The organism is Neobacillus paridis (assembly GCF_016765675.1).
GTDB lineage: Bacteria > Bacillota > Bacilli > Bacillales > Cytobacillaceae > Neobacillus > Neobacillus paridis.
Map to the genome: position 1 here is coordinate 115343 of NZ_JAESWB010000371.1, position 57671 is coordinate 173013.

Consider the following 57671-nt stretch of genomic DNA (forward strand, 5'->3'; position numbering starts at 1 on the left):
TAAATCGTTATAGTACAACAGGACAATTAGAATTGGAAAAAGACCGAGAAGCAACGCGCCGTTACTTTTTAGAATATGTAAATGTACGCCTGCATTACTTTATGGATATAGAAGAAAAAATTCGTTATTTAGTCGATGAAGGTTACTATGAAAAAGAGTTTATTGACATGTACGATATGGAATTTATTAAAAGAATGTACAAAAAAGCTTATGAGTATCACTTCCGTTTCCCATCTTTTATGAGTGCCAGCAAGTTTTACGATAGCTATTGCCTGAAAAGCCGCGACGGTAAAGAAATTCTAGAAAAATATGAAGATCGGATTGTCATTATTGCCTTGTATTTAGCACAAGGCAATACGGAACTAGCAGAACAGGCAGTGGAAGCGATGATGGAGTCTTATCAACCTGCTACACCCACTGCTTTAAATAGCGGGAAGAAAGCACGCGGCGAGTTAGTTAGCTGCTATCAATTATCCATGGATGACACGATGAATAGCATTGCCGAAAATATCGGATATTGTCTGGAATTATCACGTCTTGGCGGCGGTGTTGGGGTAAACTTAACCGATTTGCGTCCATTAGGTGATCTGATTAAAGGAATTTTAAACCGTGCAAGTGGTGTCATACCAGTCGCAAAGCTGTTAGAAAACTCATTTAGCTATTCTAATCAGCTTGGACAACGAAATGGATCTGGTGTTGCCTATTTACATATTTTTCATGCGGACATAGAAAACTTTCTTTCATCGAAAAAACCAAATGCCGATGATAAAATTCGACTGGCCACTCTATCCATAGGGATCATTATTCCAACGATCTTCTTTGAACTAATGAAACGAGATAAAGATATGGTGTTGTTTAGTCCCTACGATATTTTTAAAGAATATGGCAAACGCATGTCGGAAATTTCGATGACAGAGATGTATTACGAGCTACTGGATAATCCTAATATCCGAAAAATGAAGCGACTTAATGCCAGAAAGCTTTATACAGAAATAAAAAAGGCCCAATTTGAATCAGGCTATCCATTTGAAATCTTTGATGATAATGTCAACGTTGTTCATCCGCTCAAAAACATTGGCCGGGTGAAAATGTCTAACTTATGCACCGAAATTTTCCAATTATAGTTGGTATGGGTTTATCACTAGCTCATTTTGCCTGGAAATATAATGGACTTTTGAAATTTTCAAGTGAAATGAATATGGCAAGTGTATTAGATTTTAAGTTTAATTCACCTATCTTATTTGCGGTATTTTTGGTTTTATTGCTCATTATTTTCTTATCAAACTTTTTTGTATTCTTGTTTATTAGAAAAATGGAGTCAAAGTCATTGATAGGAGGAATGGAATGATGGAACTTATCACACTAAAAGATATTAAAAAGATATATAGCAATCGAAATAATAATACTTTTGCGTTAAACGGCATAAACCTAAATATTCAGCAAGGTGAATTAATTTCCATAATGGGTCCTTCAGGTTCAGGTAAAAGTACTCTATTAAACGTATTAGGATTAATTGATACTCCCACTGAAGGCGAATATTTTTTTAAGGGTAAGTCATTAAAAGAAATCAGAAAAAACAAAATCCATAAGACAAGAAATGATATGATTGGATTTGTTTTTCAGTATTTTGCATTATTAAAAGATTATACGGTTCTTGATAATGTTGTATTGCCATTAACCTATAGAAAATTAGGCCATAAAGAGAGAATAAATAAAGCCAAATCATATTTAGAAAAAGTAGGTTTAAAGGAGCAAGTACATAAAACACCAGATGAATTATCAGGAGGCCAGCAACAAAGGGTAGCAATCGCAAGAGCTTTAGTAGGTGAACCGGAATTAATTTTAGCTGATGAACCAACTGGGAACCTAGATAGAAGAACGGGCGAGGAGATTATTAATTTACTACTGCAATTAAATAAGGAAGGAAAAACTATCATTGTTGTAACTCATGATATTGAGGTTGCAAAAAAATGTAATAGAATCATTGAATTAGTAGATGGAAAAATTACCCAACAGTTTAAAAACGCATCAATTTTTTCAAAAACTATATTATAACCGTACTAATCAAAGGTCTCTGTTACGGGATAAATTTGTTAGGAGGTATTAGATGAAACCACGAATTTCAGTTATAACATTGGGTGTAGACAATTTGGAAAGGTCTTTGAAATTCTACAAGGATGGACTTGGGCTACCCACACAAGGAATCGTAGGTCAAGAATTTGAGCATGGGGCCGTTGCATTTTTCGATTTACAATTAGGTTTAAAACTTGCCATTTGGAATCGTAAGGATATAGCACATGACACAAGGATAGACCAGACACCAATAAGTCCAACAGAATTTACGATTGGCCATAATGTCGGCAGTAAAGAAGAGGTTGATATGATAATGGAACAGGCAAGGAAGGCTGGTGCAATTATTACAGTTCCAGCACACGATACCTTTTGGGGAGGGTATTCTGGATACTTCCAAGACCCGGACGGACATTTGTGGGAAGTTGTTTGGAATCCCGCTTGGGAATTTACAGAATAAGGTTAAGTATATTTTCATCTTCAATGGGAGTGTTAGTTGAAAAATTTGCATCGATTTAAAATACGTCTACTTCCGGAGCTCTCTGAACGTGAGGGGAGGTCGCCCAACCCATATCCCCTTCTTCAGGAGTTCCTTTTAAATTTAATCAAACAAGTTTTGGAGCAAGGCTGATTGAACATCAGTTTAGAGAAAATAGGATCCTGATTATCTAAAAATAAAAAGGAGGTACTGAAGCAGCCTCCTACTAGTATGTCTCATATATGATTTTTCCTGTTTGCGATATGTCGTAATCTCCCAGAGAATGAATCTCTGCCTGGAACTGCTTGGATGATAAAATATCCTTTACTGCCCCAATTAGCTGTTCAGATTGGGGGGTTTTGAGAATAACCAAGTCATAACGTTCTGTTACTAATGGAACAAAATCGACCCCGACAATTTTTGCAGCCTTTTCAATTCCAACTCCTACATCGGCCAATCCAGAAGATACAGCGGAAGCCACACTTAAATGGGAAGATTCTTCATGGTCATATCCTTTAATCTCTCTTGAAGAAATATTGTTGATTCGAAGTTGCTCATCAAGGAGAACCCTTGCCCCTGAACCTTTTTCTCTATTCACCATTTTTATATCCTTACGATTTAAATCGGACCAAGCTGTGAGCTTTAGCGGATTTCCCTTACGAACGTAAAAACCAGCTTTTCGAGAGAGTAAGTTAAGTAAAATATATTCATGACCCACTAAAATTTTTTTTATGTAGGGCAGATTATAGTCCCTTGTTTCTCCATCAAACAAATGCAAGCTAACAATATCGCATTCTCCATTGTACATAGAAATCAGACTATTTAAACTTCCTGTAAAAGAACGTAATGGCTTATAGGGTGAGGACTTCTCAATATATTTTCCAAGAATATCTAACACTAGATCTTGTCCACTAATGACAATATTATAAGGATCCTTTGTATGATTCCTGTGGTTTTCCTGTTCAGATGCATAAAATTTTGTATTTTGATTAACCTTCTGGCTGTTAATATAAATATCCAAATCTTTTGCGTCAATTCTCATCTGTCTTCCTACTCGGAAAGCAGGAAGTTCCCCTTTTTTTACAAGGTCATAAAGTGTTAATTTAGATACTTTTAAAAGCTGCGACACTTCTTCAATCGTATAGGAAAGCTCCTTTGACATTTGCATCCCTCCACCATTTATTTTAGCTTATTCCCTAAGAAAAATATAATTTGAGTAAACGATAAAAAAATATGACACTCCAGTACCTATATATATTATAATTAGTTATAACTAGTTATAACTAATTATAACTAATTTGAAAGGAAGGGTAGATAATGAAAAAAGTTTCTCTCTTGTGTTTCTCGTTCATGATCTTTTTACTAGCAGTGGCTGGGTGTTCCAACAATGAACAATCGAAATCAACAAACGGACAGAAACAAACATCATCTAATAAAAAGGTGGAATTGACGGTTTCAGCAGCAGCCAGTTTACAGGATGCTTTAACTGACATAAAAGCCTCTTTTGAAAAGGAATATCCAAATGTAAAAATAGCTTATAATTTTGGCGCTTCAGGGGCATTGCAACAACAAATCTCTCAGGGAGCGCCTGTCGATCTATTCTTTTCTGCTGCTAAAGATAAGTTTCAAAAATTAGAACAAGACGGACTCATTGAAAAGAAAAATGGAACAGATCTATTAGGCAATGAACTTGTGTTGGTGGTTCCGAAAGGTTCAAACAAAGGAATCAAATCCTTCGAAGACCTCACCAAAGCTGATAAAATTGCCCTTGGTACTCCGGAATCGGTACCAGCAGGACAATATGGAAAAGGGACATTAGAAAAGTTAAACATTTGGAATTCAGTTGAAGGAAAAGTGGTATATGCCAAGGATGTCCGTCAAGTGCTTACATACGTTGAGACAAATAATGTTGATGGAGGCATTGTCTACAAGACCGATGCATTAACTTCTAATAAGGTGAACATTGTTGCAACCGCAAACGAATACACACACGATCCGATTATTTATCCCATTGGTGTGATTAAAACCAGTACCCACCCTAAAGAGGCAGAACGATTCTACGAGTATCTTCAAAATGATAAATCAATGAAGACATTTAAAAAGTATGGTTTCAAGGGTATGAAACAATAAATGTAAACTCGCCGACTGGCGAGTCCGTAAGACGGTTCATGAGGCGTAGTTGAATTTATACTTCCTATTAACTAAGAAATGGCAACTAGCTTTTGGTCCCCTGTTAGACTATCTATTGAGACTGCATTCATATCAGGAATATCAAATAAAAAATTATCAACATTTTCATCTGATTTTTTGTGCAAAAATACAAATCATAATAGATGATACAGATTCATTATTTATAGACTTCCAAAATGTTCACATCCAGGAAGTCCCTGCTCCGGTTGTTCATGTATCCATCATTTGAAGTGCAGGTGAGCAAATGTTATAATCGTTATAACAGTAATAACAAGGATGTGAAAAGTGTGGAACAAATTGAAAGAAAAGTGACCAAAATTGGGAACAGTATTGGAATCACGCTACCTCCAGAAGTTTTAAAGCAAGTAGGGATATCTCAAGGAGATGACGTACAAGTAGTAGTAAAAGATGGAAAGATCATTTTACGAAAAAAAGAGCATTTACAACTTCCAGATGGAGTAGATGCTGAATTTATGGAAATTCTTAACGATGTAATTAAGGAGCATGATAAAGCATTTAAAGGGCTAGTGGACAGATGATGGATGAAATCGTTTATTTAACAACCAATCAAGTGATTGCAATTAATACGGTACAAATTCGTTTATACTCACCACAAGAACCGGTTGGAGTAAAAGATCCGGGTCTACTCGACTCAGCAATAAACCGCCCCAAGCAAACGGTATTTGGTAATGATGCTTATCCATCAATTTATGAAAAAGCTGCTGCCCTATTTGAATCTATTGCTAAAAATCACGCTTTCCACAACGCAAATAAACGAACAGCTCTCGCTTCACTTATTATATTCTTAAAAATTAATCATTATAGATGGACAATGGGAATACAGGAAGAACAAGACTTTACTGTGGATGTTGTGAATCATAAATACACATTTGAAGAAATTGTCGATACGATTAAAGAAAATACAGAGGAGCTGTAGAGCCTTTCTTACATGCTTAAGGAAGGCGTTTCACTATTATCAGCATTTTGTAATGACATCGAGGTAAGGCCCTTTCTATTATTTCTGCTTCCTTTACCATTCTCATCTTACGAAGTTCCCCCTTTTGTTTTAGTATTTTTTTTACATTCTTAACCACTCATTAAAGTATATTTTTCAATCGATATACATAATCTATTGCTTTTTGGGTTGAGTCTATTAAGGAAGAATCATTTTTAATTTTTCTTAATTTTAAAGATTTTAACAAACATCGCTCAGCTTCTTCTAACTTTCCTAACTCCATTAAACATTTCCCTTTATGTTGTAAAATGAAATCTTCGTAAATTTCGAGGTCTTTACATTTATGTATAGCTTCATTAAAAGCTCTTATTGCCATTAGATGTTGATTATCATACTTCAATGCTTCTCCAATTCGTATTAAGGTAATTACTTCTTTCTGTATATTCCCATTCTTTTGTGCAAAGTCAAGACAAGAATTAAGAAATGCTAAAGCCTTTTGGGGTTGCTCAATAATTCTATATAGATTCCCCAATGTTCCATAAAGAAAATACAAATCATTATCATTATTATTTTGTGTTAATAATTTTTCACCTTCCATAATAATATTTTTCATCATCAACTCATTTGAGGACTTTTCTCTAAGGTAATCATTGGTGTCAAAGTCAACGTACCCCCACTGAGAACCTTATGGTGCCTGTTTCAGTGGGGGCTTGAGTTAGCCACTCAGGTCTTTTCGTCTGAGACGAGTGACGCTCTGAGTGGCAAGCACTGTTCAGTACTCCCCAAAGCACTGTTTTTGGTCGGTACTGGCGACGAACGATCGTTTTCCCACTTGCACCACCCTTTCGAAAAAGAGCCATACAAGCCCCGACAAAAAGTCGAGTACACATGGATGGTTGACGCACCCACTAAGCTATGCGCAAAGCAACAGCCTTACGTTTTTGCACCTCTAATTTGATTGGAGTGTTCACTTGGAGATATCCGCCCATTTCCACAACTTCAGATTTTCTCAAAATATTCAATGCGCCATTAATGTCAGCATGAATACATTGTCCTGTTTTACTTCGATATAGTCCACGATGGATTCGTTTGCCGCTAAAGGAGTAATTGAAAGGGTCATTTTTTGACCAAACAGGAATCGCATCTTTGTCTAGGAAACTAGCCTTTGATGTGTAACTTTCCTCCTGCTTTACAAAACGAATACCCTCTTTCAAACATTTGTTTTCGATGGCAGAAATCAGTTTATGGAAGGGAATTTGAACAAACTTCTGATTGTTCTTTTTACCCATATCAGACTCTTGTTTCCATCCGGCATTATAGCCGATAACTATCGTATCAATGTTGAATTCGCTTACTTTTTTGAACAGTAAACCTACAGTTTGCGAGATATAACCGTTGATTTGGTTTTCACGCTTTTTCCAAAGCTTTGCGATAGAGTTCGTCATGATCCTTTTTGAAATCCCGTTGTCGATATTTTTCTGTTGCAGGTGGCTAATCGTTTTGTTGAAGTATTGGTTGATGGATTTTAGTTTTTTGCCATCCATTAAGAATGTATCCCCTTTATTTGTTGCACAACTCAGCAATCGGTCTACACCTAAATCACAACTCAAAGCATTCGTTGTGGTCGCCCGCTGCTTCTTCATTTGAGAGATTTGCATTTCATAAGTGTAATGCACCTCAAAGAACCGACCTTTTTGTTTAGGTACAATTTCAATGTAGGCTATTTTTTTGTTTAACAAGTTTTTAGGCATTCGGATTTTGATCGAACCAAACCGTTTTCTGAATTCAACATTCATTGGAATAGTCCAGTATCCATCGTTATCAACTTTCGGAACTTGATAGATTTCTATAATTCGTTTTTCTGTAGAACGAGAATACTTTGGAAACTTAGGACGACCAGTGAATTTTTCTGGGCTTTTCTTCCACTGTTCTAATGCTTTAAAAAAGCTCTTTACATCAGAAAACAATGCTCTGCGAATGGCTTGAGCAGAGTTTGATTGAACGCCCCAATAATTAACATCTGCCTTCATGGCAGCATCAACTTCTTTTACCGTAGCCATCTTGCCCTTATTCAAGAGGCTCTGTTTAATCGTATACAATCCAACATTTCGCAATGCCTTTGAGCTATGTGACATACGTTGAAGCAGACGAAATTCTTTAGCTGTAAGGATATTACGTCCGATATTCTGTTTTTGAGTGAAACGTTGAATGTTTTCTGTTTTCTTTTGTTTACGCAATACTTTAACTGGGTTCTTCCTAGTCATGGTGTTCACCACCTTTCTCAATGAATCATATAGGATTATTTCATTCCTTGCGACTCAATATATTGGCGAATGATTTCGATAGGTGCACCACCTGTAGTAAAATATTATATTCATTCACTTCCCATCTACGACTAATTATACCATAGGACAAAAAAATTGGCGAATATTTGTTCGCTTTAAGGTAAGAGAATTTATAGAAAACTCGTAAAAAAGTTCAGCCTATCGTCTGACGGCAATTCATCTCCACCTGAATTGTTGGGCTTTCGCCCGTAACAGAAATCAGATGGAGTCTTCTTGCCGAAAAGGATAAAATTTTCGGCATCTACGGGTTGTATCTCTCTTATTAACATCCGGAATCCCCCAATTCCATTGTAATTATCCAAAATTATATACAATATTTAGTTGAACTAAACTGCCCCGTCAGTTTAAGTTCATCCATTCACAATCATTGTAATTTATTCAATTAAATGGCCCTAAAATGAAAACAGGCGCTCATCCTTGTTACAGGAAAGCGCCCGATTATTTAACAATTTTGTTTTACCTACTTTCATTAATATTGGAGATATTAATAGAAAACTCCCCAAAACTCAATTGTCCTAAAGCAAATTTCGTACTTTGAACAAATATACGTTCATTTTTAGTTAGGTCACGTTTTGCTACCTTTTCAATCCATTCATCCTCTATGTCTAAAATATCTAAAACATGCTTTTGTTTTGAAAAAGCTTCATAGTATCTTAATCCAAATTTTCTTTGGGAGATAGCATTAATATGAATGCCATCTGGATTTGCTGTTAAGCCTTTTGATGTTACAAAATAGCAATTTTTTTCGGTATGAGCAACTTTAGATAATATCTGGTTGATTTGTTTATATTCTACTGCGCTTTTTCCAAATCCGACTTTTCCAAGATAATGTCCCAACTCACCGATAATAATCGGGATATCTGGTGCATTCAATTCTTCTCTCAAATGTTTAAATAATGAAAGCAACTTTTCTTCATACGTCTTATAACGTTCCCCGTAACTGTCGCTTTCTCCTTGATGCCACAGAATTCCCACGATTTCACTTGTTTCCATCGCGAATTTTGCTTCAGAAATCGCATGTCTTGTTAATAGTCCATCAATTGTCCACTCATCAATAGAGCTTCCTCCTTCAGCACATGGGATCAACCCAATGGACTCACCCGGATGATCCTCCGTCCAAGCCTGAGCAAAAGAGGCTGCTGGCCCAACACCAGATACGTGGCGATCAAAATTAAGCGGCTCTGCCATCATTTGCCATCTACCGTTTCGCAACACATTTATATGCTCATTATAAATCGGCGCTACATCCTCAATAAATCCTCTACCTGCCATATTTGATTGTCCGATTAATAATATAGATTTCATAGAAAAACCTTCTTTCTTTGTTTACATAGGTCTAATTAGACTAAACGGGATTAAGAGTATAGCTTAATTAGACTTTTTTAGTCAAGTCGATTTTGTCTTTATTCAACTAAATGGCCCGATTGTATATGTATATCTTGGACTCTTCCACTAACTTACCTCCTTTACTTCTATAAGAATTAGCGACTCTCTAATAAAAAAATCATCTCCATTCTCTAAAAATCTTTAGAGAATAGAGATGATTTTAAACAAACTATAGTTGAGCAATCATTTTTAAGCTACCAGCATATTCTTGTTGTAATAGCAACCTTAAATTATCTTTGATTGTATGATCTAAAAATGGTAATCGCCCAAAAATATAACATAATAAATAGGAACCATAAAGTTCCCAAACGGAAATTTTATGGTTCCTGTCACAATACTGCTAGTCTTGTTATCCACCTTACATATGGTGATTTCAATCCACTTACCCAATAGGGTAAGACAATAATTGTGACATAAACCATTACTTTTCCACCAAATAAAGCATAAACCTTCCACGCTTAGAGCCACTTGGCTTTCAGAAAATCTAAATCAATTTTGCTAACTCCCAAAAATTAAGTTATTCATCAGTATATGTATAACTTTGGGAAGCTTTATGCTTTATATTTTTGTTCTATGAAACTTTATGCTTTATTTTTTTGATCTAGGGAATTTTATGGTTTATCGTAATTTCTCCGGATTTATGACCTTTTTTAATAAAGATCCTTCCTTTAAAATTGGCAAAATTTCCATTAAATAAACAAAATCCCCAACACCTGTATTCACATAAATAACAGTAGGGGATTTTTTAAAATAAATATTCAAAAATTACATTTCATACCCTAAAGATAATAAAATATTCTTCCTTAAATTATCATATTTTTTTTCAATTGAATCAATTTCATAATTATGAGCCCTACGGGCTCAAGGCTTTTAAACACTAAAAAAAGGAGTACCTCCCCAAAATGTCGAAATAAGTAAGCACGACACAAACTTATAAGACTGGAGGAAGACTCCCTATGACTATTATAAGGCAAGGAAGCCTGTTTAGACTACAAGAATTATATGATTTAGAACCTACCCATCGTTTTGAAGCTGTTTTTTCAGCTATCGACATTGAGCCCATCTTCGCTGTGGTAACGAAGAAATCTCGTTTTGGTAGGCCTGTCGATCTGAATTATGCAGCGATGATTTACTCATTAGTTGCCCGTTTAACGGAACGGATTCCATTTATTAAAGATTTGGTAAAGCGTTTAAAAAACGATACGATATTTCGACTAGACTGCGGCTTTTTAGTATCTGATACTGTCCCATCTGAGGCAGCTTATTCAAGAATGGTGACCATTCTTAGCGAATCTAATGTTCTTGAAGAGGTTAAAGAAACGATTCTATATCAAGCCATGACAGAAGGGTTTATCACCGATGAAACTGTGGCTATAGATGCCACACACTTCGAAGCCAAGGATCAAGCACCTCTAAAGGAGGAAAAACCAAAAACAGAACCCAAAAAACGTGGGCGAAAATCAAAAGAAGAAAGAGAACAGTGGTTGATTGAAAAAGCTGAACGCGAAGCCAATCTACCTCTTTTTGAAAAGAAAATAGAAAACCAATTAGACGTTCCGTTAGAGCAACTTCGTGCCGAAATTTCTCAAAATCCGGAGTGGGGTGTGAAGAAAAACAGCGAAGGAAAGAACGTTTTTTGGTATGGCTATAAGGCGCATTTAGCTGTTGGAACCAAAAGTCAGTACATTCTTCAATCTCTTTTTTCTTCTGGCAATTTGAATGATGGAAAGGCAGCGATTCCTTTATTAAAAGGGATCCATGAGCGTGTTCAACTTCCAACTCTACGTTATCAAACGATGGATGCTGGTTATGACTATGAACCGATTTATGAACAGATACATCGTATGGGTCAACAGTCGGTTATTGCCTATAATAAGCGTAATGAACCTGAACCCGAAGGGTTTGATAAACATTTCGCTCCGACTTGTTTCCGTGAACATTCATACCGATATGATAGTTTTGATCAAAAATATAAAACGCTTAAATATACACGCCCAAAGGAATGTAAAGATTGTCCTTTGGCAAATGAAGGTATTTGCCAAAAGATTTATAAAGTGAAAATCACGACAGATCTTCGGAAATATACTGCACCAGCCCGAGGTTCAAAAGCTTGGAAAACCATCTTTAAACGTCGTACCGCAGTGGAACGGGTGAATGCTTATCTCAAGTTATACTTTCAATTAGACAATGTCCGCTATCGTACCGGAAAACGTGCCAAGGTTCATTTTGACCTCGTAACCTTAGTTTATAATGCTTCAAAATTAGCTGTAGATCGTATCAATGCATCGTTAAATCAACAACAAGTTGCTTAAAATCTAGGCAGTATATAATAGTTGTTTTCATTTCCAAACCTGTTGATTGGAGTGGAAGGCGGCGACTCCTCGAAAATGCTAAGGCATTTCCTTCGTGCGTGGGCTGTTCAAGAAGTAATTCAGTGTCCTGCGGGAAAAGCGTGGCTAGGTGAGACCCCGCAGGAGCGAAGTGACGAGGAGGCTCACGGCCCGCCCGCGGAAAGCGTCCGCCTGAAACGGAAATCAACACAATGTTGATGAAGTAAAACAAAAAAATTTTTTTACAACCAATATTCTGTAGGTCTGTGTTTCTTTAAAATAGGGATTTATGAAATTGATTCATTTATCATTTTAAAACGTAATAAACTTATCAATTCATGCAAAAAATCAAGCATAAAATTTCCTAAAAAAAAATAAAGCATAAAGTTTCCAAACGGAAATTTTATGCTTTACGTCACATAATAAATAAAAAACCACCAAATATGTATTTGGTGGAGACGGTGGGAATCGAACCCACGTCCAAAGATATCGGCACTTAAGTTTCTACGAGTGTAGTCGATATATTGGCGATTCGCTGAGCCTTTTGCCTATCGACAGGCGTCCGGTCAGCTAGCCTGGTTGTTCTCTTCCTTCATCCTCAGGCGGTGGAATCCGGCGTAGCCTGCTAAAGTTGAGTCCGCTACCCTACCACACAGGCGATGGAGGGGCGAACCGCTTAGTGCTTATTAGGCAGCTAAAGCGAAGTTGTTGTTAGTTTTGCCAGTTATTGGCTTTGACGTTTTTACGAGGCCGATCCCCTCGACTCGCAACTCAAGCTCGAACTACCCCTGTCGAATCCGTAGCGTCCCCATATAAAAATGCTATATACCAGCAAGAACGTTAGGAAACTGGCAAGTTGTAAGAGCAAAAGTTTTTATCGCTATCTCAACGACATATTTATTATAACATACTCAATGAATTTTTCAATTGTAAGTATTTGTAAGACGTACCAGATTACATTTTTTGACGCTCCCGGAAGGCACGTTCAATTTCGCGTTTCGCTTCTTTGCGCTTTAAGTCTTCCCGTTTATCGTAGTTCTTCTTACCTTTGGCAAGTCCAATGAGAACCTTGCAAAAACCATTTTTTAAATATAGTTTCAAGGGAATTAAGGCATAACCTGTTTCCTTGGCTTCACCATATAGCTTGTTAATTTCGCGCTTATGAAGCAGCAGCTTACGTGTCCGCAGTGGATCATGGTTATAGCGGTTTCCCTGTTCGTACGGGCTGATATGCATCCCAAAAATCACCGCTTCGCCGTTTTGAATCCTTACATAAGCATCCTTTAAATTCACGCGACCGGCGCGAATCGACTTAATTTCAGTCCCTTGCAGAACGATTCCGGCCTCATACGTTTCTTCGATAAAATAGTCATGATACGCTTTTTTATTTTGCGCGACAGTCTTTCCTTCTCCTCTTGGCATTTATTTCACCTCCTCTTTAGGCCTTTATTTTAACAAAAATGCTTGCCCTCCACAATTCTTAGCTGTTTTGGCATTTGTCCCGGTCCCTGCCGAGTTTTTGACCAAATAGAATGACTCTAACTGCCCGAAATGTATGAAATCCCACGCGTTCGGGCAACTAGCATGGTTCTAACTGCCCGAAATGTATGAAATCCCACGCGTTCGGGCAACTAGACTGGTTCTAACTGCCTGAAGTGTATGTGATCCCACGCGTTCGGGCAACTAGACTGGTTCTAACTGCCTGAAATGTATGAAGCCCCATTCATTCGGGCAACTAGAATGACTCTAGTTGCCCGAATTTGTTGTGCTGCCAAGCATAAGGTCACGTAGACATCTTCTACGTGACCTTGATCTGCTTTTTTCGTCCTTGTTGGGGGTACATAGACCAGGTTTATCTTTTCTTTTTCCGTTTGGTGCTTTTGGAGACCGGGACGTTTTCGTAAAATTTCCGTTTCTTTTTCGGCTTTTTCCCTTCTCCAGCCACAGCAGTCTTTTGATTTTTCCCATCCTGTTTATTACGGCGTGGTTTGTGGGTCCCACTGCCGGTTTTAAACACTTTTGGCGCTTCCGAACGTTCGCGGCGGCGCGTACCTTTCATGCCAACGATTTCAAAATCAATCGAGTGCTCGTCCTTATTTACTTTAACCACGCGGACGGTGATTTCATCGCCAATCCGGTAGACATTCCCCGTGCGCTCGCCAATCATCGCGTAATGGCGTTCATCAAAACGATAATAGTCGTCGGTCATATAGCTGACATGAACAAGACCTTCAATCGTATTCCCCAGTTCAACAAACATCCCGAAATTGGTGACCGAACTAATGATGCCGTCATACTCTTCGCCAATCTTATCCTCCATATACTCGGCTTTCTTCAATTCATCCGTATCCCGCTCAGCATCAACCGCGCGCCGCTCCATTTTTGAAGAATGCTCGGCAATCTCGGGCAGCTGGGCATTCCATTTTTCCCGGGTCGCTTCATCAAGCTTTCCTTCAATTAAATAAGTACGAATTAGACGATGAACGATCGTATCCGGATAGCGGCGGATTGGCGATGTAAAATGAGTGTAAAACTGTGTTGATAATCCGAAGTGCCCGAGGCATTCCGGATCATATTTTGCCTGTTGCATCGAGCGCAGCATTACGGTTGACACGACCATTTCCTCAGGCTTCCCTTGAACCTCTTCAATGATTTCCTGCAGTGCCCTAGGATGAACTTGATTCGCGGTTCCTTTGACAATATAGCCGAAGTTGGTGATAAACTCGAAAAACTTGCGCAGCTTGTCTTCCTTCGGATCCTCGTGAATCCGGTAAATGAACGGAACATCGAGCCAATGAAAATGCTCGGCGACGGTCTCGTTGGCAGCGAGCATGAATTCCTCAATCAGCCGCTCTGCCACGGAACGTTCGCGTAAGACAACATCGGTCGGCTTGCCATTTTCATCAACCAAAACCTTTGACTCTTTGAAATCAAAATCGATGGCACCGCGTTTCATTCTTTTTTCACGAAGAATCGCCGCCAGCTCCTCCATTAATTCAAACATCGGCACGAGGGTCTCATAGCGGGCTCGTGTTTCCTCGTCCTGATCGACAAGGATTCGGTTCACATCATGGTACGTCATCCGCTCGGTTGTTTTGATCACACTTTGAAAAATTTCATGGGAAACCACATGGCCTTCCCCGTCAATTTCCATCTCACAGGACAACACCAGCCGGTCCACCCGTGGATTTAACGAACAAATCCCATTGGACAGGCGATGCGGAATCATCGGAATGACACGATCAACCAAATACACACTCGTTGCCCTCTCGGCTGCCTCCCGGTCGATGGGCGATCCTTCCTTCACATAATAGCTGACATCGGCAATATGCACACCTAGCTTGTAGTTGCCGTTCGCTAATCTGGTCACTGTCACCGCATCATCAAGGTCCTTCGCATCGGCCCCATCGATCGTGACAATCGTCTCCCCGCGAAGATCGCGGCGATTCACCAGTTCACTCTCATCAATGGTGTCAGGCACCGCATTGGCCTGCTGCAAGACTTCATCCGGAAAAGCAATCGGCAGTCCATGTTTATGTATGATGGAGAGAATGTCTACGCCGGGATCGTTTTTATGCCCCAGAATCGTCACGACTTCCCCCTCGGCACTTTTTCTTCCTTCGGGATATGTGGTCAGCTTAACAACAACCTTATGTCCTTCAACTGCCCCTTTGGAGGCCTCCTTTGGGATAAAAATATCATTGGCAAATTTTTTATCATCGGGAATAACAAAACCAAAATTTTTGCTTTCCACGTAAGTCCCGACAATTTGCTCGACACCGCGTTCGATAATCCGGATAATGCTGCCTTCACGGCGCTGTCCGGAGCTTGCAGAGGAAACGCGGACTAATACGGTGTCACCGTGCATCGCGTTATGGGTTTCGGTTGGCGGGATAAAAATATCATCCATCCCTGGTTCATCAGGCACCACAAAGGCAAACCCTTTGGCGTGGCCTGTCAGCTTACCGCGAACGAGGTTCATTTTTTCCGGGAGACCGTAGCGATTGGCACGGGTACGGACCACTAATCCCTTTTCCTCCATTTTGACCAATGCTTTGACAAAATCCTTAAAGTCACTTGAATCCTGGATTCCAAAAGCGGATTCCAGTTCTTGAACCGTGAGCGGTTTGTAGGTTTCTTCTTTCATATATTGCAGCAACCGGTCGATCTGTTTTTTTATGTTATCTTCCATGACGGCAATCCCTCCTTTAAATTGGAATTTTAATCGTGCCAAACCAGGCTTTCTAAAAAGTCATATACATCCTCATGCAACTTGTCGCGTTCCTTATCTAGCGTAATCACATGACCCGATTCTTCGTACCACTTGATTTGTTTAATCGGTGACATAATATTTTCATAAATAATATTGGCACTCTCGGTATTAATCATCTTGTCATGTCGGGCCTGAACAACGAATGTAGGGGCAAAAATTGTATCAACATTTTCCCTGACATCGGCAATGAGCTCTTGCAACGCCTTTAATGTGTTCATTGGCGTTTTTTTAAACTCATTCATTTCCAATTCGATTTGCTCTTCCGATTTTCCTTCCCGCTTTTTAAATTCCCGGGCGTATTCAAGAACGCCTTCGTACATGACCTGTTCGCTTTTGATATACATAGGTGCACACATCGGTACAATTCCTTTTATAGGTACAGTGTAACCTAATTTCAAGGAAAATACGCCACCTAAGGAAAGTCCTACCACAGCGATTTCCTTATGACCACTATTTTTTAAAAAATGATATCCGTTCATCACGTCCTGCCACCAATCTTCCGGACCAGTGTGGACGAGTTCCTCCGGCGGCACCCCATGACCTTTGTAATGCGGGGCATGGCAGGTATAGCCCCTTTTTTCAAGGTAGCGCCCAAGCATCCGGACATCGGCTGAATTTCCGGTAAAGCCATGCAGCAACAGAACCGCTCGTTTTCCGCTCTCAAAGGTAAATGGTTTTGGCATTGTCAATTTCATATAAAAAACTCCTTCGATGCAATAAAGTCTCACTATTCTTTAGTTTAAGCACAGCCGCTTATAACAATCCAGAAAAAAGACTTATGATTCCCCAACATAGCAAAAAACCCGGTTACAGTGACCGGGTTTTGATCGTTTCCTATTAGATTTTAAAGTAAGTAACGGCAAGTGTAAGTAAAAAGAATAGGACGGATAAAACAACGGTAATCCGGTGCAGGATTAAATCAATTCCTCGTGCCTTTTGCTTACCGAAAAGGGATTCCGCACCGCCGGAAATGGCACCGGACAAACCAGCGCTTTTGCCCGATTGTAGTAAAACAACAGCGATAAGGGCGATACTTACGATCACTAATAAGACGACAAAAAATGTATGCATGAAGGTAACCTCCTGTAGACGTACTTCACAGTATTTTAAATTTACCACATTAGCGGCCATTTCACAATACCTGTTATCCGGGTGCTCGGTTATAGGTGCGATTTACATAGAAAGACAGCCATGATTGAAATGGCTGCCTTGGTCTGTAATGAGATTACTTATTCAAGTTATAGAAAGATTTAATCCCATTAAACTGTGCTGTTTCGCCTAATAAATCTTCGATGCGAAGCAGTTGGTTATACTTAGCAATCCGGTCGGTACGGGATGGCGCACCTGTTTTGATTTGACCGGCATTCGTTGCAACGGCAATGTCCGCGATCGTGCTGTCTTCTGTTTCACCGGAACGGTGGGAGACAACGGCTGTGTAGCCAGCACGTTTTGCCATTTCAATCGCATCGAAAGTTTCCGTTAAAGTACCGATTTGGTTTACCTTGATCAGGATGGAGTTGGCAATGCCTTTTTCAATTCCTTCCGCAAGCTTCTTCGTATTGGTTACGAATAGGTCGTCACCAACTAATTGAACTTTTTTGCCAAGGCGTTCCGTTAACAGCTTGAAGCCGTTCCAGTCGTTTTCATCAAGACCGTCTTCAATGGAGATAATTGGGTATTTAGAGCATAGTTCCTCATACCAATCAACCATTTCTTCAGACGTTTTCACTTTACCTTCGCCTTCAAGATGGTATTTTCCATCTTCCTTACTATAGATTTCAGATGAAGCAACGTCCATGGCCAGCATGACTTCTTCACCAGGCTTGTAGCCGGCTTTTTCAATTGCCTCAATAATCGTTTGCAGCGCTTCTTCGTTTGATTTTAAGTTTGGCGCAAAGCCGCCCTCGTCACCAACCGCCGTGTTGTAGCCTTTACCTTTTAAGACGGTTTTTAAGTTATGGAAAATTTCTGCGCCCATGCGAAGTGCTTCTCTAAAGTTAGGAGCACCAACAGGCATGATCATGAATTCTTGAATGTCAACGTTGTTGTCAGCGTGAGCGCCGCCATTTAAGATGTTCATCATTGGTACTGGAAGCTGTTTGGCATTGAAGCCGCCAAGATATTGGTATAAAGGAACACCAAGGTAGTCAGCAGCAGCACGGGCTACAGCCATAGACACACCAAGAATGGCGTTTGCACCTAATTTACCTTTATTTTCCGTTCCATCTAATTCGATTAAGGCTTGGTCAACACCCACTTGGTCAAGAACACTGAACTCTTCGCTGATCAGCGCTGGTGCAATAATATCATTTACATTTTCAACAGCCTTGAGAACGCCCTTGCCAAGGTAGCGGCTCTTGTCGCCGTCGCGCAGTTCCACGGCTTCGTATTCTCCGGTAGAAGCACCGCTAGGTACCAGGGCGCGGCCAAAAGCACCGGATTCAGTATAAACTTCAACTTCCACTGTAGGGTTACCGCGGGAATCCAAAACTTCACGTGCATAAACTTCAGTAATAAATGGCATGTCAATCTCTCCTTATAAAATATAATTTTACACAGCAACAGATTTACTTTATGATCGATGTTCCTGTCATTTCGGCAGGTTTTTCAATATTTAACAGATCGAGCATCGTTGGTGCCAGATCCCCAAGAATCCCGTCGTCGCGTAACTCAATCCCCTTCTTGGTGACAATGACCGGGACAATATTGGTTGTGTGCGACGTCATCGGTTTGCCTTCAAGGGTAACCACTTCTTCAGCATTTCCATGGTCGGCTGTGATAATGGCAGCGCCGCCTTTTTCAAGGATTAAATCGATCACTTTCCCGAGACATTCGTCGACCGTTTCCACTGCTTTAATCGTTGGTTCCAGCATCCCTGAGTGGCCCACCATATCAGGGTTTGCGTAATTTAGAATAATCGCATCAAATTTATCATCCTGGATTTCTTTCAGCAACGCATCGGTTACTTCGTAAGCACTCATTTCCGGTTTCAGGTCATAGGTTGCAACCTTCGGTGAGTTAATTAATATCCGTTCTTCACCAGGGAATTTTTCCTCGCGGCCGCCGCTCATAAAATAAGTGACGTGCGGATATTTTTCCGTTTCGGCAATCCGCAGCTGCTTCAAATGATGCTGTGACAGGACTTCCCCTAAGGTATTGTCAAGATTGGTTGGTTTGAAGGCAACATAGCCATCGACTGTTTCACTGAAGTGAGTTAAACAGACGAAATATAAATCATGTGGATGCTTGGGTCCACGGTCAAACGAACGGAAATCTTTGTTCGTAAAGGTATTAGAAATTTGAATCGCCCGGTCCGGACGGAAGTTATAGAAAATCACGGCATCATGATCTTGAATGGTGGCGACAGGTGAACCGTCTTCTTTCACCATTACAGATGGAATCACGAACTCATCAAAAATTCCGTGAGCATAAGAATCATCTACAAGCTCTATTGGATTGGTGTAGGTTGGACCTTCGCCATAAACCATAGCCCGGTAGGATTTTTCCACACGCTCCCAGCGCTTGTCACGATCCATTGAATAATAGCGACCGGAAATGGTGGCGAATTCACCAACTCCATATTCCTTCATTTTATCCAGCGTTTCCTGAATATAGGTCTTTGCCGTTTGCGGGCCAACGTCACGACCGTCAAGGAAGGCATGGACATACACCTTTTCGACGCCTTCTTGTTTTGCCAACCTTAAGAGAGCAAACATATGGTCAATATGGCTGTGCACGCCGCCGTCAGAAAGCAATCCAAATAAATGGAGGCTGGTACCGTATTTCTTCACATGCTCCATAGCGCCAAGGAACGTTTCATTTTTCTCAAATTCATGCTCGCGGATGGCTATGTTAACCCGGGTTAAACTTTGATAAACAATCCGGCCGGCACCGATATTTAAGTGGCCGACTTCGGAGTTGCCCATTTGTCCATCTGGAAGACCAACAGATTCACCGCTTGCTCCTAAATGAGAATGCGGATAGGTGTTCCAAAGCCGATCAAAGTTGGGTTTCTTGGCTTGAGCAACGGCATTTCCTTTCACTTCATTCCGACAACCAAAACCATCTAAGATAATAAGGGCTACAGGAGCTTTACTCATGTTTGCCTGCCTCCAATAATTGTAAAAATGATTGTGGTTCGAGGCTGGCCCCGCCAACTAACGCACCATCAATGTCAGACTCAGCCATATATTCCTTTATATTACCTGGCTTTACACTGCCGCCATATTGAATCCGGACTTCATCAGCTACATCTTGGGTAAATTGTTCGGCAATGGTCTTGCGAATATGGGCGCAAACTTCATTGGCATCGGTAGAAGTAGACGATTTACCCGTTCCAATCGCCCAGATTGGCTCGTACGCAATGACTGTTTGTTTCACTTGTTCAGCGGTTAATCCGGCTAATGCCTTTTGGATTTGACCGCCAACAAAATCCATTGTTTCACCGTGTTCTCGCTGGGCCAATGTTTCGCCGCAGCAAACAATTGGTGTTAAATTGTATTTAAACGCAGCATGAACCTTTTTGTTGACTGATTCATCGGTTTCATTAAACATTTCCCGGCGTTCCGAATGGCCGATAATAACGTACTCAACGCCAAGATCAGCTAGTGCTTTCGGGCTGATTTCTCCGGTGAACGCACCGCTTTCTTCAAAGTGCATGTTTTGTGCTCCAATTTTTACTCTAGTCCCTTTGGCTGCTTCCACAAGGCTTTGTAAAAATAATGCTGGGGCGCAAATGACTGAATCCATCTCTTCTGAAGCTGGTACTTGATCTTTTACTTCCTCAGTAAAGCTTTTTGCTTCAGAAAGTGTCTTATGCATTTTCCAGTTACCTGCAATAATCGGTTTCCGCATGCTGGTACATCCCCTTCTTATTCTTTGGTTGTAAAAAAGTAAAATGGGTAGATATCGTCATAATTTGTGTTGGAATCTACTTAAGAAATGTAGATTTCACCTGAAATCAATATGACCACATTTCAAGTAGATATCCACCATTAGAAATAACAACTTATTCCTTGTCATTCAATGCAACGACGCCTGGCAGTGCTTTTCCTTCCATAAACTCTAAGGACGCACCGCCGCCTGTTGAGATGTGGCTCATTTTATCGGCTAAGCCAAATTTTTCAACTGCGGCTGCAGAGTCACCGCCGCCAATGACGGAATAGGTATCTTTAGCCTCTGCAAGTGCTTCAGCAACTGCTTTCGTACCGCCGGCAAATTTGTCCATTTCAAACACACCCATTGGTCCATTCCATATGACAAGCTTCGATTTTTCAATGACATCACGATAAATGGACGCTGTCTTTGGACCGATATCAAGCGCCTGCCAGTCAGCAGGAATATCTTCAATGGCAACTACCTTGGTGTTAGCATCTGCTGAAAATTCATCAGCAACTACCGCATCAACTGGCATATAGAAATGTACACCTTTTTCCTTTGCCTTTTCCATAAACGACTTAGCTAGGTCAATTTTGTCTTCTTCAAGCAGTGATTGGCCGATTTCGTGGCCTTGTGCCTTAACGAACGTATAGGCAAGGCCGCCGCCAATAATGAGATTGTCGACTAATTCAAGCAAGTTCTCAATGACTCCAATTTTGTCTTTTACCTTGGCCCCGCCAATGATTGCGGTAAATGGACGTTCCGGATTGGACAGTGCCTTACCGAGGACATCAAGTTCTTTTTGCATTAAAAAGCCGCTGACAGCCGGCAGATAGTGGGCAATCCCTTCTGTTGAGGCATGAGCCCGGTGTGCCGCACCAAAAGCATCGTTAACATAAAGGTCGGCCAGCTCGGCAAAAGCTTTGGCAAGATCAGGATCATTCTTTTCCTCGCCAGGATAAAAACGCACGTTTTCAAGCAGCAATACGTCGCCATCGTTCATCGTGGCAATCATGGCTTTGACAGAATCGCCGCAAGCTTCATCTGCTTTTTTCACCTCTTGCCCTAGAAGCTCGGATAGTCGAACCGCTACCGGAGTCAAACGCATTTCCTCCACCACTTTACCCTTTGGACGACCAAGATGGCTCGCTAAAATCACTTTGGCACCTTGTTCTACCAAATACTGAATCGTTGGTAAAGCTGCACGAATCCGGGTTTCATCGGTAATTTTCCCATCTTGCATTGGCACGTTGAAGTCGACCCGGCAAAAAACCCGTTTTCCTTTGAGATCGACATCTTTTACCGTTTTCTTGTTCATCAAAAAGACCTCCTATGTATTTGGCTTTTTGTACAAACGCCTTTTGAAAAATGGTTACCGGTCAAAAAGGCGCCATTTACATAAAAAGGAGCGGGGGCTCGTTAAAGCAAACTCCCCGCTCCCCATGGAATACCATAATTATTATAAACAGTTTGTGATAAAAATACCATTCATAACCAAAAAAGAATTAAAGTCCTTTTTTGGCAATGTAGTCAACAAGGTCAACGACGCGGTTTGAATAACCTACTTCGTTATCGTACCAGGATAATACTTTCACCATGTTGCCTTCTAGTACCATCGTTGAAAGAGCATCAATCGTTGAAGAAACAGTTGTTCCGTTATAGTCACGAGAAACCAGCGGAAGTTCAGAGTAAGCTAAAATTCCTTTTAATGGTCCTTCAGCAGCTGCTTTTAATGCTCCGTTGACTTCTTCGACGGTAACATCTTTTTCAAGTTCCGCGACCAAGTCTACTACTGACACGTTTGGAGTTGGCACGCGCATGGCCATACCATTTAATTTACCTTTTAATTCCGGTAATACAAGCGCAACTGCTTTTGCTGCACCCGTTGTCGTTGGGATCATACTTTCAGCAGCAGCACGGGCACGACGGTAATCCTTGTGCGGCAAGTCAAGAATTTGCTGGTCATTGGTATAAGAGTGAACCGTTGTCATCATACCGCGTTTGATACCGAAATGGTCATTCAATACTTTTGCAAATGGTGCCAAGCAGTTTGTTGTACAAGAGGCGTTGGAAACAACATGGTGGTTTGCCGGATCATATTTATCTTCGTTAACACCCATAACAATGGTGATATCTTCGTTTTTACCTGGTGCAGAAATAATAACTTTTTTTGCACCTGCTTCAAGATGTTTTGCAGCATCTTCACGTTTTGTAAAACGGCCAGTTGATTCGATGACAACTTCAACACCAAGGTCGCCCCAGCCAAGTTGTGCAGGATCACGTTCAGCAAGCACTTTTACTTTATGGCCGCCAACAACGAGGTATTCGCCATCAACGGTAACATCTTCTTTTAGTGTTCCATGAACAGAGTCGAATTTTAAAAGGTGAGCCAACATATTAGCATCTGTTAAATCGTTGATTGCCACAATTTCAACATTGCTATTGTTTAATGCTGCTCGAAAAACGTTACGTCCAATACGACCAAATCCATTAATACCAACTTTTACTGTCATGATATAGTTCCTCCTTTATTTGGATAAGGATAAATTATTAAAAAGGGATTACCCTTTTATTAACCATTCTGCAGCCCCTTCATCGGTGATCAGAATCGTCGATGCGGGTGCTTTTTTCATGTAGGCTTTGATTGCCTTTGCCTTTGAAGCTCCTCCAGCAACTGCTAAAACATGGGGGATATCCTCGAGGTCCTCAAGCTGAATTCCGAGTGTTAGCACCTTATGAACAATTTCGCCAGCCTCATTAAAATAGTAGCCAAATGCCTCCCCCACAGCCTGGTTGTCAGCAAGCCGCGAAAGCAGCTCGGGAGTGCTTTTCCGGCGCTTGGCCATTGTAATAGCATCTCCAATCCCATGAAGGATCATGTTAGCTGACTTTATTAAATGTAAATTTTCTTCGATATCCGGCTCTTTAATCAAGGATTGATAGATTTCTGTACTCACCTGGTCAGGCACATAAAATACCCGATGTTTGCCATTTGTGTTTCTGGCCATTATCGCACAAATCGTGTTGGCTTGATTTTGAACATCTTCACCGATTCCGCCGCGAGCTGGCACAAATAGCAATTTCTTTTCCTCCGTTTCCGGTGTTAACTTCTCTGCCACAGCCGCCATTGTTGAACCGCCAGTAATGGCGATGATATTTTCCCCTTGCAAAAGCTTTTTCATACAGGCTGCTGCTGCTTTGCCCAGTTCACTTTTCACAAAAGGGGACTCATCCGCATTTCCCGGTACGATGATGACTTTTTTGATGCCTAAGCGATGCTTGAGTTCCAGCTCCAGGACATCAATCCCTTTTAATTCGCGCATCAACCCTTCTAAATCCTCAAGGAGGTTTTTTCCTTCCTGAGTTAATCTCATTCCCGTATTACTGACGGTAATAAGATTTTGATCTTTGAGGAAGTCTACTTCACTACGGAGAATTCTCTCCGTTAGATCAAGACTGCCGGCTAAACTTCTTCTTCCCACAGGCTGCAAATATCTGATAGAACGAAGGATCGCATAGCGTTTTTGCAACACTGGCAGGAAATCAGGTAATAGTCTTTTGGTAATATCAATAAAAGACTGCATCTTTGCTTCTCCTTTATTATTATATGCAGTTGGTCAAAAAATGTCCATCATAGACATATTATGTCCCGCCTGCTGCAAAAAAATCACCCCGTCTACGTTTTTTATTGTAGCAGTAGTGATGGCCAATTTCAATCATTTTGCTCCATTTTGCAAGCGGTTACTTATGTCAATTTTATTAACAATTCCATAAGCAACCTCTTCACCGTCGATATGGACGACCGGAATCATCAAACCATAGCGCTCGGTGAGTTCGTCACTTGTCTCAATATCCACTTCCTCCAACGTAAAATGATATTCTTCCCTCAACTCGAGCAAAACAGCCTTCGCTTTATCACATAACGGACAACGTTTCCTCGAATATATCGTTACGACTCGTCTTGGCATATTATTAGAATTCCTTTCTAAACTTGCGTTTGCGTGGTAATACTTGGTATTTTGTCCACTCCAGACGGACAAATGTCCACGGATGGTGTCAGGCACCAAATTAAAGACACCAAATTAGTTAAATCTTTTTCTCTTGGATGAGGATGGGATGCCTAGTTGGTCACGGTATTTGGCGATGGTTCTGCGTGACACGATGATTCCTTCGGTTATTTTTAATTGTTCCACGATGTCTTGGTCGGACAATGGTTTTGCTTTGTCTTCCTTTTCGACTAAGCGGGTGATGGCCTTTTTAACTTGGGCAGAAGAGGTTTGTTCATCGCCGACAACTGTTTGGATCGTGCTTGTAAAAAATGATTTTAAGGTAAAAGTGCCAATCGGTGTTTGCACATATTTCTCGCGGACAGCCCGGCTGACCGTTGATTCATGAATATCCAGTTCGGCCGCCAGCTCCTTCATCGTCATAGGCACCAAGCTTTCAGGACCATTTTCAAAGAAAGCGGCTTGCTTTTCAACAATTTTGGTGACAACCCTTGTCAATGTTTCACGCCGCTGTTCAATGCTTTTCAGAATCCATTGATAATCCTGAACCTTATCTTGTAAGAAGCGGTTAACCTGCTGATCCTGATTCTTAAATTGGTTATAGTACTGCTGATTAAAGCTGATTTTCGGAAGCATGTCGTCGAACATTCGAACCGTTAAGCCTTCAGGAGTTTGTTCGACAATTACGTCCGGAATGATATAAGCAGAAGTTTCATTCCCCAATACAGCACCCGGCTTTGGATCCAATAGTTGAATTTCATCAAAAACATCCTGGATATCCTTTAGCGTTACCTGCAGTTCCTTGGCAATTTGCCTCCATTTCTTTTCAGCAAAGGGGACAAAATAATCGGAAATGATTTTCTTGGTCAGTTCATTATCAGGATATTCATATTCTACTTGGATAAGCAAGCATTCTTGCAGATTTCGTGCTCCAATTCCAATCGGTTCCAGTGACTGAATCATCATCAAGCAAGCTTCAACCAATTCTTGGTTTGTTTGCAGCTTTACTGCAATTTCAGCCAAATCTCCGGTAAAGTAACCGTTTTCATCCAAGTTATAAATTAAATGGCGAATCACGCGTAATTGGTCATTTGATAACGCTTTTATATTAAGTTGCGATATTAATTGTTCTTCTAGTGAAAATGGTTTGGCAGCAATTTGTTCAATCCAGTCCTTTTCCACTTTTTGATGCTTCCGACGATTTCGGTCTATTAGGGGATTCATCGGCTGCACATTCACTTGGTCAATTTGGATTAAAGGATTTTCAAGCGCCTTATTCTCCAAAAACTCCGTCAGCTCTTGCGTAGAATATTGCAACAAAGCAATTGCCTGTGACAACTCTTGAGTCATTGTGAGCTTCAGTGTTTGCTGCTGCCATAAACCTGCTTTTAAATTCATAACACTCCCCTCCTTAAGGTTATTTTACATGAAACAAGAGCTTTGGTGTATGGAAAATTGTTCAATCTTCAATTTTTGTTTTCAATTGTCAGAAAATACAAATAACAGCAAATCGCTTATTAAAAGAAAAAACCTCCTATCACACAGATAAGAAGGTTTCTTTGAGTGTACTCTAGCGCCCTCGGAGGGAATCGAACCCCCAGTACAAGAACCGGAATCTTGCGTGTTATCCGTTACACCACGAGGGCTTAATATTAGCGACTTACATATTATAAGTCACTTTGCTTCACTTTGCAAGTGCAAATTTTGTTTTAAATTGCAGCCTAATTGGTTAAGCTGATTGAAGGAAAGATGTCGAAAAAAATGAAGGCTATATTGTTTGACCTTTATTGACCAATAGTGTATGATAACAATACATAGTTTAAGCCTTTTAATTAAAGGAGGAAAGAAAAATGAATCTAATTCCTACAGTCATTGAACAAACAAATCGCGGTGAAAGAGCGTATGATATTTATTCCCGTCTGTTAAAAGACCGGATCATCATGCTTGGAAGTGCCATCGATGATAACGTCGCCAATAGTATTGTCGCACAACTGCTATTCCTGGAAGCGGAAAACCCAGAAAAAGATATTACCCTTTATATTAACAGCCCAGGCGGCAGTATCACTGCTGGTATGGCCATTTATGATACGATGCAGTATATTAAGCCGGACGTATCGACCGTCTGCATTGGGATGGCGGCCTCCATGGGAGCATTTTTGCTGGCAGCTGGTGAAAAAGGAAAACGGTTTGCCTTACCAAATGCCGAAGTCATGATTCACCAACCTTTAGGCGGTGCCCAAGGGCAGGCAACGGAAATCGAAATTGCTGCTAAACGCATCCTTTTCTTGCGCGAAAAATTAAACGGTATTTTAGCCGAACGCACCGGTCAGCCGATTGAAGTGATTCAGCGCGATACTGACCGCGATAACTTCATGACAGCTGAAAGAGCAAAGGAATACGGTTTAATTGATAACATTATTTCCCGCAATATTCTTGATAAAAAAGACAAATAAGAAGAAATGCCGAAGTGCCTTGAACAGCCCCGACAAGCATAAGACGAGCTGGCAAGAAGGCTATTCTTTAGCCTTCTTTGACAGTTTGGCTTATGACCTCGAGGGGTTAGGCACTGAGGCTAGACAATTTTCAAAGAACAACCAGCGTTAATCTGTTGGTTGTTCTTTTTTACAAATAAAAAGGGCTAACCCATTGGCCAGCCCGCATGTTTATGTTTAGTGATCCTTTTCGATAAAATCAGTTAACGTCTGAATCGCAGTCTCTTCGTCTTCCCCGTCAGCAATGATCGTAATTTCGACACCGGAACCGACTGCCAGGCTCATTAGCCCCATAATACTTTTGGCATTCACCCTTTTGCCATCCTTTTCTAAAAAAATATCAGCCGAGAAATGATTGGCTTCCTGAACAAACAGAGCTGCCGGCCGCGCTTGTAACCCCGTTTTCAATTTTACTTCCACTTGTTTCTCTAACATAATCCAAATTCCTCCTCAAATTCTCTCTATTCTTGTTTATTTTTTCACAAAGTTAAATCTGTTTATCCTTCGTGGGCAGATCCCCGGCACGCAGCTTTTCGGCAATCTCATCAATTTTCCTTAAGCGATGATTGATTCCAGATTTGCTAATTGCCCCGCCCGTCACCAGCTCGCCCAATTCTTTCAGCGTAACATCGGTATATTGCAGGCGAAGCTCAGCAATTTCCCGCAGCTTATCGGGCAAAATTTGCAGACCTACGGTTTGATCAATATAACGGATATTTTCGACCTGCCTAATTGACGCCCCGATCGTCTTATTGAGGTTAGCGGTTTCACAATTTACCAGCCGGTTAACAGAATTACGCATGTCTCTGACGATCCTGATATCCTCAAAACGGAGTAAGGCATTATGTGCACCAATAATGTTTAAGAACTCGGTAATTTTCTCCGCTTCCTTTAAGTACGTAATAAAGCCCTTTTTCCGCTCGAGTGTCTTACTGTTGAGCCTAAAGGAATTCATCAATTCACATAAAGAATCATTATGTTCCTTGTAAAGTGAGGAAATTTCCAAATGATAGGATGATGTTTCCGGATTATTCACCGAACCCCCGGCCAGAAAAGCACCGCGCAAATAGGAACGCCTGCAGCATTTCTTCTTTACAAGTTCAGGTGAGATGTCATGAATAAATGTAAAGCCTTCACCTAAGATCATCGTATCTTCCAAAATTTCTCTTGCTTGTTGCATTAAGCGGACAATGTAGACATTGTTCTTTTTCAACCGCATTTTCTTTCGTACCAGCAATTCAACTTGGACGTCGTATCTTTTTTTTAATAAAGTATAAATTCTCCTGGCAATGGCCGCATTTTCCGTTTGGATGTCAACCACTACCCCACGATTGGAAAAGGAAAGGGAACCATTCATGCGAATAAGAGCCGACAGCTCCGCACGAATACAGCAGCTTTTCACTTCCAGATTAGTTAATTCCTTTTTCGTTTCCGAAGCGAAAGACATTCCCTCACCTCCGTTAAAAATAGATATGGTATTCCCCGCCGCCATATACTGTAGAATTTGATTCAGAGACTATTTCCTCAGACACTGAAAAATTCCGTTATTGCGGGGGTACTTAAAAAGTGCTGCCTTTGCTCTTTCCCATACTATATAATTTATTTACGCTTCATACCGTTATATAGTTTCATTAATGAGCAAATTATATAAAATTTTTGCCACTTTTTTGGGATCATGCCGTAATGCCCCATTTTCGAGGTTGGCAATATCGGCATGGACGACCTCAATTCCCAGTTCATATAATTGCGGCAAATCATATCGTACCGGGCTGGCCAGTTCTTCCTTATAACGAAGCTGCACATCCTGCGGGATTTCTCTGTTATTTACCAGAATGGTATTGATAAACGCACAATTCATATGATGATAAATCGCCTTCACATGGTCGCTTGCGGCAAAGCCGTAGGTTTCTCCGGCTTGGGTCATTAAATTACAAATATACACTTTTTTTGCCGCTGCGTGACAGACGGCATCCCCTAATCCGGGGACTAGTAGATTTGGCAAAATACTCGTATAGAGACTGCCGGGGCCGATAATAATTAAATCAGCCTGATGAATGGCCTGAAGGGTTTCCGGTAACGGAAGAATATTTTCAGGCGTCAAAAACACCCGGTTGATTTTTTTTCCGGAATAAGGGATCTTTGATTCTCCTGAAATAATGGTGCCATCTTCCATTTCAGCGTGTAATACTACACTTTGGTTGGCCGCGGGCAAGACCCTGCCGCGAACATTCAAGACCTTACTCATTTCCTGAATCGCATATACAAAATTACCGGTAATCGAGGTCATGGCTGCTAAAATGAGATTGCCAAGTGAATGTCCTGAAAGTTGATTCGTTGTTTTAAACCGATGTTGAAACATTTCCTCAACAAGTGGTTCCACATCCGCCAATGCCGCTAGTACGTTGCGGACATCCCCCGGCGGTGGAATATTCAGGTCTTCGCGAATTTTGCCTGAACTGCCGCCATCATCGGCAACCGTTACAATGGCGGTTATTTCAACAGGATATTGCTTTAGGCCTCTTAACAAGACCGGCAGCCCTGTTCCTCCGCCGATGACAACAATTCTGGGCTTCTCATAATCACTCATGTAGTTTTTTCCTTTCTCTTCTCAATGTCACGGTGTGAAATAACGGTTTTGTAATCCTTTTCAAAATAGTGACCGATATACTCAGCTAAGGCCACGGAACGATGCTGCCCGCCGGTACAGCCAACGGCAATAACGAGCTGAGCCTTCCCCTCACGTTTATAATGTGGGAGCATGAACCCCAGCAAGTCTGTCACTTTTTCAAGAAATCGCTGCGTTTCATTCCATTTCAGAACATAGCTGGATACTTCCTCATCCAGTCCTGTCTTGGGCCGCATATGCTCAATATAATGGGGGTTGGGCAAGAAGCGTACATCAAACACGAGGTCAGCGTCAATCGGAAGTCCATATTTAAAGCCAAATGACATGACATTGACGGTAAAAATGGATTGCTTATTCGCGGTAAATTCCGTTACAATCTTCTCCCGTAATTCTCGCGGTTTCATCTGGGAAGTGTTGTAAATTAACTGGGCCCTTCCCTTTAACTCTTCCAAGAGCTCTCTTTCAAGGGTTATTCCTTCAAGCGGAAGTCCTGATTTGGCAAGCGGATGCGACCTTCTTGTCTCCTTGTATCTGCGGACTAATGTGGCATCATCAGCATCTAAAAATAGGATCTGTGGGGTCACCCAAGAAGTTTCTGCCAAATCATCCAAAGCCTTAAACAGATGGTCAAAAAATTCCCTGCCCCGAAGATCCATGACAAGGGCCACTTTATTCATTTTATTCCCGGATTCCTTCATAAGTTCAAGAAATTTCGGAAGCAGCGTAGGAGGCAAATTATCAACACAGAAAAATCCCAGATCTTCAAAACTTTGAATCGCAACAGTTTTCCCAGCGCCGGACATTCCGGTAATGATCACCATTTGGATATCACTTGTCGAACCGGTACTCATTGTTTTTCCCCCCTAACTTGGATCTAATCGATAATTAATGAGCTGAAAGTCTTTTGTATAGGTAAAAGTGCCATAGATGATTCCTTTGCCGTGAATCATGTAATCAATAATGTGATAATCACCGGCAGCCATCGGCAACGCTTTGATCGATTCAATTGAATGCCATTCGAGCTTTCCTTCCTCAGATTCGTCGAGATCCACCCCATCTGATTCGGTTGCCACGAACGTAAACATCATCCATTCCGAAAGAAGCTGGTCTCCTTCTTTCATAATCATCGTAAAAATCCCTTTTAACTGAGGGTTTTTTAAGTATACTCCGGTTTCCTCACGAAATTCCCGGATGCAGGAGTCGCGAACCGATTCACCCGGCTCCATCTTGCCACCGGGAGCCACCCACCAACCGCGACGCGGCTTTTGCAGCAATAATACCTTTTTGTCTTTAATCAGTACACAATTGGTGACCCGCTGCATTCTACTCACCTTCTCTTTGAAAAAGCGTTGAGTGCTTCAAACTCCAAAAAAATTTTGTTCATTTCATTATACTATTTTGGCAGCGTAAAAAAAAGCACAGGCTGCTGGTCCTGCGCACGAAAAAATATATTCTTAAAGGGGGTCAATTACTCTTATCATACCCTAACAATATTTCACAGTTGTTACAGTTGAGTGATAATCAAATTACTATTTTATTTCTTTAATTTCATTGCTTCTTTCAATTCTTCCACATAGTGTTGAGCCGTTTGCGCGGCAATACTCCCGTCACCTGTTGCTGTAACAATTTGGCGCAGTGTTTTTTCACGAACATCCCCAGCAGCGAAAATCCCAGGTATCTTCGTTTCCATATTTTCATTTGTTTCAATATAACCATTTTCATTGGTTATTCCCAGTGCTTGAAATGGCTTTGTCAGCGGGACCATGCCAATATAAATAAACACACCGTCTGCCGGCAGTTCCTGTTCTTCGCCGGTTTTTGTTGATACAAGCGTGATACTGCCCACTTTTCCGTCCTTTTCGTTGATCGACTTCACCGTATGATTCCAGATAAAATCAACTTTCTCATTCGCAAAGGCACGATCTTGAAGGATTTTTTGTGCCCGCAGCTGATCGCGGCGGTGAACAATCGTTACCTTCGAAGCGAAGCGGGTTAAATACACTCCCTCTTCAACCGCGGAGTCACCGCCTCCTATCACATAGAGCTCTTTCCCTTTGAAAAAGGCCCCATCGCACACGGCACAATAAGAAACGCCGCGGCCGCCGAGCTCCTGCTCACCGGGAACGCCAATTTTTTTATACTCTGCACCGGTAGCAATGATAACGGCATACGCTTTATATTGCTTTGAACCGGCTTTGACCAGTTTGTAGTCCCCGTAGTCGATAATCTCTTTTATATCACCATAAGCATATTCAGCCCCGAATTTCTTCGCATGCTCAAACATTTTTGTCGATAAATCAGGACCAAGAATGCTCTCATAGCCCGGATAGTTTTCCACCTCTTCGGTATTGGCCATCTGCCCGCCTGGCATGCCCCGCTCGATCATCAGCGTTGACAGATTAGCACGCGATGTATAAACAGCTGCAGTCATCCCCGCTGGACCAGCACCAGCGATAATGACATCATAAATTTTTTCTTCTGTCATTTTTAATTTCACTCCTTATAAAAAAGCTAGAACATTTACAATATGTGCCAAACTATAAATTACAAAAAAAAACGATTAAGCATTAGTATTCCCTACTTAATCGTAATAAATATTTCAAATAGAGTCCAAAAATCTGCTTGCTTTTAGCGTAAAAACTCCTGAACCAATTTCACATATTTGCCAATTGTTGCAGTCGAAATATCATAGCGTTTGGCCATTTCCTGCTGCGATACTTTTTCGCTGCGCAGCTTGTGCCAGGTATATTCCACTGCACCTGCCCAGGCGCGTTTATTTTTCAAACGGACGCCTGCTTTAGATGCTTCGGCAAACACCGAAAACCACATCAAGTAAAGACCTGCTTCGATGGTTCCGATCGGCTGGTAATTCTCATAAAAAAGTTCTGCTATTTCTTGTGCGTCCGCTGTCCGGGATGGTTTGCCGGAGCGAATCCAAGAGATATATTCCTTTTCCAAAGCGGTAAACTTATGATTTTGAAACAATTTTTTCGAGGTGATAATCTCCTCTTTTTTATTTGAAACAGTCGTCAGAAACAAGGCAAATAACCGTTCTTCCACATAGTCACTTTCCATCTTTTGAAAAATGGAGCCTGACATATTCTCTAACCCACTGATTTGGTCCTGATTGTCATTCCAAGGTTCACTGCCTTCTTTTTCCGGATTTAGTTCCAGCAGCTTATTCCAAATGGCTTTGGCAAACGTTTCATGACCGGTATGGAAGGCTGAGTACGAGAGCCAATAATAGAATGGACCGTCGCCATCATAACCGGTTTTATATAATTTTTTCAGCCAAACATAGGCCAGTTCATATTCGCCTACCAAGGCAAACGAGGTCCCCAGCTTAAATTGATGCTCGCTTAAGAGCGGCTGAATTTTTTTTAACGAGGCCATGCATTGCTCGACATATTTAAAGCGTCCCTGATAGTGGGCAAATATCATCTTGTTGCAGAGGGCATGAAGATTTCCCGGATTTCGCTCCAACACTTCATTTAAAATGGCTTCGGCCTTTTCAGGTTTGCCTAGATAAAAATAAGCCAGCGCCAGGTTGTTGTAAGCCGACCAATACTCAGGGTACTCTTCGATGACTTCCTTAAGGATCTCAATCGCTTTGGGCAGGTAGCCCGATTCCAGGAGGTCGCGTGCCTGTTCCTGTTTCACGATCAGATCATCCTGCTGGTAAAATTCATCTTCAAGCTCGCCTGCTTCAAACGAAAGCAGTTCAAGCAATTCCTCGGCATCTTCAGAAAAATCACCATCGGGGTCTGCTTGTAAATACAGCATCGCATGGTGATAGGCATCTTTAAAAAATCCTAGATGGGCATAATTATTCGCTAAAAAGTAGTGACATTCCACCATTTCGTGATCAAGATCTTCAAGGATGAGGTGTAACAGCCGATTGGAATGTTCAAATTCGCCCAGTTCTGTTGACACAATCGCCAACTGGCAGGCAATCATCGGTTCACCCGGCTCAAGCTGAAGCGCCCGTTCCAGATATTTTTTTGCGTTTAAAAAATCACGTCGATGATATGCCTTGATTCCCTTTTTAAAGTAATATTCCCCCGTCGGAATAAATGAAACAATTTTTCCTTTATGAATTGTTGCTTTTGCGTTTTTACTCATGAAGTCCTCCATCATCCTTTCATACCCTATGAAGTATAACATATTTGGATGGCAAACGAGAAGGGATTCCGAATGCTGTTTCTGGAAAATGTTTTGGCTGGGTTTACTCGTCTGTTTTACAGATTTACCCGTCGAAAATGGAGATTTACCCGTCTAATTGTTGAATTTACCCGTCAAAATGGTCATTTTACCCGTCTGTTTTGTGATTTTATCCGTCTAACCATTTAAACTGGTAAAATAATCCGAAAAAACACCACAGTATCAAGGACTGTGGTGTGACAAAATTTTATCCTTATCTTTTTACACGGTTAGGACCGGTCTTTTTGATGGTGTCTTTCTTCTAATGTTTTTAATATTTCAGTGAAGGGCAGGCCTTGCTCGACCAACAACACCTGCAAGTGGTACAAAAGATCTGCCGCTTCCCACTTCAGCTCCTCATGACTGCGGTTTTTCGCGGCGATAATCACTTCGGCCGATTCTTCCCCGACTTTTTTCAAAATTTTATCGACACCTTTTTCAAACAAATAGGTGGTATAGGCACCTTCGGGACGCTCCTGCTCGCGTTGTTGGATGATTTGTTCCAGCGTTTGGAGAATCTGATAATCACCCAGATTGGTTTTTCGTTCCGCCACTCCTTGGGCAAAACAGCTAACGGCACCGGTGTGGCAGGCCGGCCCTTTTGGATTTACGAGGACGAGCAGCGCATCTTGGTCACAATCGTACTGAATGTCGACAACGGTCTGCGTGTTGCCGCTTGTTTCCCCTTTATGCCACAGCTCTTGGCGGGAACGGCTGAAGAACCAGGTTTCACCGGTGGCAAGCGTTTTTTCAAGCGATTCCTTATTCATATAGGCCAGCGTTAAGACTGCCAAGGTTTGCGCATCTTGGATAATCGCCGGAACAAGTCCTTTTTCATCAAATTTGATTTCGTTCGAATTCATCGAACCGTCACTCCCTTTTCCCGCAAATAGCTTTTCACTTCTTGCACTGAGGTTTCTTTATAGTGAAAAATCGAAGCCGCCAAGGCTGCATCTGCCTTGCCTTTTTCAAAGGCCTGAGCAAAATGTTCGGCGTTTCCAGCACCGCCCGAGGCAATGACCGGAATGGTTACCGCCTCACTAACTGCCTTTGTCAATTTGAGGTCAAAGCCATTTTTTTCACCATCACTGTCCATGCTTGTTAGCAAAATTTCTCCGGCGCCAAGCTCCGCTGCCTCCCGTGCCCAGTCGAGCACCGTTTTCTCGGTCGCTTTCCGGCCGCCGTGAGTATAGACCCGCCATGTATCGATGTCCGGGTCAAACTTGGCATCAATTGCCACCACGATACATTGCGAGCCGAAAAAGTCGGCGCCCTGTTTTATTAGTCCGGGATTTTCGACGGCAGCTGTGTTAAGCGACACCTTATCGGCTCCGGCACGGAGAATTTTTTTCATATCCTCAAGGGTGTTTATCCCGCCGCCGACCGTAAACGGAATCGCCAGCTGCGAAGCGACGGCTTTGACAACCTCCACCATTGTTTTTCTGCCTTCAACTGAAGCAGAAATATCTAAAAACACCAGCTCATCCGCTCCCTGCTGATCATAAAAGCGAGCCAGCTCGACCGGATCGCCGGCATCACGCAGCTGCACAAATTGAATTCCCTTGACAACGCGTCCATCTTTTACATCGAGGCACGGAATAATCCTTTTGGTAAGGGTCATTGGGAGCCCACCTCTTTCAACGCTTCCTTTAGTGTAAAGCGTTTTTCATATAATGCTTTTCCGATAATGACACCGCTGATCGTTTGGGCTTTTGCTAATGCCTTGAGATCTGTGAGACTGCTAACCCCGCCTGAAGCAATTACGTTTTTGCCGGTAACCTCGGCCATTTCGCTGACAGCCGCTATATTAGGTCCCGACAGCATCCCATCAGTGGCAATATCGGTAAAAATAAATGTCTCCGCACCGGCGTCCGCAAAGCGCTTGCCCAGCTCCATTGCCTTTACTGCCGAAGTTTCAAGCCAGCCATGGGTAGCAACATAGCCGTTTTTCGCATCGATGCCAATCGCAATGTGTGAGCCATATTTTTTAATCATTTCGATGGCAAACTCCGGGTTGGAGACGGCGATGCTGCCGATAATCACGCGGTCTATCTTGTTGTCCAGATAATGAACAATATCGGCCTCGGTACGGATTCCTCCGCCAATTTGAATTTTTACCTTTGGCAGCTTTTTTGCCGCTTCGATCACAAAGTTATTGTTAACCCGCTTGCCATCCTTGGCCCCATCAAGATCAACCATGTGAATCCACTCCGCTCCCTCGGCTGCAAACTGGCTTGCCATACCAAAAGGGGAATCAGCGTATATCGTTTCCTTATCATAATCTCCCTGCAAGAGACGGACACATTTTCCGCCCCGCATATCAATCGCCGGATAAATCGTAAACCTCATCGAACCGCTTTCCTTTCCGCAGCTATTTTTAAAAAATTGCCTAGCAACGCCATGCCTAGCTTGCTGCTTTTCTCCGGATGGAACTGCATGCCAAAAATATGGTCTCGGCCAACAACCGCAGCCACCTGCTCATGGTAGTCGGTTTTTGCCAGGGTAACCGGTGAGTTTTCTGCACTGACAAAGTAAGAATGGACGAAATAAACATAATCCTCTTCCAGGTTGGTTAATAGCGGCGAATCCTGGATAAACTCCAGCCGATTCCACCCCATGTGCGGTACTTTGTAAGCTGTCCCGTCATTTGTTTTTCCTGGAAAACGGCGAACACTGCCCGGAAGCAGACCGAGGCCTTTGGTAAAACCGTTCTCCTCACTACTTTCGAACAGCAGCTGCATACCGAGGCAAATACCGAGAAGCGGTTTCCCGCTAGCCGCAAATTGTTGTATTGTATCGGCGGGCAGCTGATCCATCGCATCACGAAAGGCGCCAACCCCGGGAAGAATCAAGGCATCAGCTGCCAGCAATTTGTGTTTATCAGAAGTTATTAAATAGTCGGCGTGGAGCCGTTCCAATGCCTTGCTGACACTGAACAGATTTCCCATGCCATAGTCTACAATTCCTATCATCGTGGCTACCACCACCCGAAATTTTTATATTGTGTCTTTGCGCTGAAATACTTGTTATTTTTAAATTGTGTCTTTGCGTTGCGATACTGGTTCTTTTATAGCATCCCTTTTGTCGAAGGAACCCCTTTGATCCGCGGGTCCACAGTGGTTGCCTCGTCGAGCGCGCGCGCCAGAGCTTTAAAAACGGCTTCAATCATATGATGTGTATTTTTTCCATAATGAATGATTACGTGGAGATTCATCCGGGCTTCCAACGCCAGCTTCCAGAGAAATTCATGGACAAGCTCCGTATCAAATGTGCCCACCTTTTGGGCCGGAAGCTCACCGCGCATTTCGAAGTGAGGGCGGTTGCTGAGGTCAACCACCACCTGGGCTAACGCCTCATCCATCGGGACAAAAGCGTTACCGTATCGCTTGATGCCCCGCTTGTTCCCCAGCGCCTCACGCAGTGCCTGTCCCAGGCAGATGCCAATATCCTCGGTTGTGTGGTGGTCATCCACTTCGGTATCGCCTTTGGCGTCAACGGTTAAATTGAATTGGCCGTGCTTGGTAAACAGGTCAAGCATATGGGTCAGAAAAGGAACGCCGGTTTCAAGGTTGGCGCGGCCTTCCCCGTCAATTGCTAATGTTAATTGAATATTGGTTTCGTTTGTCTTGCGTTCGATACTTGCCATTCTTTCCATGAGGTTCATGCCTCCTTGATTTGGATGGTGCGCTTAAGTAAGTTTTTATCTTGATGAAAGACCATACTGCCTTTTTTATAGGGCCCTTTGTCCTTTTAGCGTTTCTATTAAAGACAGTTTCACTATTTTTTCACGGTGTTTTGTCCCTATGGCGACAGTCTAATCTTTTTTATTTTTGAGACGGGTCTCCACTGCGCGGGCGTGGGCTTCCAGTCCTTCGATTCGGGCAAACGCAGCAATTTTCCCGGCATTTTCCATAAAAGCCTTCTTACTGTAGATGATCACGCTGGATTTCTTTTGAAAATCATCAACGTTTAGCGGACTGGAAAACCGGGCTGTGCCATTTGTCGGCAATACGTGGTTGGGCCCGGCAAAATAGTCGCCAACAGGCTCTGAACTGTATCGTCCAATAAATATCGCGCCGGCGTGGCGAATCTTCCCAAGCAGTTCGATTGGATCCGCAGTCATCAACTCCAGATGTTCCGGGGCCAGCTCGTTCACAACCTCTGCTGCTTCATCAAGATCCACGGTAACATAGATGGCGCCGTAATCGGTTAGCGACCGCTCGGCAATTTCACGACGTGGAAGCACCGCAAGCTGCCGCTCCACCTCGACCGAAACGGCTTCGGCCAGCGCCAATGAAGGCGTGATGAGAACACTGCAGGCCCGCGGGTCATGCTCCGCCTGTGACAACAGATCGGCGGCGATTTCATCAGCAAGTGCCGTCTCATCTGCTAAAATCGCAATCTCGCTCGGACCGGCAATCATATCAATATCAACATCTCCGAAGACCTCGCGTTTCGCAAGGGCAACAAATATATTTCCCGGGCCGGTAATTTTATCAACCGGGGAAATCGATTCCGTTCCATAGGCAAGTGCAGCAATTGCCTGCGCCCCGCCGACTTTATAAATTTCTTTGACACCCGCCTCTTTTGCCGCTACTAGCACGGCCGCCGGCAAACGTCCGGCACGGTCGGGCGGCGAGACCATGACAATTCTTTTCACCCCGGCAACCTTTGCCGGAAGCACATTCATCAGTACCGATGACGGGTAGGCAGCTGTCCCGCCTGGCACGTACACGCCGACTGAATCAAGCGGAGTTATTTTTTGCCCTAAAACCGTCCCGTTTTCTTCGGTTGTCATCCAGGAAGGGCGCAGCTGTTTTTCGTGAAAGGCACGGATATTTCCCGCAGCTTCACGGACAATGGCGATAAATTCCGCGGAAACTTGCCCGTAGGCGGCTTCGATTTCTGTTTCCTTGACCGCAAAATCAGCCAACCGCACCTGGTCAAATTTTTCCGTCAGCTCTCGGACTGCCTCATCGCCACGGGCCCGGACATCGGCAATAATGGTCTTGACGGCAGCCTCCTGTTCCAATGTTCCTGCTTCTACCGACCGCTTGATCGAAACGAGATCATTTACCTTTACGATTTTCATGTTAAAATTCCTCCACTGCAACAACGTTATGAAGCCGTCTGACAAGCTCATCAATCTGCCCGTCTTTTATCCGGTAGCTGACGGGATTGACGATTAGCCTCGATGTTACATCGACAATTCTTTCATATTCCACAAGTCCGTTTTCTTTCATCGTTCGGCCTGTTGAGACAATATCGACGATCCGGTCTGATAAGCCGATGATCGGGGCCAGCTCAATCGAGCCGTTTAATTTAATGATTTCTACCTGTTCCCCTTGTTCACGGAAATAAGCTTCGGCCACATTCGGATACTTAGTCGCCACCCTTGGTGCCACATCGTTCATTTTCGTATTGGGAAGGCCGGCAACCGCCAGATAGCAGGCACTGATTTTTAAGTCCAGGAGCTCATAAACATCTCGCTCCTCTTCAAGCAGCACATCCTTGCCGGCAATGCCGACATCGGCAACACCGTGCTCAACATAGGTAGCGACATCCATCGGTTTGGCTAAAATAAACCTTAAGCTTTCCTCCGGAACATCGAGTATCAGTTTTCTGGAATCGTCAAATTCCGGGGGCAGCTTATAGCCAGCTTTCCGCAGCAATTCCACTGCTTCTTCAAAAATCCGCCCCTTCGGCATCGCTATGGTTAAAAAATCATTCATTCGATCGCCCTCCAATCAGGTAGGTAGTATCGATGAATCGTTTGGTAAAGGCATCGAGATTTCTGACCCCGGTAATATTTTGGAGAACGGTTTTTTTTCCCTGTTCCCGCAGCTTTTGCGCCAGTTGAAAAGCCTCCCTGCGCCGTTCTTGGCTGAAAAAAATACAATGTGTATCAGTTTCGTAGGGAACGCTGCCCAAAGCCTCCAGCAGCATGTCGAGCCTGACGGCAAATCCGGTTGCGCTCGCTTTTTTACCAAACTTCTCTAGTAAATGGTAGCGGCCGCCGTTACCGATCGGAAAGCCAACATTTCCGGCATAAACTTCATATAAAATCCCAGAATAGTAGCTCATATGACTGACAATGGAGAAATCAAACTTTACATGATCTTCAACGCCGTAGTCTTTAATCACCGACCAAAGCTGTGTTAATTCAGAGATGGCTTGTTTGCCTTTGCCCTGCTCAATCATATCGGCGGCAGCATCCATGACCTCTTCGCCGCCCCTCAGTTGCAGCAGCTTGAGCATCCGTTGCTTATCAATCGACGAGAGATTTAATGCGTTCACGTGTTCGCGATAGCCAACATAATTTTTTTCGTATAAAAATTTCCTTAAGGCCGTCGCCCGGCCATTTGTTCCTAAAATTTGCACGAATAATTCCTGGGCAAATCCAGCATGTCCGACGGAAATTTGAAATTGACCAAGCCCTGCTTTTTTTAAAGAGGAAATCAATAATGCTATTACTTCGCCATCTGCGACAACGGTATCTTCATTCATACATTCAATCCCAATCTGCTCAAACTCCGCCGGCCTTCCTCCTTCCCGCTGCTGGGAGCGGAAGACGTTCGCACAATAGGCTAGGCGGATGGGAAGGTCCTCTTCCAATAACTTAGAGGCGGCAACCCGGGCAATCGGTGTTGTCATTTCCGGACGCAGCACCAGCGTATGGCCTTCTTTATCAAGTAACTTAAACAGCTGGGCATCATGAATCGCCGATGCAGCTCCGACCGTTTCATAATATTCCAGAGTAGGAGTTTCCATAAACTGATAGCCCCATAGTTTAAACGTCTCCGCCATTCGCGTGCGGACGCGGTATTTTTTTTCGTATAATTCTGGCAGGGTATCACGCATCCCTAACGGCTTTTCAAACATAAACAAGCGGCTCATATTGCTCACCCTTTTCATTCGCTTTAGTCTACTAATATATTAGAGAGTTAAAGTTAATTAATTAGTAGTGTACTCCTCGTGATCGCTTTCGTCAATGAAAAAGTGTGACTATTAAAAAAAGTCCGGTCGTGCCATGGACCAGACTTCTTTATTTATTTCCATAGATCGGATCATCCGCCCAGCGTTCGGCGAGCTGTTCTTTTGTGTAAATGATCCGCATCGGGTTGCCCCCGACGAAGCTGCCAGGCGGAACATCCTTATGGACAAGCGTGCCGGCAGAGACGATCGCGCCGTTACCAATTGTAACACCGGGCATGATGGTCGAGTTGGCACCGATCATCACTTCATCGCCAATGACTACTTCTCCAAGCCGATATTCCTTAATCAAATACTCGTGAGCGAGAATCGTTGTGTTGTAGCCAATAACCGTATTGCGACCTACCGAAATTTTTTCCGGAAACATCACATCAAGCATGACCATTAACGCGAACGAGGTCTGTTCGCCGACCTTCATCCGCAGAAACGTGCGATAAAGCCAATTTTTCATCCCCAGGAAGGGGGTGTAGCGGGCAAGTTGAATGATCATAAAATTCTTTACCACCTTCCAAAATGGGACCGTTTTATAGACATGCCAGAGGGAATTGGCGCCCTCCACAGGATAGCGGGTTGTCTTCCTCATCTCGTCACACCCCGAGGATCGTTAATAAATCTGGCATTTGCTCTAAAATGTAATCCGGCTCATATTGGGCAATATAGTCGCGGCCTTTAATCGACCAGGCAACACCAGCCGTCAAGGTGCCGGCATTTTTCCCACCGAGAATATCATGATAATTATCCCCGACCATGATCGCTTCCGCAGGCGTCGAACCGAATTGTTCCAGCGCCGTCAAAATCGGTTCCGGTTCAGGCTTGAATTTTTTGACATGATCCATGGCAATAACCACCTCAAAAAAAGGATCCAGCTTCAGCAAGCGCAGCCCCTTCATCGCCACGTCAAACTTTTTTGTCGTCACAACACCAAGTTTATATCCTTTTTCCATTAAGGTTTTCATTGTTTGATAAACACCGGGAAATTCCTTAACGAGAGCATCATGCTGAGCGATATTAAAGGCTCGGTAGTCAGCAACCATTTCCTCCACCCGCTCCGGATCGACGCTAGCAAATGCCTGATGAAGGGTTGGCCCCATGAACGGCAGGACATCGTCACGTTGATATTTACCAGGAAAATACTTTTCGAGTGTATGTAAATAGCTGGAGATAATTAATTCATTTGTATTGATTAAAGTTCCATCCAAATCAAATAGTAATGTGTTGATATCGCTAGTCATATGACGCTTCCTTTCCTGTTATCAGACCCGAACGTTTCCAAATGGTCCCGACGATCAAGGTTAACATGATCGCGACTCCAAGCCTGATGATAAATAACGGCCATACTGGTATGCCGAGCGGAACAAAGATTAACGTATCTTCAATAACCGCATGGCAGGCAACGAGAAAGATAAACGCTAATGTGATATCCTTTTTACTGACCCCATCCTCTTGCACTGCCTGAATCATTACACCGGCACCATAAGCCAGCCCAAAAATCAGCCCCGCCGCCATGGTCGTTGAGGTGTTCTCCTTCATCCCTAGTGAGCGGGTCATCGGGCCCATCGCCTTTGAAAATTTTTGCAGCCATTCCAGGTCTTTTAAAATTTGAATCACCATCATCAAGGGGATGACAATCATCGCCAGCTGCAGGATTCCCAGTCCCGCTTTTTCCAAGCCCTGCAGGAGAATTTCCGCGAAGCTGGAAGCAGATTGCGTTTGCCCCTCAATCAAGCCATATTTTGCCGGCTCGCCGCCGCCATGCCAGACCAGATTGATCACAGCCGCTGAAATAAACGCTAAGCCAAGTCTGGTTGTGAGAATCACCCACAGCTTTACCCCCGCTTTCATGGCAACGCCGGATTCAATCAATAAATTATGGGAAAAAGACATCATAACGGCTAAAATAAAAACTTCTTTTACAGAAAAATCAAGTGATAAGATGGCGCCAATCCCGGCATAAAGGTTCAAGAAATTACCTAAGACAAGCGGGATCGCGGCATCTCCTGACAAGCCAATCAGTTTCATAACTGGAGTCAAAAGCTTGATAATCCATGGCAAAACCGGTGTATATTGCAGAACCGCGACAATCAGAGTGACTGGAAAAATAATTTTCCCCAACGTCCAGGTTGTTTTTAAACCAACCAGAAACCCTTTTTTTATTGAACTAAGAAGCATTTCCCCCAATTCTCCTCTTTCTCATATTTTACTGTTGTAATAACCGCAAAGACCAAGCAGCAGCGATCATTAAGTATTACTCTCATCCAAATAACGCGCCTCTGCCAATCCTTTTTTGCGGCGATAGATCAGGATCATCACCGCGACAATGATTAAAGCGATTGAAATCGTCTGTGCCATCCTTAAACTCCCGAGCATCAGGCTGTCTGTCCGCATCCCTTCTACAAAGAAGCGGCCGACAGAATACCAGATTACATAGGAGAGGAACATTTCTCCCCGGCGCAAATTTACCCGGCGCAATAACATTAGCACGATAAAACCGGCGAAATCCCAAACCGACTCATAGAGGAATGTCGGCTGGTAATAAACACCATTAATATACATCTGATTAATAATAAAATCCGGTAAATGCAAGTTTTCGAGAAAGGTCCGCGACACTTCGCCGCCATGGGCCTCCTGATTCATGAAATTTCCCCAGCGTCCGATCGCCTGTCCGAGGATAATACTTGGGGCGGCAATATCGGCCAGTTTCCAGAACGAAATTTCCCGCTTTTTTGTAAAAAAGTAGGCCGTTAATACCGAACCAATCAATGCTCCGTGAATCGCAATCCCGCCGCCCCAAATTTTCGGGATATCAGCAAGATGCTGTGAGTAATAATCCCATTCAAACATAACGTAATAGATCCTTGCACAAATAATCGCAATCGGAATCGCCCATAGCATTAAGTCCGCAAATGTATCCTGCGGCAGCTTGCGGCGATTCCCTTCCCGGATGGCGATATAGAGCCCTAGTGCCAAACCCGAACCGATAATCACCCCGTACCAATGAACCGGAATCGGACCAAGGTGAAAAGCAATCGGGTTGAGCGGTTGGATTGTTTCGTTCATTCTCATCCCCTCTTCCTAATTAAATGCGCCAATGACAACTCGTATTAATCTTGCTCAGCGTCCTCAATTACGTCCGAAAGACGCGCGGTAAATTGCTGTGCTGCATTGACCCCCATTCTTTTCAAGCGATAATTCATTGCCGCTACTTCAATGATAACGGCAAGATTTCGTCCGGGACGAACCGGAACCGTCAGCTTGGTGACCTCGGTATCAATGATTTTCACCTTTTCTTCATCTAAACCCAAACGGTCATATTGCTTTTTCGGATCCCATAGCTCCAGGTTGATGACCAGTGTAATCCGCTTGTTGCTTCGTACGGCACCAGCACCAAATAATGTCATGACATTGATAATTCCTAAACCACGAATTTCCAATAAATGCTCAATTAATTCCGGCGAGGTCCCGACTAGTGTATCCTGGTCTTCCTGACGAATTTCGACACAATCGTCAGCAACAAGCCGATGGCCGCGCTTGACAAGTTCAAGCGCGGTCTCGCTTTTCCCGACACCGCTTTTACCCGTGATCAGCACACCGATGCCATAAACATCCACCAAAACTCCATGTACCGCCGTCGTTGGCGCCAGCATGCTTTCTAAATAATTCGTCAAACGGCTGAAGAATCGCGTTGTTTTCATGTTTGTTCGCAGCACAGGAACCGCTTCCCGCTCCGATGCTTCGATTAACTCTAGGGGAACCTCCAGCCCCCGCGTTACGATAATTCCCGGAGTAATGTCGGTACACAACCGTTCCATCCTCGATGCCTTATCCCGTGATGAGAGTCCGGAGTAAAAGGACAGCTCCGTCTTCCCTAATAATTGAACCCGTTCAGCGGGATAATATTCGAAATACCCGGCCATTTCAATCCCGGGACGGGAAATATCGCTCATCGTAATGGGACGATTGATTCCCTCTTCACCGCTGATTAATTCCAGATTAAACTTTTCCAATATATCTTTCGTGCGAACTTTTGGCAAGAAAGTTTTCCTCCTTAACAAGCTGCCATTTGGCAAACAAATTCATTTTTTCTATTTTACCATTTTTTCGCTCAAGAACCATACCTGGACGAAAAAAGGTGCGTACCCCATTGTCGGGACACACACCTTTTCCTATTTCTTTCTGGAAGAGCGCGATGGCTCCAAGATTGTTTTTTGAATGACCACGTTTACGAGCGACATCAACACCGCAAAAAACAACGCCATTGGAAAACCGTTGATATCAAAGGAATCTCCCATAAGATAATCGGTCAGCTCCAATGTCATGGCATTGATCACAAACAGAAACAACCCCATTGTTAAAACGGTCACTGGTAAGGTAAATAAGATCAACAGCGGCCGCACCAGCACGTTTAAAATCGATAATAAAATACTCGCCTGAAGGGCCGCTGAAAACCCCGAGAGATAAAAACTCTCATGAAAATATCCCGCCAGTGCCATAAATAATACAGCATTAATCAAACACCCAATCAGCCATCTCATAAACTAATCCCCTATTATTTTTAAATGAAAACTCGCCGACTGACGAGTCCATAATGCCGGTTCATGAGGCGTAGTTGAATATATGCGACAAAGGAATGTATAAAATTTGGAAAAATTTTTTACATTCCTTTTAGCTAAAAAAATTACACCGTCGCTTTTTGCAGACTAATGGAACCGGTCTTTGTTTCTGCATAGATTTTTAGCATTTGATCCGGGTGATCGACGGATTGAAAACGAAGCAATTTTTGAATCATTTCGCTTTTCTCCTCGAGAATCTGAACCCCGACAAGCTTGAGATTAAATCCGCCAAGATTCGTCTTCAGTTCTCCGTTCAGCGGCAAGTTTTCGGGAACAAATAAATCCACTGCTCCCGATGTCGTCTTGGCATGGATCCACTCACAACGATTGCCACGTAACTCATAATGAATATTACCATTGAAAGACTGGGCTTCTGACTTTTTATAATCTCCCTCCAGCTTAATCGCACCATTGATTGTTTCTGCCTCCAGCTCATCGATTTGGCTCGCGAGAACATGAATTCTTCCATTCGCCGTTTCCATTTCTCCCCGTTTTCCCTGAATACGGTCAAGTTCGATTTTGCCATTGGCCGTTTTGGTGCGGAGGTCGTCCACGTTCAAATCACTGCCAGTGATGGAACCATTAAACAAGCGAATCCTGACACGATTCATTTGGGCCTTTGGTACAAATATCACCGCTTCAACCTTCATCCATTTCTGCTGGGTGATAAACTTAAGCTTCTGCCCCTCAACAGCAAAAATGACATCGCGTAAAAAGTTTTTCCGCGCCTCGTCCTGGTTTTCGACCCGGTATACTTTTGCCTGACATTCAATCCTAACATCCGGCTGGTCCCAGGTAGCTATTTTTACTGAACCATTGGCGACATCGATATCGATATCATTCAAGGTCACATCGCCATGATGGAATATATGCGATAGGTCGACAGACTGCCCAAAATTTAAATCGAAATCAAATTCTTTTATTTTCTTTAGAGCCGAATCAACAAACTCCAAAATCTTATCTTTTGTAGATTGATACTTCGTCTGAAACGGATCTTCCTTTTTGGCCTCTTCAAATTGCACCATTGTCGAAAGTTCATTGACCATTTGTTCCTTTTTCTGTTCAGCCGTTTGTTCCGCCTTGTCGAGCTCTTCAATTAAGGTTAAGGCCTCATCAACTGTCAGCTTTCCCGCCTCGACCAGCTGTAAAATCCGCTTACGCTCCTCTTTCATCATTTCCACCTCAATATTTCATTATTTTCCTATCCTATTCTATTTTCCTATTCGGCAATCAATACCTTTACTCCTTTAATAATGTTCCAAATCACTACCACAATCCAAACAATCGCTGTTATGACAATGCTGATAATCGTCCATACCGGCAGTTCCGCCTGGATATTGATCGCTTCATAGATAATCGCAAACACCATGAAAATCATTGGAATCACCGGGATCAGATGCGAAAGCATGGCTTTTTTCGCATGCTGTTTTGTCTCTATATCACTACTCGCCAATAAAACAATAAGTGGAAAAATAAACCCCGCGAAAAAGATACTAAAATAACACAAACCGGAAAGCACCTTTCTTGTTTCCATCTTGTCCACCCTCCTATCCTATATGTACGTTTCAAAACGCTGAAAGTTTCGTACTTTTATCGAGCAATTGGAAATTTCAGCAGACGAAAAGAGCTGAAACCACAAGACTTTGGTCTCAGCTCTTTGATTTAAGCGTTAATCGCGCTTTTGTCTTCTATTTGCTGTTTCATTCGCTCGCGGTCGCGGTCGAGAATCGGCTTTAAATATTTGCCGGTGTACGACCCTGGAGTTTCTGCGACCTTCTCGGGGGTTCCCGTGGCAATAATCGTGCCGCCTTTATCGCCGCCCTCAGGACCGAGATCGATAATATAATCGGCGGCTTTAATAACGTCAAGATTATGCTCAATCACCAATACAGTATCGCCGTTTTCGACCAAACGCTGCAGGACGACGAGCAAACGGGAAATATCATCGACATGCAGACCAGTTGTCGGTTCATCCAAAATGTAGAAGGATTTTCCGTTTGAACGACGGTGCAGCTCGGATGCCAGCTTGACGCGTTGGGCTTCTCCGCCGGAAAGCGTGGTCGCCGGCTGTCCGAGCTTGACATAGCCGAGCCCGACATCATAAATCGTCTGCAGTTTGCGGCTGATTTTCGGAATGTTTTCGAAAAATTTCAAGGCATCTTCAACGGTCATATCCAGCACATCGGCAATGCTCTTGCCTTTGTACTTTACTTCCAATGTTTCGCGGTTATAGCGTTGTCCATGACAGACCTCGCAAGGAACATAAACATCAGGCAAAAAGTGCATTTCAATTTTAATAATCCCATCACCTCGGCAGGCTTCACAGCGTCCGCCTTTGACATTAAAGCTGAAGCGGCCTTTTTTATAGCCGCGCACCTTCGCCTCATTGGTCGCGGCGAACACATCGCGAATATCATCAAACACGCCAGTATAGGTTGCCGGATTCGAACGCGGTGTTCGGCCAATCGGCGACTGATCAATATCAATGACTTTTTCCAAATGTTCGATTCCTTTAATGCTCTTATGCTTTCCTGGCCTTGTTTTTGCGCGATTCAATTTTTGCGCCAGCGATTTTAACAAGATTTCATTGATCAAGGTACTTTTCCCCGATCCGGAAACACCCGTGACGGCAATAAACATCCCGAGGGGAATCTTGACGTTGACATTTTTTAAGTTATTTTCGGCTGCCCCTTTGATTTCCACATAGCGGCCATCTTGCTTGCGGCGTTCCAATGGCAGTGGAATGAACTTCTGCCCTGACAAATATTGACCGGTTAACGAGTGGGGATCCGCCATTACCTCTGCCGGTGTTCCGGCCGAGACCACCTCGCCGCCGGAAACCCCGGCGCCGGGACCGATATCAATCAAATAATCAGCGGCAAGCATCGTATCTTCATCATGCTCGACTACAATCAACGTGTTGCCAATATCGCGCATGTTCTTCAGCGTGCCAATCAACCGGTCATTATCCCGCTGATGCAGTCCAATTGACGGTTCGTCTAATATATATAGAACACCGGTTAGGCGTGAACCGATTTGCGTGGCCAAGCGGATCCGCTGGGCTTCGCCGCCAGATAAAGTCCCCGCTTGACGGCTTAGCGTTAAATAATCAAGGCCGACATTCACTAAAAAACCAAGCCGCTCGTTAATTTCCCGTAAAATCAATCTGGCAATCTGGGTTTCTTTTTCCGTCAGTTCCAGGTTTGCAAAAAACTCCCGCGCCTCTTCAATCGAAAGGTCGGTCACTTCGGCAATATGATGTCCGTTGATAAGAACGGCAAGCGATTCCTTTTTCAGGCGCTGTCCTTTACATGTCGGGCATGGCTGTTCGGCCATATATTTTTGCATTTGCTCACGAATATAATCGGAGCTTGTTTCTCTAAACCGGCGCTCAACATTGCGGATAACCCCTTCAAATTCGATATAGCCCTCACGCAGCTGCCCAAAATCATTCTCATAGCGGAAGTAAATTTTTTCGCCATCGGAACCGTAGAGGATTTTTTCCATTAGATGCTCTGGAATATCCTTTACCGGGACATCCATATCGATGCCGTAATGATTGCAGACTGCCTCCAAGAGCTGCGGGTAATACTGTGAGCTCGTTGGCTCCCACGGGGCAAGCGCGTGCTGTTTGAGGGTGAGGTCCTTGTTAGGAATCACCAAATCGAGATCGACTTCCAGTTTGGAACCAAGGCCATCACAATCTGGGCAGGCGCCAAACGGGCTATTAAAGGAAAACATCCGCGGTTCCAGTTCTCCGATGGAAAAACCGCAAATAGGACATGCGTGGTTTTCACTGAACATCAACTCTTCTTCGCCAATGACATCGACGATGACCTTTCCTTCACCGAGACGGAGAGCCGTTTCTAGGGAATCGGCCACCCGGGTTGAGATTCCTTCCTTTACGACAATCCGGTCGACGACGACCTCAATGGAGTGTTTCTTATTTTTCTCCAACTCAATGTCCTCGCTAAGGTCGAGCATTTCCCCGTCAACGCGGACGCGGACAAAGCCTTGCTTTTTAATGTCTTCTAGGACTTTGGCATGCATCCCTTTGCGGCCGGAAACGACCGGAGCAAGGATTTGCATCTTCGTCCGCTCCGGGTATTCCATAATCCGGTCGACCATCTGTTCAATCGTTTGTGAGGAGATTTCGATATGATGGTTGGGACAGGTCGGATGTCCAACCCTGGCAAATAATAGACGTAAATAATCATAGATTTCCGTCACCGTTCCGACCGTCGAACGCGGGTTGCGGCTTGTCGTTTTTTGATCGATGGAAATCGCCGGGGACAGTCCTTCAATCGCATCAACGTCCGGTTTATCCATTTGTCCGAGGAATTGCCGGGCATAGGCCGAGAGCGATTCCACGTAACGGCGCTGCCCCTCGGCATAAATCGTATCAAACGCCAGCGAGGACTTTCCCGACCCGGAAAGTCCCGTCAACACCACAAGCTGATCTCTCGGAATGGTGACATCAATATTTTTTAAATTATGGGCTCTGGCGCCTTTAATAATAAGATTTTCCATCGCCATGAATTAGTCATCCTTCCGCTTTAAATAAATAGATTGAGCTGCCGCTTGGAAATTTCAAGCAGCGGCTCTTCATCTGGTCAGTTTTTAACTATCTCTGCAGGTTTTGCAAGATATCTGCAGGTTAAAATTTTTATCTGTAATTTGACGCAGATATCTGCATTTTTTTAAACGATATCTGCATTAAATTCTATGCACCTGTTGTCATTCCGCTTTTAGTTCCAAAATCAAGTCACGCAACTCGGCGGCACGTTCGAAGTCGAGCGCTTTGGCCGCGGCTTTCATCTCTTTTTCCATACCGGCAATCAGTTTGTCTTTTTCCTTCTTTGTCATTTTGGCAAACGATGCTGCTGGTTTGTATTCTTCCGTCTCTTCCGCGGCATGTGTCGCCCGGATAACATCGCGGATATCCTTCTGAATTGTTTGCGGCGTAATTCCATGCTTCCGATTGTATTCCTCTTGGATCGAACGGCGCCGCTTTGTTTCACTGATCGCTTTTTCCATCGAATCAGTCATTCGGTCGGCGTACATAATGACTTTACCATTGGCATTCCGGGCTGCCCGGCCAATGGTTTGAATCAGCGAACGCTCCGAACGCAGGAAACCTTCTTTATCGGCATCAAGAATGGCCACAAGTGATACTTCCGGAATGTCCAGACCTTCCCGAAGCAGGTTGATCCCGACCAGCACATCATACGTGCCCAAGCGCAGCTCGCGGATAATTTCAATCCGTTCGAGCGTCTTCACTTCGGAATGCAGATACTGGACTTTAATTCCGATTTCCTTCAGATAGTCTGTTAAGTCCTCGGACATTTTTTTCGTTAGGGTTGTCACCAGGACACGTTCATTGCGTTTCACGCGATCTTGAATTTCTCCAATAAGATCGTCAATTTGCCCTTCAATCGGTCGGACATCTATGAGTGGATCAAGCAGGCCGGTTGGGCGGATAATTTGCTCAACCATCGTCGGTGTGTGTTCCAATTCATACGGACCCGGGGTGGCTGAAACAAAGACAATATTATGGATATGTTTTTCAAACTCATCGAACATCAGCGGGCGGTTATCGAGTGCGGACGGCAGTCGGAAGCCATAATTGACCAGCACTTCCTTGCGCGCCCTGTCGCCGTTGTACATTCCGCGGATTTGCGGCAGCGTCACATGGGACTCATCGATGACAATCAGAAAATCCTCAGGAAAATAATCGAGTAATGTATACGGCGTTGAACCCGGCGGTCTTAGTGTCAGGTGACGGGAATAGTTTTCAATCCCCGAGCAGAAGCCCATTTCCCGCATCATTTCGAGGTCATAGCGGGTCCGCTGTTCCAGCCGCTGCGCTTCCAATAATTTATTTTCCGCTTTTAAAACCGCAAGCCGCTCCTCCAGCTCCTGTTCGATATTCTCCACCGCTTTGCGCATCTTTTCTTCTCGTGTTACGAAGTGGGAGGCCGGAAATATGGCCACATGCTCGCGCTCGCCGATAATTTCCCCAGTCAAGGCATCGACTTCACGAATCCGGTCTATTTCATCGCCGAAAAATTCGACGCGAATGCAATGTTCATCGCGGGAAGCAGGGAAAATCTCGACGACATCACCGCGGACACGGAAGGTCCCCCGTTTAAAATCAATATCATTTCGTTCATATTGAATATCGACAAGGCGGCGCAGCAGCTGGTTGCGGTCAATCTCCATTCCCGTTCGGAGAGAAATCACCATCTCACGGTATTCTTCCGGATTACCGAGACCATATATACAAGAAACACTGGCAATGATGATCACATCGTTGCGCTCAAATAATGACGATGTTGCCGAGTGGCGCAATTTATCAATCTCATCGTTAATGCTGGCGTCCTTTTCAATAAACGTATCCGTCTGCGGCACATAAGCCTCCGGCTGATAGTAATCATAGTAGCTAACAAAATACTCAACCGCATTGTTTGGAAAAAATTCCTTAAACTCGCTATATAGCTGGCCGGCCAAGGTTTTATTATGGGCAATGACCAATGTTGGTTTATTTACCTCTTTAATCACGTTAGAAATCGTGAAAGTTTTCCCTGTACCCGTTGCCCCAAGAAGTGTCTGATAGCGCTTGTTTTGCTTGATACCTTCGACTAATTGCTTAATCGCCTCCGGCTGATCTCCTTGGGGTGAATATTTTGATACCAATTCAAATTGGCTCTCCACAAAGTCTCCCTCCCGTGTTAAAAATTTGAGTCGTTCATAGCACTTAACAGCATAAGAACCATGTTATGGACCGGGATGGTGCCGAAAAGTGTGATGGATCCATTCAATAATAACATTCTACCACATTACCCCAAAAACAAACCAATAATATGCGAACTAATATTCGGAAATAAAAATTTGAGCGAGCCGAGCTACATACCAAATGAAAATACCTTCGTATTGACATAAAGAAAACTCGCCGATTGGCGAGCCTTTAAGGCGAAGACAGAGGCGTAGTTACACTTATGCCTGATAGGAAAGTTTTTATACTTTCCTATCGGCCAAAAAAGCCTGTCCTAAACAGACAGACTACTAAAACTAACTCTTTTTCACAGAACGTGGCTTCATTTTTGCCGCCAGCCAGAAGCCGACTGTCAATGAAAAAGCATCGACGACAATTAAAATAAATGTATTCGTATATCCTTTGTAAACCGAACCCGCAATCAAGGCAACCGTTAACACAAGACCAATAAACCGGTTGTAGGTAACCCGGGTGAACAACAAGACCAGCAGCCCTGGCAAAGTGAGCCCCGCCAAATATCTAATCACAATAAATTCCAAATGAGTGCACCTCATTTTAAATAATTTCTGTTAACTTATTCTAGAAATTTATCGACAAAAATGCAACAAAAATGTGTTGCTGATAAAGGCCGTAAGGCGAGGGAACCTTGGAACTTGGAGAGTACCCTTTTTCTGTGATTATTCTGCCTAATTTTCAGTTGTTTTTTCGAATCGCCGATAAACTTACCGCCATCCGCTGATATGTGACCGCAATTCGCTGATAAGTCACTCAAATCCGCTGATAAGTTTTTTCTAAACCATTACGCTGCTGGGTTAACAAACTCACAACAACAAACCCCAGCATCGATATGAGAATCGGCAACACAACCGTATGAACCCCAAGTGCATTTGGATAGAAGCGATCGAACAAAATATACGAACTCATTCCTAATACCATCGAAGCAATCGCTCCGTATTTATTGCCCTTCATCCAGTACAGACCGAAAATAACCGGCCAGATAAACACCGACTCCAAGCCGCCAAAGGAGAACAAATTCAGCCAAATAATGAGATTAGGCGGACTTAATGCTAAAATGATGACAATAAGGCCGATAATCGCGGTTACGCTGAAGCTGATTTTTTTCACATGACTGTCGCCGGCTGTTGGTTTGATGTAGTTTAAATACACGTCTTTGACCAATGCGGAGCTGACGAGAATTAACAGGGCATCGACGGTTGACATAATCGCTGCCATTGGAGCCGCCAGAACGATGCCGGCAGCAAACGGCGGCAGCACTTTCATTGATAACAATGGCATCACCGTATCACCAATTTTGACACCAGGAAGTACTGGTCTGGCAAAAACGCCGATCAGGTGCATGCCGAGCATGATAAAGCCGACGACAATCGTGCCGATGATAATCGCGCTATGCATTGCTTTGGAATTTTTATAGGACATGGCCCGGACGGTAATTTGTGGCAAGCCAACCACCCCAATCCCTACTAAAATCCAATAGGAGGATACATAGGCCGGCGTTAGCGTCCGTTCCGCACCAAACGGAGAGATCAAATTGGGATTTTCTGCCGCGAGATCATGGATAATTTTTGGAATCCCCCCGCCAGCCTTAATCGTCGCAACCAGCAAAATTAACGTCCCCATAAACATAACCACTCCTTGGACGGCATCAGTTAAAGCTACTGCGCGAAAGCCGCCGACAATGACAAAGATCAGCACGGAAAAGGCAAAGATCAATAAGGCTGTCGTGTAGGGCAAGCCTGTTAAGCTCTCGACAAGTCGGGCGCCGCCAATCCACTGGGCCGTCATCGAGGAAAACAAGAAAATCACAATGCTTGCCGCCGAGAGTAACACAACCGTTTTGCTCTGGTACCTTTCTTTTAAAAAATCAATTAACGTAATCGCCTTGTACTGCCTTGCCACAATCGCAAACTTTTTCCCAAGAACCATCAGTGTGAAATAACCAGTTGCCAACTGAGCCATCGCCAGCAGCACCCAGCCGAGCCCTTGCGTATAGGCAACCCCGGGACCGCCGATGAAGCTTGAGGCGCTGCCGTATGTGGCAACCATCGTCATTGCCAGGATGAAACCGCCCATTTGCCGCTCGCCTAAAAAATATTCCTCCAGGAAGGAATGCGTTTTAAAAACAAATTTATGTGACCAAAAGCCAACTGCAAAAATAACCAGTAAGAAAATAACCAACGGAGTGATGACAGGCCAATTCATTTGTGTTCGTGCCCCTCCTCTTCATCCTCAAAGGGGACATCTGTAAATAAAAATTTTACGGTGAGACTGACGATCACGATCATCACAATAAAGCCGGCAATGCAGCTATAAAAGAACCAAGCCGGCAGCCCCCATATGTATGTATAATTTTCAACCTTGTCCGAACCAAGTCCATAAGCAAACCCGTACCACCAAATAAAGTTGATGATCACGAGAACGACACCGATCAACGCCTCGCGATGGGCTACCTTAAAGCGCTTGTCCTTCGAATTAAATGGCTTTTTCAAAAAGGACTCCTCCTTAAATAGGCAAAATCTAGCTAGGTCTATTGTTCCCGAAAGCCAAAGAAACAACAAAAACCTTATTCCCATGGACTATCGTACCACTTGAAAATAAGGTTTTCACTATTTTTTATTGATCGACTGTCCACCCCAGGCGGACAAATGTCCACGGATGGTGTCAGGCACCAACTTTGGAGCAGCATCCCCCTGTTTAATTGCATGTCCCGTGCGGGCTGGGGCAGCCGTTTGTTTCTTTTTCGATTTGGACGGTGCTGTGTTCGATGTCGAAGTGGTCATGTAAGATTTTTTGCGATTGGGCGAGGATTTCGTCATGAACGCCTTCATCCGCAATCGTGATATGGCAGCTTAAAACCGGGTATCCGGAGGTAATCGTCCAAATGTGCAAGTCGTGAACTTCCCTGACGAGTGGAATTTGCCCCAATGCCGCTTTAACCTCGTTAGCATCGATTTCCGTTGGTGATCCTTCCATTAATATATGAAACGAATCTTTGGTTACCCGCCAGCCGCTGACCAAGATTAACCCAGCCACAATGACACTGGCAATCGGGTCGGCGATCCCCCAGCCGAAAAACATAATCAACAGTGCAGCAATGATCGCCCCGACCGAGCCAAGCATATCGCCAATCACATGTAAAAAGGCACTTCTGACATTCAAGTTTTCATCTTTATCGCCCTTCATGAGAATCCAGGCCGCAACAATGTTGACCAATAAGCCAATGACAGAAATAATCAGCATGCCGGTACTCTGTACTTCCGGCGGTGCAAAGAAACGCTGGATTGCTTCATAAAAGATAATCAACGAAATCACGATCAGCGCTAACCCATTAAGCGCTGCGGCAATAATTTCAAACCGTTTATAGCCGTATGTCTTTTCCTGCGAAACCGATTTTTCCCCCAGCTTTATGGCAAAAAAACTTAGTCCTAACGCGGCCGCATCACTCAGCATATGACCGGCATCTGAGAGCAATGCCAAACTGTTGGTAATGACACCGCCGATGACTTCCACAATCATAAACGCAGCGATTAAAAGAAAGGCACTGAGCAATGCATTTTTATTAGCTGTATGTGAGTGGCCGTGCGAATGCCCATGATGGTGACCCATGTTTATCCCTCCAAGAGCCAGAACGAAGGTGGCCCTTTATTTTATTAAGTAAAACTAAATCAATTGGCGTAAAGTCCTCTCCAATTGGCGTAAAAGCAGGAGCAATTGGCGAAAGACACCCTCCAATTGGCGCAAAAGCAGGGGCAATTGGCGTAAAGCTCTCCCCAATTGGCGGGGTTACTCTTTTACCTGTAAAAGCCGCAGCCCGTTTAATGTGACAATTAACGTCATGCCCATGTCGGCAAAAATGGCGATCCACAGCGTCAGCCAGCCGGGGACAACGAGCAGGAGTGCCAACAGTTTTACGACAAGTGACAGCGTAATATTTTGTTTAATAATCCTAAGCGTTTTGCGGCTTAATTGGATCGTGAACGGCAATTTGCTCAAATTATCGTTCATTAAGGCAACATCTGCCGTTTCAAGTGCTGTATCCGTTCCGGCCCCGCCCATCGCGATACCGACCGTTGCCGCTGCAAGTGCCGGGGCGTCATTGACACCGTCTCCCACCATGCCGACACGACCAAACCGGTCGAGTAATTTTTTGATAAAATTCAATTTATCCGCTGGCAGGAGCTCTGCTTCAATGCTAGTAATACCTGTGCTGCGGCCAATTGCCTCGGCCGTTTTCTGATTATCCCCTGTAAGTAAAATCGTCTGTTGTATTCCGAGCTGATGGAGACGTTCAATCACCGTGCGGCTGCTCTCCCGCACTTCATCCGCAACGGCCAACAATGCGAGAATTTCTGTATCCGTCCCGGTGATCATCACCGTTTTTCCTTCATTTTGGAGCGCGGTAATCTGATCGATAATGTCAGCAGGAATGGATGTAAATAGTTTCCTGTTGCCAATTTGATACTCTACATCGGCAATTGTCCCTTTTATGCCTTTTCCTGTCAGTGTGGTAAAGTTCGCAACCTCATAATCCTTGGCAGCAGATCCAGCTTTTTGCACAATGGCAGCGGCAAGGGGATGCTGGGACAGGCTTTCCAGCGCGGCAATTTTTCCAAGCAGATTGTCGTCATTTGAAAGATTCATATAGTCCGTGACAACCGGAGTGCCATTTGTCAACGTGCCGGTTTTATCAAAAGCGATCGCCTTTAATGCACCAAGCTCCTCCAAATAGCTGCCTCCCTTGATTAATACCCCATGGCGGGCGGCATTGCCGATGGCGGTGACAATCGAAACCGGCGTCGAAATGACCAGTGCACACGGACAGCCTACTACAAGAACCGCCAAACCTTGATAAATCCACTCCTGCCAAGAGGCTCCGAAAAATAGCGGCGGGACGATGGCCACAAGTGCAGCAACTCCGATAATTACCGGTGTATAATATTTAGCGAAGCGGTCGACAAACTGCTGCGACGGAGCTTTTTCGGCTTGGGCATCCTCGACTAATTGAATAATTTTTGCAATCGTCGTATCACCGGCCAATTTGGTCA

54 protein-coding genes, 1 tRNA gene, 1 other RNA gene and 2 pseudogenes (2 of these 58 running past the window's edge) are annotated in these 57671 nt (G+C 43.5%); 10 read left to right on the forward strand and 48 right to left on the reverse strand.

Annotated features, from left to right (window positions below; genetic code table 11):
- The 4 genes and pseudogenes from JK635_RS22620 to JK635_RS22630 all read left to right on the forward strand — a co-directional run.
- Positions 1-1121: pseudogene (locus tag JK635_RS22620) on the forward strand (ribonucleotide reductase barrel domain-containing protein) (its annotated part extends 34 nt beyond the left edge of the window); the annotation flags it as partial.
- Positions 1121-1348: pseudogene (locus tag JK635_RS24515) on the forward strand (ABC transporter permease); the annotation flags it as partial. The pseudogenes JK635_RS22620 and JK635_RS24515, both read left to right, overlap by 1 nt.
- Positions 1348-2055, forward strand: coding sequence for an ABC transporter ATP-binding protein (locus JK635_RS22625; RefSeq protein ID WP_202656328.1), 708 nt, complete (start codon positions 1348-1350; stop codon positions 2053-2055). The pseudogene JK635_RS24515 and the gene JK635_RS22625, both read left to right, overlap by 1 nt.
- Positions 2056-2107: 52 nt before the next feature.
- Positions 2108-2530: a VOC family protein gene (locus JK635_RS22630; RefSeq protein ID WP_202656187.1), complete on the forward strand. Its 423-nt coding sequence runs from the start codon at positions 2108-2110 to the stop codon at positions 2528-2530.
- A 244-nt stretch (positions 2531-2774) separates the two neighbouring features.
- On the opposite strand, the gene JK635_RS22635 is transcribed toward JK635_RS22630, so the two are convergent.
- Entirely contained in the window at positions 2775-3710 is a 936-nt protein-coding gene (locus JK635_RS22635) for a helix-turn-helix transcriptional regulator (RefSeq protein WP_202656188.1), read from the reverse strand.
- 155 nt (positions 3711-3865) lie between these two features.
- Between JK635_RS22635 and modA the strand changes: the two genes are divergently transcribed.
- The 3 genes from modA (at position 3866) to JK635_RS22650 (ending at position 5675) form a co-directional block, all read left to right on the forward strand.
- Positions 3866-4678, forward strand: coding sequence for a molybdate ABC transporter substrate-binding protein (gene modA, locus JK635_RS22640; protein WP_202656189.1), 813 nt, complete (start codon positions 3866-3868; stop codon positions 4676-4678).
- A 347-nt stretch (positions 4679-5025) separates the two neighbouring features.
- Positions 5026-5277 (forward strand): AbrB/MazE/SpoVT family DNA-binding domain-containing protein, encoded by a 252-nt coding sequence (locus tag JK635_RS22645; protein WP_202656190.1) that lies wholly within the window; start codon positions 5026-5028, stop codon positions 5275-5277.
- Positions 5274-5675 carry a type II toxin-antitoxin system death-on-curing family toxin gene (locus JK635_RS22650; RefSeq protein WP_202656191.1) on the forward strand — a complete coding sequence of 134 codons (402 nt, stop codon included), beginning with the start codon at positions 5274-5276 and terminating at the stop codon, positions 5673-5675. Before JK635_RS22645 ends, JK635_RS22650 begins: the two co-directional genes overlap by 4 nt.
- A gap of 160 nt (positions 5676-5835) precedes the next feature.
- On the opposite strand, the gene JK635_RS22655 is transcribed toward JK635_RS22650, so the two are convergent.
- The 3 genes from JK635_RS22655 to JK635_RS22665 form a co-directional block, all read right to left on the reverse strand.
- Entirely contained in the window at positions 5836-6309 is a 474-nt protein-coding gene (locus JK635_RS22655) for a tetratricopeptide repeat protein (protein ID WP_202656192.1), read from the reverse strand.
- A 292-nt stretch (positions 6310-6601) separates the two neighbouring features.
- The gene (locus tag JK635_RS22660; protein ID WP_202656193.1) at positions 6602-7957 is read right to left on the reverse strand and encodes an RNA-guided endonuclease TnpB family protein; all 1356 of its coding nucleotides are present in this window, start codon (positions 7955-7957) and stop codon (positions 6602-6604) included.
- A gap of 537 nt (positions 7958-8494) precedes the next feature.
- Entirely contained in the window at positions 8495-9343 is an 849-nt protein-coding gene (locus tag JK635_RS22665; RefSeq protein ID WP_202656194.1) for a sialate O-acetylesterase, read from the reverse strand.
- A gap of 1037 nt (positions 9344-10380) precedes the next feature.
- Between JK635_RS22665 and JK635_RS22670 the strand changes: the two genes are divergently transcribed.
- Positions 10381-11736: an IS1182 family transposase gene (locus JK635_RS22670; protein WP_202656195.1), complete on the forward strand. Its 1356-nt coding sequence runs from the start codon at positions 10381-10383 to the stop codon at positions 11734-11736.
- A 468-nt stretch (positions 11737-12204) separates the two neighbouring features.
- On the opposite strand, the gene ssrA is transcribed toward JK635_RS22670, so the two are convergent.
- The 14 genes from ssrA to JK635_RS22740 all read right to left on the reverse strand — a co-directional run bounded on the left by ssrA (position 12205) and on the right by JK635_RS22740 (position 26558).
- Positions 12205-12564: a transfer-messenger RNA gene (ssrA, locus tag JK635_RS22675) on the reverse strand.
- Between the two features lie 144 nt (positions 12565-12708).
- The gene (gene smpB, locus JK635_RS22680; protein ID WP_202656196.1) at positions 12709-13176 is read right to left on the reverse strand and encodes an SsrA-binding protein SmpB; all 468 of its coding nucleotides are present in this window, start codon (positions 13174-13176) and stop codon (positions 12709-12711) included.
- A 430-nt stretch (positions 13177-13606) separates the two neighbouring features.
- Positions 13607-15946 carry a ribonuclease R gene (gene rnr / locus JK635_RS22685; protein WP_202656197.1) on the reverse strand — a complete coding sequence of 780 codons (2340 nt, stop codon included), beginning with the start codon at positions 15944-15946 and terminating at the stop codon, positions 13607-13609.
- Positions 15947-15975: 29 nt separating this feature from the next.
- On the reverse strand, positions 15976-16722 hold the full coding sequence (locus tag JK635_RS22690) for an alpha/beta hydrolase (protein WP_202656198.1): 747 nt from the start codon (positions 16720-16722) through the stop codon (positions 15976-15978).
- 142 nt (positions 16723-16864) lie between these two features.
- Positions 16865-17098 carry a preprotein translocase subunit SecG gene (secG, locus tag JK635_RS22695; RefSeq protein ID WP_202656199.1) on the reverse strand — a complete coding sequence of 78 codons (234 nt, stop codon included), beginning with the start codon at positions 17096-17098 and terminating at the stop codon, positions 16865-16867.
- Positions 17099-17252: 154 nt separating this feature from the next.
- Positions 17253-18551 (reverse strand): phosphopyruvate hydratase, encoded by a 1299-nt coding sequence (gene eno / locus JK635_RS22700; RefSeq protein ID WP_202656200.1) that lies wholly within the window; start codon positions 18549-18551, stop codon positions 17253-17255.
- A 43-nt stretch (positions 18552-18594) separates the two neighbouring features.
- On the reverse strand, positions 18595-20127 hold the full coding sequence (gpmI, locus tag JK635_RS22705) for a 2,3-bisphosphoglycerate-independent phosphoglycerate mutase (RefSeq protein WP_202656201.1): 1533 nt from the start codon (positions 20125-20127) through the stop codon (positions 18595-18597).
- Positions 20120-20881 (reverse strand): triose-phosphate isomerase, encoded by a 762-nt coding sequence (gene tpiA / locus JK635_RS22710; protein WP_202656202.1) that lies wholly within the window; start codon positions 20879-20881, stop codon positions 20120-20122. The genes gpmI and tpiA overlap by 8 nt, the downstream gene beginning before the upstream one ends.
- Before the next feature lie 154 nt (positions 20882-21035).
- The gene (locus JK635_RS22715; protein WP_202656203.1) at positions 21036-22223 is read right to left on the reverse strand and encodes a phosphoglycerate kinase; all 1188 of its coding nucleotides are present in this window, start codon (positions 22221-22223) and stop codon (positions 21036-21038) included.
- Between the two features lie 187 nt (positions 22224-22410).
- On the reverse strand, positions 22411-23418 hold the full coding sequence (gene gap / locus JK635_RS22720) for a type I glyceraldehyde-3-phosphate dehydrogenase (RefSeq protein WP_202656204.1): 1008 nt from the start codon (positions 23416-23418) through the stop codon (positions 22411-22413).
- Positions 23419-23466: 48 nt separating this feature from the next.
- The gene (locus JK635_RS22725; RefSeq protein ID WP_202656205.1) at positions 23467-24489 is read right to left on the reverse strand and encodes a sugar-binding transcriptional regulator; all 1023 of its coding nucleotides are present in this window, start codon (positions 24487-24489) and stop codon (positions 23467-23469) included.
- Between the two features lie 132 nt (positions 24490-24621).
- Positions 24622-24873 (reverse strand): glutaredoxin family protein, encoded by a 252-nt coding sequence (locus JK635_RS22730; protein WP_202656206.1) that lies wholly within the window; start codon positions 24871-24873, stop codon positions 24622-24624.
- Between the two features lie 114 nt (positions 24874-24987).
- Entirely contained in the window at positions 24988-26310 is a 1323-nt protein-coding gene (gene rpoN, locus JK635_RS22735) for an RNA polymerase factor sigma-54 (RefSeq protein ID WP_202656207.1), read from the reverse strand.
- Between the two features lie 176 nt (positions 26311-26486).
- Positions 26487-26558 (reverse strand) — tRNA-Arg (locus JK635_RS22740).
- A gap of 204 nt (positions 26559-26762) precedes the next feature.
- On the opposite strand from JK635_RS22740, the gene clpP reads away from it, so the two are divergent.
- Positions 26763-27365, forward strand: coding sequence for an ATP-dependent Clp endopeptidase proteolytic subunit ClpP (gene clpP / locus JK635_RS22745; protein ID WP_202656208.1), 603 nt, complete (start codon positions 26763-26765; stop codon positions 27363-27365).
- A 216-nt stretch (positions 27366-27581) separates the two neighbouring features.
- On the opposite strand, the gene JK635_RS22750 is transcribed toward clpP, so the two are convergent.
- The 7 genes from JK635_RS22750 to JK635_RS22780 all read right to left on the reverse strand — a co-directional run bounded on the left by JK635_RS22750 (position 27582) and on the right by JK635_RS22780 (position 34152).
- Entirely contained in the window at positions 27582-27839 is a 258-nt protein-coding gene (locus tag JK635_RS22750; RefSeq protein ID WP_202656209.1) for an HPr family phosphocarrier protein, read from the reverse strand.
- Between the two features lie 52 nt (positions 27840-27891).
- On the reverse strand, positions 27892-28851 hold the full coding sequence (gene whiA / locus JK635_RS22755) for a DNA-binding protein WhiA (RefSeq protein WP_202656210.1): 960 nt from the start codon (positions 28849-28851) through the stop codon (positions 27892-27894).
- A gap of 171 nt (positions 28852-29022) precedes the next feature.
- Complete coding sequence (locus JK635_RS22760; protein ID WP_202656211.1) at positions 29023-29991, reverse strand: gluconeogenesis morphogenetic factor MgfK; 969 nt, start codon at positions 29989-29991, stop codon at positions 29023-29025.
- Positions 29988-30881, reverse strand: a complete 894-nt coding sequence (gene rapZ, locus JK635_RS22765; RefSeq protein WP_202656212.1) for an RNase adapter RapZ — start codon at positions 30879-30881, stop codon at positions 29988-29990. The genes JK635_RS22760 and rapZ overlap by 4 nt, the downstream gene beginning before the upstream one ends.
- 12 nt (positions 30882-30893) lie before the next feature.
- Positions 30894-31352, reverse strand: a complete 459-nt coding sequence (locus tag JK635_RS22770; protein WP_202656213.1) for an 8-oxo-dGTP diphosphatase — start codon at positions 31350-31352, stop codon at positions 30894-30896.
- 212 nt (positions 31353-31564) lie between these two features.
- A complete protein-coding gene (gene trxB / locus JK635_RS22775; RefSeq protein ID WP_202656214.1) occupies positions 31565-32515 on the reverse strand; it encodes a thioredoxin-disulfide reductase in 951 nt (316 codons plus the stop codon).
- A gap of 143 nt (positions 32516-32658) precedes the next feature.
- A complete protein-coding gene (locus JK635_RS22780) occupies positions 32659-34152 on the reverse strand; it encodes a tetratricopeptide repeat protein (protein ID WP_202656215.1) in 1494 nt (497 codons plus the stop codon).
- A 72-nt stretch (positions 34153-34224) separates the two neighbouring features.
- Between JK635_RS22780 and JK635_RS22785 the strand changes: the two genes are divergently transcribed.
- Positions 34225-34380, forward strand: a complete 156-nt coding sequence (locus JK635_RS22785; protein ID WP_202656216.1) for a hypothetical protein — start codon at positions 34225-34227, stop codon at positions 34378-34380.
- A gap of 80 nt (positions 34381-34460) precedes the next feature.
- Here JK635_RS22785 and hisIE read toward each other — a convergent pair whose 3' ends face one another.
- From hisIE to JK635_RS22900, 23 genes are all read right to left on the reverse strand, one after another.
- Complete coding sequence (hisIE, locus tag JK635_RS22790) at positions 34461-35093, reverse strand: bifunctional phosphoribosyl-AMP cyclohydrolase/phosphoribosyl-ATP diphosphatase HisIE (RefSeq protein WP_202656217.1); 633 nt, start codon at positions 35091-35093, stop codon at positions 34461-34463.
- Positions 35090-35851: an imidazole glycerol phosphate synthase subunit HisF gene (gene hisF, locus JK635_RS22795; protein ID WP_202656218.1), complete on the reverse strand. Its 762-nt coding sequence runs from the start codon at positions 35849-35851 to the stop codon at positions 35090-35092. The genes hisIE and hisF overlap by 4 nt, the downstream gene beginning before the upstream one ends.
- Positions 35848-36579 (reverse strand): 1-(5-phosphoribosyl)-5-[(5-phosphoribosylamino)methylideneamino]imidazole-4-carboxamide isomerase, encoded by a 732-nt coding sequence (gene hisA, locus JK635_RS22800; RefSeq protein ID WP_202656219.1) that lies wholly within the window; start codon positions 36577-36579, stop codon positions 35848-35850. Before hisA ends, hisF begins: the two co-directional genes overlap by 4 nt.
- On the reverse strand, positions 36576-37202 hold the full coding sequence (gene hisH, locus JK635_RS22805) for an imidazole glycerol phosphate synthase subunit HisH (protein ID WP_202656220.1): 627 nt from the start codon (positions 37200-37202) through the stop codon (positions 36576-36578). The genes hisA and hisH overlap by 4 nt, the downstream gene beginning before the upstream one ends.
- Positions 37203-37297: 95 nt before the next feature.
- The gene (gene hisB, locus JK635_RS22810; protein ID WP_202656221.1) at positions 37298-37885 is read right to left on the reverse strand and encodes an imidazoleglycerol-phosphate dehydratase HisB; all 588 of its coding nucleotides are present in this window, start codon (positions 37883-37885) and stop codon (positions 37298-37300) included.
- Between the two features lie 159 nt (positions 37886-38044).
- Positions 38045-39322 (reverse strand): histidinol dehydrogenase, encoded by a 1278-nt coding sequence (gene hisD, locus JK635_RS22815; protein WP_202656222.1) that lies wholly within the window; start codon positions 39320-39322, stop codon positions 38045-38047.
- Between the two features lies 1 nt (position 39323).
- A complete protein-coding gene (gene hisG, locus JK635_RS22820) occupies positions 39324-39962 on the reverse strand; it encodes an ATP phosphoribosyltransferase (RefSeq protein ID WP_202656223.1) in 639 nt (212 codons plus the stop codon).
- Positions 39955-41127, reverse strand: coding sequence for an ATP phosphoribosyltransferase regulatory subunit (locus tag JK635_RS22825; RefSeq protein ID WP_202656224.1), 1173 nt, complete (start codon positions 41125-41127; stop codon positions 39955-39957). Before JK635_RS22825 ends, hisG begins: the two co-directional genes overlap by 8 nt.
- 148 nt (positions 41128-41275) lie before the next feature.
- The gene (locus JK635_RS22830) at positions 41276-41806 is read right to left on the reverse strand and encodes an acyltransferase (protein WP_202656225.1); all 531 of its coding nucleotides are present in this window, start codon (positions 41804-41806) and stop codon (positions 41276-41278) included.
- A gap of 4 nt (positions 41807-41810) precedes the next feature.
- On the reverse strand, positions 41811-42455 hold the full coding sequence (ppaX, locus tag JK635_RS22835; protein ID WP_202656226.1) for a pyrophosphatase PpaX: 645 nt from the start codon (positions 42453-42455) through the stop codon (positions 41811-41813).
- Complete coding sequence (locus JK635_RS22840) at positions 42448-43392, reverse strand: nucleoside recognition domain-containing protein (RefSeq protein ID WP_202656227.1); 945 nt, start codon at positions 43390-43392, stop codon at positions 42448-42450. Before JK635_RS22840 ends, ppaX begins: the two co-directional genes overlap by 8 nt.
- A gap of 69 nt (positions 43393-43461) precedes the next feature.
- Complete coding sequence (lgt, locus tag JK635_RS22845; RefSeq protein WP_202656229.1) at positions 43462-44280, reverse strand: prolipoprotein diacylglyceryl transferase; 819 nt, start codon at positions 44278-44280, stop codon at positions 43462-43464.
- A gap of 44 nt (positions 44281-44324) precedes the next feature.
- Entirely contained in the window at positions 44325-45254 is a 930-nt protein-coding gene (gene hprK, locus JK635_RS22850) for an HPr(Ser) kinase/phosphatase (RefSeq protein WP_202656230.1), read from the reverse strand.
- Between the two features lie 132 nt (positions 45255-45386).
- Complete coding sequence (locus JK635_RS22855; protein ID WP_202656231.1) at positions 45387-45755, reverse strand: phage holin family protein; 369 nt, start codon at positions 45753-45755, stop codon at positions 45387-45389.
- A 143-nt stretch (positions 45756-45898) separates the two neighbouring features.
- Positions 45899-47008, reverse strand: coding sequence for a DUF4097 family beta strand repeat-containing protein (locus JK635_RS22860; protein WP_306792990.1), 1110 nt, complete (start codon positions 47006-47008; stop codon positions 45899-45901).
- A 44-nt stretch (positions 47009-47052) separates the two neighbouring features.
- Positions 47053-47367: a magnetosome magnetite crystal formation protein family gene (locus JK635_RS22865; protein WP_202656233.1), complete on the reverse strand. Its 315-nt coding sequence runs from the start codon at positions 47365-47367 to the stop codon at positions 47053-47055.
- 128 nt (positions 47368-47495) lie between these two features.
- The gene (gene uvrA, locus JK635_RS22870; RefSeq protein WP_202656235.1) at positions 47496-50369 is read right to left on the reverse strand and encodes an excinuclease ABC subunit UvrA; all 2874 of its coding nucleotides are present in this window, start codon (positions 50367-50369) and stop codon (positions 47496-47498) included.
- 201 nt (positions 50370-50570) lie between these two features.
- Positions 50571-52547: an excinuclease ABC subunit UvrB gene (uvrB, locus tag JK635_RS22875; RefSeq protein ID WP_202656236.1), complete on the reverse strand. Its 1977-nt coding sequence runs from the start codon at positions 52545-52547 to the stop codon at positions 50571-50573.
- Positions 52548-52904: 357 nt separating this feature from the next.
- Positions 52905-53138 (reverse strand): DUF2198 family protein, encoded by a 234-nt coding sequence (locus tag JK635_RS22880; RefSeq protein WP_368857113.1) that lies wholly within the window; start codon positions 53136-53138, stop codon positions 52905-52907.
- A gap of 238 nt (positions 53139-53376) precedes the next feature.
- On the reverse strand, positions 53377-54828 hold the full coding sequence (gene panF / locus JK635_RS22885; RefSeq protein ID WP_202656238.1) for a sodium/pantothenate symporter: 1452 nt from the start codon (positions 54826-54828) through the stop codon (positions 53377-53379).
- On the reverse strand, positions 54825-55115 hold the full coding sequence (locus tag JK635_RS22890) for a YhdT family protein (protein ID WP_235888330.1): 291 nt from the start codon (positions 55113-55115) through the stop codon (positions 54825-54827). The genes panF and JK635_RS22890 overlap by 4 nt, the downstream gene beginning before the upstream one ends.
- 205 nt (positions 55116-55320) lie before the next feature.
- Positions 55321-56232, reverse strand: a complete 912-nt coding sequence (locus JK635_RS22895; RefSeq protein WP_202656242.1) for a cation diffusion facilitator family transporter — start codon at positions 56230-56232, stop codon at positions 55321-55323.
- Between the two features lie 177 nt (positions 56233-56409).
- Positions 56410-57671, reverse strand: the 3' portion of a protein-coding gene (locus JK635_RS22900; RefSeq protein ID WP_202656243.1) for a heavy metal translocating P-type ATPase. Its footprint extends 805 nt past the window's final position; the window shows 1262 of its 2067 coding nt (coding positions 806-2067); its start codon lies beyond the right edge, outside the window — the gene reads right to left on this strand; it ends in the stop codon at positions 56410-56412.

Excerpts from the sequence above, each read along its gene's own strand:
- JK635_RS22625 (WP_202656328.1), top strand. The coding sequence starts at position 1,348 with ATGGAACTTATCACACTAAAAGATATTAAAAAGATATATAGCAATCGA.
- JK635_RS22630 (WP_202656187.1), top strand. The coding sequence starts at position 2,108 with ATGAAACCACGAATTTCAGTTATAACATTGGGTGTAGACAATTTGGAA.
- JK635_RS22635 (WP_202656188.1), bottom strand. The coding sequence starts at position 3,710 with ATGTCAAAGGAGCTTTCCTATACGATTGAAGAAGTGTCGCAGCTTTTA.
- modA (WP_202656189.1), top strand. The coding sequence starts at position 3,866 with ATGAAAAAAGTTTCTCTCTTGTGTTTCTCGTTCATGATCTTTTTACTA.
- JK635_RS22650 (WP_202656191.1), top strand. The coding sequence starts at position 5,274 with ATGATGGATGAAATCGTTTATTTAACAACCAATCAAGTGATTGCAATT.
- JK635_RS22655 (WP_202656192.1), bottom strand. The coding sequence starts at position 6,309 with ATGATGAAAAATATTATTATGGAAGGTGAAAAATTATTAACACAAAAT.
- JK635_RS22660 (WP_202656193.1), bottom strand. The coding sequence starts at position 7,957 with ATGACTAGGAAGAACCCAGTTAAAGTATTGCGTAAACAAAAGAAAACA.
- JK635_RS22665 (WP_202656194.1), bottom strand. The coding sequence starts at position 9,343 with ATGAAATCTATATTATTAATCGGACAATCAAATATGGCAGGTAGAGGA.
- JK635_RS22670 (WP_202656195.1), top strand. The coding sequence starts at position 10,381 with ATGACTATTATAAGGCAAGGAAGCCTGTTTAGACTACAAGAATTATAT.
- smpB (WP_202656196.1), bottom strand. The coding sequence starts at position 13,176 with ATGCCAAGAGGAGAAGGAAAGACTGTCGCGCAAAATAAAAAAGCGTAT.
- rnr (WP_202656197.1), bottom strand. The coding sequence starts at position 15,946 with ATGGAAGATAACATAAAAAAACAGATCGACCGGTTGCTGCAATATATG.
- JK635_RS22690 (WP_202656198.1), bottom strand. The coding sequence starts at position 16,722 with ATGAAATTGACAATGCCAAAACCATTTACCTTTGAGAGCGGAAAACGA.
- secG (WP_202656199.1), bottom strand. The coding sequence starts at position 17,098 with ATGCATACATTTTTTGTCGTCTTATTAGTGATCGTAAGTATCGCCCTT.
- eno (WP_202656200.1), bottom strand. The coding sequence starts at position 18,551 with ATGCCATTTATTACTGAAGTTTATGCACGTGAAGTTTTGGATTCCCGC.
- gpmI (WP_202656201.1), bottom strand. The coding sequence starts at position 20,127 with ATGAGTAAAGCTCCTGTAGCCCTTATTATCTTAGATGGTTTTGGTTGT.
- tpiA (WP_202656202.1), bottom strand. The coding sequence starts at position 20,881 with ATGCGGAAACCGATTATTGCAGGTAACTGGAAAATGCATAAGACACTT.
- JK635_RS22715 (WP_202656203.1), bottom strand. The coding sequence starts at position 22,223 with ATGAACAAGAAAACGGTAAAAGATGTCGATCTCAAAGGAAAACGGGTT.
- gap (WP_202656204.1), bottom strand. The coding sequence starts at position 23,418 with ATGACAGTAAAAGTTGGTATTAATGGATTTGGTCGTATTGGACGTAAC.
- JK635_RS22725 (WP_202656205.1), bottom strand. The coding sequence starts at position 24,489 with ATGCAGTCTTTTATTGATATTACCAAAAGACTATTACCTGATTTCCTG.
- JK635_RS22730 (WP_202656206.1), bottom strand. The coding sequence starts at position 24,873 with ATGCCAAGACGAGTCGTAACGATATATTCGAGGAAACGTTGTCCGTTA.
- rpoN (WP_202656207.1), bottom strand. The coding sequence starts at position 26,310 with ATGAATTTAAAAGCAGGTTTATGGCAGCAGCAAACACTGAAGCTCACA.
- clpP (WP_202656208.1), top strand. The coding sequence starts at position 26,763 with ATGAATCTAATTCCTACAGTCATTGAACAAACAAATCGCGGTGAAAGA.
- JK635_RS22750 (WP_202656209.1), bottom strand. The coding sequence starts at position 27,839 with ATGTTAGAGAAACAAGTGGAAGTAAAATTGAAAACGGGGTTACAAGCG.
- whiA (WP_202656210.1), bottom strand. The coding sequence starts at position 28,851 with ATGTCTTTCGCTTCGGAAACGAAAAAGGAATTAACTAATCTGGAAGTG.
- JK635_RS22760 (WP_202656211.1), bottom strand. The coding sequence starts at position 29,991 with ATGAGTGATTATGAGAAGCCCAGAATTGTTGTCATCGGCGGAGGAACA.
- rapZ (WP_202656212.1), bottom strand. The coding sequence starts at position 30,881 with ATGAGTACCGGTTCGACAAGTGATATCCAAATGGTGATCATTACCGGA.
- JK635_RS22770 (WP_202656213.1), bottom strand. The coding sequence starts at position 31,352 with ATGCAGCGGGTCACCAATTGTGTACTGATTAAAGACAAAAAGGTATTA.
- trxB (WP_202656214.1), bottom strand. The coding sequence starts at position 32,515 with ATGACAGAAGAAAAAATTTATGATGTCATTATCGCTGGTGCTGGTCCA.
- JK635_RS22780 (WP_202656215.1), bottom strand. The coding sequence starts at position 34,152 with ATGAGTAAAAACGCAAAAGCAACAATTCATAAAGGAAAAATTGTTTCA.
- JK635_RS22785 (WP_202656216.1), top strand. The coding sequence starts at position 34,225 with ATGCTGTTTCTGGAAAATGTTTTGGCTGGGTTTACTCGTCTGTTTTAC.
- hisIE (WP_202656217.1), bottom strand. The coding sequence starts at position 35,093 with ATGAATTCGAACGAAATCAAATTTGATGAAAAAGGACTTGTTCCGGCG.
- hisF (WP_202656218.1), bottom strand. The coding sequence starts at position 35,851 with ATGACCCTTACCAAAAGGATTATTCCGTGCCTCGATGTAAAAGATGGA.
- hisA (WP_202656219.1), bottom strand. The coding sequence starts at position 36,579 with ATGAGGTTTACGATTTATCCGGCGATTGATATGCGGGGCGGAAAATGT.
- hisH (WP_202656220.1), bottom strand. The coding sequence starts at position 37,202 with ATGATAGGAATTGTAGACTATGGCATGGGAAATCTGTTCAGTGTCAGC.
- hisB (WP_202656221.1), bottom strand. The coding sequence starts at position 37,885 with ATGGAAAGAATGGCAAGTATCGAACGCAAGACAAACGAAACCAATATT.
- hisD (WP_202656222.1), bottom strand. The coding sequence starts at position 39,322 with ATGAAAATCGTAAAGGTAAATGATCTCGTTTCGATCAAGCGGTCGGTA.
- hisG (WP_202656223.1), bottom strand. The coding sequence starts at position 39,962 with ATGAATGATTTTTTAACCATAGCGATGCCGAAGGGGCGGATTTTTGAA.
- JK635_RS22825 (WP_202656224.1), bottom strand. The coding sequence starts at position 41,127 with ATGAGCCGCTTGTTTATGTTTGAAAAGCCGTTAGGGATGCGTGATACC.
- JK635_RS22830 (WP_202656225.1), bottom strand. The coding sequence starts at position 41,806 with ATGAGGAAGACAACCCGCTATCCTGTGGAGGGCGCCAATTCCCTCTGG.
- ppaX (WP_202656226.1), bottom strand. The coding sequence starts at position 42,455 with ATGACTAGCGATATCAACACATTACTATTTGATTTGGATGGAACTTTA.
- JK635_RS22840 (WP_202656227.1), bottom strand. The coding sequence starts at position 43,392 with ATGCTTCTTAGTTCAATAAAAAAAGGGTTTCTGGTTGGTTTAAAAACA.
- lgt (WP_202656229.1), bottom strand. The coding sequence starts at position 44,280 with ATGAACGAAACAATCCAACCGCTCAACCCGATTGCTTTTCACCTTGGT.
- JK635_RS22855 (WP_202656231.1), bottom strand. The coding sequence starts at position 45,755 with ATGAGATGGCTGATTGGGTGTTTGATTAATGCTGTATTATTTATGGCA.
- JK635_RS22860 (WP_306792990.1), bottom strand. The coding sequence starts at position 47,008 with ATGATGAAAGAGGAGCGTAAGCGGATTTTACAGCTGGTCGAGGCGGGA.
- JK635_RS22865 (WP_202656233.1), bottom strand. The coding sequence starts at position 47,367 with ATGGAAACAAGAAAGGTGCTTTCCGGTTTGTGTTATTTTAGTATCTTT.
- uvrA (WP_202656235.1), bottom strand. The coding sequence starts at position 50,369 with ATGGCGATGGAAAATCTTATTATTAAAGGCGCCAGAGCCCATAATTTA.
- panF (WP_202656238.1), bottom strand. The coding sequence starts at position 54,828 with ATGAATTGGCCTGTCATCACTCCGTTGGTTATTTTCTTACTGGTTATT.
- JK635_RS22895 (WP_202656242.1), bottom strand. The coding sequence starts at position 56,232 with ATGGGTCACCATCATGGGCATTCGCACGGCCACTCACATACAGCTAAT.